At 62.5% G+C, this 55,173-nt stretch carries 55 protein-coding genes and 3 tRNA genes (1 of these 58 only partly in view); 38 read left to right on the top strand and 20 right to left on the bottom strand.

All coding sequences use genetic code 11. From position 1 onward, the window contains the following. Positions 1-563 carry the 3' portion of an acyltransferase gene (locus NP945_RS22800; protein ID WP_128363422.1) on the top strand. The gene continues 460 nt to the left of window position 1, outside the view, so only the last 563 of its 1,023 coding nucleotides appear in the window; the start codon falls outside the window, past its left edge; it ends in the stop codon at positions 561-563. 42 nt (positions 564-605) lie between these two features. Here the strand turns inward: NP945_RS22800 and NP945_RS22795 are convergent, their stop codons facing one another. From NP945_RS22795 to NP945_RS22785, 3 genes are all read right to left on the bottom strand, one after another. Continuing rightward, the gene (locus NP945_RS22795) at positions 606-1,103 is read right to left on the bottom strand and encodes a GNAT family N-acetyltransferase (protein WP_127810251.1); all 498 of its coding nucleotides are present in this window, start codon (positions 1,101-1,103) and stop codon (positions 606-608) included. Further along, the gene (locus tag NP945_RS22790; RefSeq protein WP_256747586.1) at positions 1,100-1,858 is read right to left on the bottom strand and encodes a copper homeostasis protein CutC; all 759 of its coding nucleotides are present in this window, start codon (positions 1,856-1,858) and stop codon (positions 1,100-1,102) included. Before NP945_RS22790 ends, NP945_RS22795 begins: the two co-directional genes overlap by 4 nt. A gap of 97 nt (positions 1,859-1,955) precedes the next feature. Continuing rightward, positions 1,956-2,387: a cupin domain-containing protein gene (locus tag NP945_RS22785; RefSeq protein WP_256747585.1), complete on the bottom strand. Its 432-nt coding sequence runs from the start codon at positions 2,385-2,387 to the stop codon at positions 1,956-1,958. A gap of 223 nt (positions 2,388-2,610) precedes the next feature. Between NP945_RS22785 and NP945_RS22780 the strand changes: the two genes are divergently transcribed. The 4 genes from NP945_RS22780 (at position 2,611) to NP945_RS22765 (ending at position 4,420) form a co-directional block, all read left to right on the top strand. Further along, positions 2,611-3,099, top strand: a complete 489-nt coding sequence (locus NP945_RS22780) for an Hsp20 family protein (RefSeq protein WP_256747693.1) — start codon at positions 2,611-2,613, stop codon at positions 3,097-3,099. A 68-nt stretch (positions 3,100-3,167) separates the two neighbouring features. Beyond that, entirely contained in the window at positions 3,168-3,623 is a 456-nt protein-coding gene (locus NP945_RS22775; protein ID WP_256747584.1) for a hypothetical protein, read from the top strand. Positions 3,624-3,666: 43 nt separating this feature from the next. Next, positions 3,667-3,966 (top strand): DUF982 domain-containing protein, encoded by a 300-nt coding sequence (locus NP945_RS22770; RefSeq protein ID WP_127268340.1) that lies wholly within the window; start codon positions 3,667-3,669, stop codon positions 3,964-3,966. A gap of 208 nt (positions 3,967-4,174) precedes the next feature. Beyond that, complete coding sequence (locus NP945_RS22765) at positions 4,175-4,420, top strand: hypothetical protein (RefSeq protein WP_256747583.1); 246 nt, start codon at positions 4,175-4,177, stop codon at positions 4,418-4,420. 381 nt (positions 4,421-4,801) lie between these two features. Here NP945_RS22765 and NP945_RS22760 read toward each other — a convergent pair whose 3' ends face one another. After that, positions 4,802-5,050, bottom strand: coding sequence for a hypothetical protein (locus tag NP945_RS22760; protein WP_256747582.1), 249 nt, complete (start codon positions 5,048-5,050; stop codon positions 4,802-4,804). Positions 5,051-5,493: 443 nt separating this feature from the next. Continuing rightward, a tRNA-Asn gene (locus NP945_RS22755) sits at positions 5,494-5,568 on the bottom strand. Positions 5,569-5,791: 223 nt separating this feature from the next. Between NP945_RS22755 and NP945_RS22750 the strand changes: the two genes are divergently transcribed. Further along, positions 5,792-6,049 (top strand): hypothetical protein, encoded by a 258-nt coding sequence (locus tag NP945_RS22750; RefSeq protein WP_024503836.1) that lies wholly within the window; start codon positions 5,792-5,794, stop codon positions 6,047-6,049. A gap of 24 nt (positions 6,050-6,073) precedes the next feature. Here NP945_RS22750 and NP945_RS22745 read toward each other — a convergent pair whose 3' ends face one another. Then, positions 6,074-6,277, bottom strand: coding sequence for a hypothetical protein (locus tag NP945_RS22745; RefSeq protein WP_256747581.1), 204 nt, complete (start codon positions 6,275-6,277; stop codon positions 6,074-6,076). Between the two features lie 220 nt (positions 6,278-6,497). On the opposite strand from NP945_RS22745, the gene NP945_RS22740 reads away from it, so the two are divergent. The 8 genes from NP945_RS22740 (at position 6,498) to NP945_RS22705 (ending at position 17,399) form a co-directional block, all read left to right on the top strand. Further along, a tRNA-Cys gene (locus NP945_RS22740) sits at positions 6,498-6,571 on the top strand. 90 nt (positions 6,572-6,661) lie between these two features. Next, complete coding sequence (locus NP945_RS22735; protein ID WP_256747580.1) at positions 6,662-7,330, top strand: protein-L-isoaspartate O-methyltransferase; 669 nt, start codon at positions 6,662-6,664, stop codon at positions 7,328-7,330. Positions 7,331-7,511: 181 nt separating this feature from the next. Continuing rightward, a complete protein-coding gene (locus NP945_RS22730) occupies positions 7,512-8,903 on the top strand; it encodes a TolC family outer membrane protein (RefSeq protein ID WP_127322716.1) in 1,392 nt (463 codons plus the stop codon). A 205-nt stretch (positions 8,904-9,108) separates the two neighbouring features. Beyond that, positions 9,109-9,933 (top strand): PopZ family protein, encoded by an 825-nt coding sequence (locus NP945_RS22725; RefSeq protein WP_127267804.1) that lies wholly within the window; start codon positions 9,109-9,111, stop codon positions 9,931-9,933. A gap of 220 nt (positions 9,934-10,153) precedes the next feature. Further along, the gene (locus tag NP945_RS22720) at positions 10,154-12,937 is read left to right on the top strand and encodes a valine--tRNA ligase (RefSeq protein WP_128308161.1); all 2,784 of its coding nucleotides are present in this window, start codon (positions 10,154-10,156) and stop codon (positions 12,935-12,937) included. 358 nt (positions 12,938-13,295) lie between these two features. Further along, complete coding sequence (locus tag NP945_RS22715) at positions 13,296-14,543, top strand: OmpP1/FadL family transporter (protein ID WP_127267802.1); 1,248 nt, start codon at positions 13,296-13,298, stop codon at positions 14,541-14,543. 305 nt (positions 14,544-14,848) lie between these two features. Beyond that, on the top strand, positions 14,849-16,573 hold the full coding sequence (gene ilvD / locus NP945_RS22710; RefSeq protein ID WP_127329521.1) for a dihydroxy-acid dehydratase: 1,725 nt from the start codon (positions 14,849-14,851) through the stop codon (positions 16,571-16,573). After that, a complete protein-coding gene (locus NP945_RS22705) occupies positions 16,560-17,399 on the top strand; it encodes a tetratricopeptide repeat protein (protein ID WP_127270686.1) in 840 nt (279 codons plus the stop codon). The genes ilvD and NP945_RS22705 overlap by 14 nt, the downstream gene beginning before the upstream one ends. A gap of 49 nt (positions 17,400-17,448) precedes the next feature. On the opposite strand, the gene NP945_RS22700 is transcribed toward NP945_RS22705, so the two are convergent. From NP945_RS22700 to erpA, 4 genes are all read right to left on the bottom strand, one after another. Further along, positions 17,449-17,748: a hypothetical protein gene (locus NP945_RS22700; RefSeq protein ID WP_127329519.1), complete on the bottom strand. Its 300-nt coding sequence runs from the start codon at positions 17,746-17,748 to the stop codon at positions 17,449-17,451. A gap of 89 nt (positions 17,749-17,837) precedes the next feature. Beyond that, positions 17,838-18,632, bottom strand: coding sequence for an exodeoxyribonuclease III (gene xth, locus NP945_RS22695; protein ID WP_127270660.1), 795 nt, complete (start codon positions 18,630-18,632; stop codon positions 17,838-17,840). 17 nt (positions 18,633-18,649) lie between these two features. Then, positions 18,650-19,045: a VOC family protein gene (locus tag NP945_RS22690; protein ID WP_127329517.1), complete on the bottom strand. Its 396-nt coding sequence runs from the start codon at positions 19,043-19,045 to the stop codon at positions 18,650-18,652. Between the two features lies 1 nt (position 19,046). After that, positions 19,047-19,394 (bottom strand): iron-sulfur cluster insertion protein ErpA, encoded by a 348-nt coding sequence (gene erpA / locus NP945_RS22685; RefSeq protein ID WP_127270656.1) that lies wholly within the window; start codon positions 19,392-19,394, stop codon positions 19,047-19,049. A 90-nt stretch (positions 19,395-19,484) separates the two neighbouring features. Between erpA and NP945_RS22680 the strand changes: the two genes are divergently transcribed. The 13 genes from NP945_RS22680 (at position 19,485) to NP945_RS22620 (ending at position 35,489) form a co-directional block, all read left to right on the top strand. Next, positions 19,485-20,699, top strand: a complete 1,215-nt coding sequence (locus NP945_RS22680; protein ID WP_127810259.1) for a deoxyguanosinetriphosphate triphosphohydrolase — start codon at positions 19,485-19,487, stop codon at positions 20,697-20,699. A gap of 75 nt (positions 20,700-20,774) precedes the next feature. After that, the gene (gene argS, locus NP945_RS22675) at positions 20,775-22,532 is read left to right on the top strand and encodes an arginine--tRNA ligase (RefSeq protein ID WP_256747579.1); all 1,758 of its coding nucleotides are present in this window, start codon (positions 20,775-20,777) and stop codon (positions 22,530-22,532) included. Between the two features lie 103 nt (positions 22,533-22,635). Beyond that, entirely contained in the window at positions 22,636-25,983 is a 3,348-nt protein-coding gene (locus NP945_RS22670; RefSeq protein ID WP_256747578.1) for an SPOR domain-containing protein, read from the top strand. A gap of 132 nt (positions 25,984-26,115) precedes the next feature. Beyond that, positions 26,116-27,135 carry a beta-N-acetylhexosaminidase gene (gene nagZ, locus NP945_RS22665; protein ID WP_127267596.1) on the top strand — a complete coding sequence of 340 codons (1,020 nt, stop codon included), beginning with the start codon at positions 26,116-26,118 and terminating at the stop codon, positions 27,133-27,135. 60 nt (positions 27,136-27,195) lie between these two features. Continuing rightward, positions 27,196-27,996, top strand: a complete 801-nt coding sequence (locus tag NP945_RS22660) for a ScpA family protein (protein WP_050596706.1) — start codon at positions 27,196-27,198, stop codon at positions 27,994-27,996. Next, on the top strand, positions 27,993-28,757 hold the full coding sequence (gene scpB, locus NP945_RS22655; protein WP_127267597.1) for an SMC-Scp complex subunit ScpB: 765 nt from the start codon (positions 27,993-27,995) through the stop codon (positions 28,755-28,757). The genes NP945_RS22660 and scpB overlap by 4 nt, the downstream gene beginning before the upstream one ends. 169 nt (positions 28,758-28,926) lie before the next feature. Next, on the top strand, positions 28,927-29,148 hold the full coding sequence (locus NP945_RS22650) for a twin-arginine translocase TatA/TatE family subunit (protein WP_023812188.1): 222 nt from the start codon (positions 28,927-28,929) through the stop codon (positions 29,146-29,148). Between the two features lie 29 nt (positions 29,149-29,177). Further along, on the top strand, positions 29,178-29,999 hold the full coding sequence (tatB, locus tag NP945_RS22645; RefSeq protein ID WP_256747577.1) for a Sec-independent protein translocase protein TatB: 822 nt from the start codon (positions 29,178-29,180) through the stop codon (positions 29,997-29,999). After that, positions 29,996-30,871 (top strand): twin-arginine translocase subunit TatC, encoded by an 876-nt coding sequence (tatC, locus tag NP945_RS22640; RefSeq protein WP_256747576.1) that lies wholly within the window; start codon positions 29,996-29,998, stop codon positions 30,869-30,871. The genes tatB and tatC overlap by 4 nt, the downstream gene beginning before the upstream one ends. A gap of 197 nt (positions 30,872-31,068) precedes the next feature. Continuing rightward, a complete protein-coding gene (gene serS / locus NP945_RS22635) occupies positions 31,069-32,373 on the top strand; it encodes a serine--tRNA ligase (RefSeq protein WP_256747575.1) in 1,305 nt (434 codons plus the stop codon). Then, positions 32,373-33,131, top strand: a complete 759-nt coding sequence (gene surE, locus NP945_RS22630; protein WP_023812184.1) for a 5'/3'-nucleotidase SurE — start codon at positions 32,373-32,375, stop codon at positions 33,129-33,131. Before serS ends, surE begins: the two co-directional genes overlap by 1 nt. Beyond that, entirely contained in the window at positions 33,128-33,781 is a 654-nt protein-coding gene (locus NP945_RS22625; RefSeq protein ID WP_256747574.1) for a protein-L-isoaspartate(D-aspartate) O-methyltransferase, read from the top strand. The genes surE and NP945_RS22625 overlap by 4 nt, the downstream gene beginning before the upstream one ends. 196 nt (positions 33,782-33,977) lie before the next feature. Then, entirely contained in the window at positions 33,978-35,489 is a 1,512-nt protein-coding gene (locus NP945_RS22620; RefSeq protein WP_256747573.1) for a peptidoglycan DD-metalloendopeptidase family protein, read from the top strand. 113 nt (positions 35,490-35,602) lie between these two features. Here the strand turns inward: NP945_RS22620 and NP945_RS22615 are convergent, their stop codons facing one another. After that, complete coding sequence (locus NP945_RS22615; RefSeq protein WP_256747572.1) at positions 35,603-36,493, bottom strand: NAD-dependent epimerase/dehydratase family protein; 891 nt, start codon at positions 36,491-36,493, stop codon at positions 35,603-35,605. A gap of 112 nt (positions 36,494-36,605) precedes the next feature. On the opposite strand from NP945_RS22615, the gene NP945_RS22610 reads away from it, so the two are divergent. After that, the gene (locus NP945_RS22610; protein ID WP_127408836.1) at positions 36,606-37,424 is read left to right on the top strand and encodes an AraC family transcriptional regulator; all 819 of its coding nucleotides are present in this window, start codon (positions 36,606-36,608) and stop codon (positions 37,422-37,424) included. A 39-nt stretch (positions 37,425-37,463) separates the two neighbouring features. On the opposite strand, the gene NP945_RS22605 is transcribed toward NP945_RS22610, so the two are convergent. After that, on the bottom strand, positions 37,464-38,339 hold the full coding sequence (locus NP945_RS22605) for an ATP-binding protein (protein ID WP_256747571.1): 876 nt from the start codon (positions 38,337-38,339) through the stop codon (positions 37,464-37,466). Between the two features lie 276 nt (positions 38,340-38,615). Between NP945_RS22605 and yajC the strand changes: the two genes are divergently transcribed. The 6 genes from yajC to NP945_RS22575 all read left to right on the top strand — a co-directional run bounded on the left by yajC (position 38,616) and on the right by NP945_RS22575 (position 44,119). Further along, positions 38,616-38,954 (top strand): preprotein translocase subunit YajC, encoded by a 339-nt coding sequence (gene yajC, locus NP945_RS22600; protein ID WP_127270542.1) that lies wholly within the window; start codon positions 38,616-38,618, stop codon positions 38,952-38,954. A 51-nt stretch (positions 38,955-39,005) separates the two neighbouring features. After that, positions 39,006-41,555, top strand: coding sequence for a protein translocase subunit SecDF (gene secDF, locus NP945_RS22595; protein ID WP_127273192.1), 2,550 nt, complete (start codon positions 39,006-39,008; stop codon positions 41,553-41,555). Positions 41,556-41,580: 25 nt separating this feature from the next. Then, a complete protein-coding gene (locus NP945_RS22590) occupies positions 41,581-41,973 on the top strand; it encodes an Mth938-like domain-containing protein (protein ID WP_127271505.1) in 393 nt (130 codons plus the stop codon). Between the two features lies 1 nt (position 41,974). Beyond that, positions 41,975-42,817 carry a phytoene/squalene synthase family protein gene (locus NP945_RS22585; protein WP_164748857.1) on the top strand — a complete coding sequence of 281 codons (843 nt, stop codon included), beginning with the start codon at positions 41,975-41,977 and terminating at the stop codon, positions 42,815-42,817. A gap of 76 nt (positions 42,818-42,893) precedes the next feature. After that, positions 42,894-43,328 carry a hypothetical protein gene (locus NP945_RS22580; protein WP_256747570.1) on the top strand — a complete coding sequence of 145 codons (435 nt, stop codon included), beginning with the start codon at positions 42,894-42,896 and terminating at the stop codon, positions 43,326-43,328. Beyond that, entirely contained in the window at positions 43,328-44,119 is a 792-nt protein-coding gene (locus tag NP945_RS22575) for a sterol desaturase family protein (RefSeq protein WP_256747569.1), read from the top strand. Before NP945_RS22580 ends, NP945_RS22575 begins: the two co-directional genes overlap by 1 nt. Positions 44,120-44,130: 11 nt before the next feature. Here the strand turns inward: NP945_RS22575 and NP945_RS22570 are convergent, their stop codons facing one another. The 5 genes from NP945_RS22570 to NP945_RS22550 form a co-directional block, all read right to left on the bottom strand. Continuing rightward, on the bottom strand, positions 44,131-44,424 hold the full coding sequence (locus NP945_RS22570) for a type II toxin-antitoxin system ParD family antitoxin (RefSeq protein WP_256747568.1): 294 nt from the start codon (positions 44,422-44,424) through the stop codon (positions 44,131-44,133). 68 nt (positions 44,425-44,492) lie between these two features. Continuing rightward, positions 44,493-45,059, bottom strand: coding sequence for a hypothetical protein (locus NP945_RS22565; protein ID WP_256747567.1), 567 nt, complete (start codon positions 45,057-45,059; stop codon positions 44,493-44,495). A 3-nt stretch (positions 45,060-45,062) separates the two neighbouring features. After that, positions 45,063-46,472 carry a methylenetetrahydrofolate--tRNA-(uracil(54)-C(5))-methyltransferase (FADH(2)-oxidizing) TrmFO gene (gene trmFO, locus NP945_RS22560; RefSeq protein ID WP_256747566.1) on the bottom strand — a complete coding sequence of 470 codons (1,410 nt, stop codon included), beginning with the start codon at positions 46,470-46,472 and terminating at the stop codon, positions 45,063-45,065. Positions 46,473-47,041: 569 nt separating this feature from the next. Next, on the bottom strand, positions 47,042-47,182 hold the full coding sequence (locus NP945_RS22555; protein WP_013531314.1) for a DUF1127 domain-containing protein: 141 nt from the start codon (positions 47,180-47,182) through the stop codon (positions 47,042-47,044). Between the two features lie 49 nt (positions 47,183-47,231). Next, on the bottom strand, positions 47,232-47,372 hold the full coding sequence (locus tag NP945_RS22550; RefSeq protein WP_013531315.1) for a DUF1127 domain-containing protein: 141 nt from the start codon (positions 47,370-47,372) through the stop codon (positions 47,232-47,234). A 237-nt stretch (positions 47,373-47,609) separates the two neighbouring features. On the opposite strand from NP945_RS22550, the gene NP945_RS22545 reads away from it, so the two are divergent. Genes NP945_RS22545 through NP945_RS22535 form a run of 3 tightly spaced genes read left to right on the top strand, consistent with a single transcriptional unit; the run spans position 47,610 to position 50,784 of the window. Continuing rightward, entirely contained in the window at positions 47,610-48,728 is a 1,119-nt protein-coding gene (locus NP945_RS22545) for a DUF2157 domain-containing protein (protein ID WP_256747565.1), read from the top strand. Continuing rightward, a complete protein-coding gene (locus tag NP945_RS22540) occupies positions 48,725-49,309 on the top strand; it encodes a GDYXXLXY domain-containing protein (protein WP_256747564.1) in 585 nt (194 codons plus the stop codon). Before NP945_RS22545 ends, NP945_RS22540 begins: the two co-directional genes overlap by 4 nt. Positions 49,310-49,335: 26 nt before the next feature. Beyond that, complete coding sequence (locus tag NP945_RS22535; RefSeq protein WP_256747563.1) at positions 49,336-50,784, top strand: aromatic amino acid lyase; 1,449 nt, start codon at positions 49,336-49,338, stop codon at positions 50,782-50,784. A 151-nt stretch (positions 50,785-50,935) separates the two neighbouring features. Here the strand turns inward: NP945_RS22535 and NP945_RS22530 are convergent. From NP945_RS22530 to NP945_RS22520, 3 genes are all read right to left on the bottom strand, one after another. Then, a tRNA-Leu gene (locus tag NP945_RS22530) sits at positions 50,936-51,021 on the bottom strand. A 282-nt stretch (positions 51,022-51,303) separates the two neighbouring features. Continuing rightward, a complete protein-coding gene (locus NP945_RS22525) occupies positions 51,304-51,969 on the bottom strand; it encodes an outer membrane protein (RefSeq protein WP_256747562.1) in 666 nt (221 codons plus the stop codon). Between the two features lie 95 nt (positions 51,970-52,064). Continuing rightward, the gene (locus tag NP945_RS22520; protein ID WP_256747561.1) at positions 52,065-52,916 is read right to left on the bottom strand and encodes an alpha/beta fold hydrolase; all 852 of its coding nucleotides are present in this window, start codon (positions 52,914-52,916) and stop codon (positions 52,065-52,067) included. Between the two features lie 148 nt (positions 52,917-53,064). On the opposite strand from NP945_RS22520, the gene ade reads away from it, so the two are divergent. Next, positions 53,065-54,873, top strand: a complete 1,809-nt coding sequence (gene ade, locus NP945_RS22515; protein WP_256747560.1) for an adenine deaminase — start codon at positions 53,065-53,067, stop codon at positions 54,871-54,873. Positions 54,874-55,173 lie beyond the last annotated feature (300 nt).

The following is a 55,173-nucleotide window of genomic DNA, read 5'->3' as shown; positions in this document are numbered from 1 at the left end:
CGCTGATCAGCGTCATCGTCTCAAGTCGCTCTCGCGTGGTCGTGCTGCTCCTGGCGCTGGCCTTGCTGGCCATGGCCAATGGCGCGGTTTCGTACTGGGTCTTCGGGATGGACTACGAAACCACTTATTGGCGCACCGACGTGCACATCGCGTCGATCCTGCTGTCGGCTTCGATCTGCCTGCTGAAGGCCGACGGCATGCTGCCGGCGTTTTTGAGAGGCAAGCATGTGGCCCTGGTGGCGACGATCTGCGCCGTTGTCCTGTTCCTGGATCAGGTGCCGACGCCGATCCACTATCTCTTCGCGGTGCCGCTGCTGGCTCTGGCCGTCAACGCACTCGATTTCAGCCCACGGTATATTTCCGGATTGCTGTCCTCCTGGCCGATGGCGACGCTGGGTCTGTGGTCGTACTCGCTCTATCTGTGGCAGCAGCCGTTCTACAAATTCGTCTATGAGCAAGGCGTCATGCCGATGCCGATGCTGGCCGCAGTCTTCGCTTGTGCGGCCTGCAGCTACTACCTCATCGAGCGCCCGGCGCGCGAATGGCTCAACCGCAACTGGTGAGCAACAGGGCGTTCAGGCCGTCTTGCGGCGCGCCCGCCCTCTCTATGCCTGCAGCGATCTGACGTAATAGCGCACTGCTTTCTTACCGCCATGGATCACTGCGTCGCCGGCCTCAGTGAAGCCAAGGGCGGCGTGAAAGGCATCCGAGGCAGGGTTCGGCGGGTCGGTGTTGACTTCGCAGGTGACCAGATTGTAGCCGGCGCGCTCAACATGGCCGAACAGATCCTGATAGAGCCGGCGGGCATGGCCGCGGCCGCGCGCGTGCGCCGCCACGACGACGCGGTCGACATAGACGAAGCGCTCGTAGCGTTCGCGAAACCACAGGAAATTCGGGCTGTCGTAGCGGGCGTCCTGGTCGAAGGTCATGATGAAGGCTTCGAGATCGCCGATGCGCCTGGTGTAAAACGCTTCGCCAAGCAGGAAGGACAGCCGCTCAGCCTCCAGCCACGACAGTTCGGCGGCATGCTCGTTGTTGAGCGCCAGGATCGCCGCTTCGTCTGCGGCCGATACACGGGCTATCGGGGCAGGGGTCGAGGTCATGCCTTGGCAGCCGCGATCGTTGCTGCCACCAGTGATGTGTCGGTGAGTGTGTTGCGATACTCGCGATCGAGATCGGAGCCACCCATGCCGACATGGGGATTGCGGTAGTCCATGGCACTCGGCACATCCTTGAGGGCGGCAAAATGCATTTCGGACAGGCCGGTTTTGCTGCGCACTTCGGCAATGTTGTGCAAATCCAGTCCGCCGCAGCCGAGGATGACGATGCGCTCGCCGGCCTGCCGCGCCAGATCCGCCAACAGCGGCAAGCCTTCGATAGCAGTGTCACGCTGGCCGCTGGTCAGCACGCGGCCGACCTTGCTGCGGATCAGCGATTCGAGCGCCTCGGCCGGGTCGCGCGTCATGTCGAAGGCGCGATGACAGGTGACGTTCAAGGGGCCGGCCGCCTGCGTCAGTTCGCTCATGCGCGCCTCGTCCATGGTGCCATCGGCGTTCAGGCAGCCAAACACCACGCCGGGCACGCCGAGTTCGCGCAATGCCGAGACATCGGCCAGCATCGAGGCGTATTCGGTCTCACTGTAGAGAAAATCGCCGCCGCGCGGCCGCACCATGACGTGAAACGGCACACTTGCCTGCTCGAGGGCGGCGCGGACCGTGCCGAGGCTTGGCGTGATACCGCCTTCGATGAGGCTGGCGCATAGTTCGACCCGGTCGGCGCCGGCGGCTTGGGCCGCGAGAAGGCCGTCAATGCCTTCGACACAGATTTCGATCAGCGGCAGGCGGAGAGCTTTGGTCAAGGGCAGATCCAGTCGATCATTTCTCGCCAGCCCTACCACCGGGCCGGTTGCTGGGAAAGCGGGAACAGCCTTCCGCCTTCGCCCACAGACTTGGCGGTTATTGGCGCAATTCCGTATTCTTGGCGCCTTGCTCGACCTGATCGATCACCAGAAGCTTCACCTCGACATCCCCGATATTGGTGGCCTGATGCCACTGGCCGATCATTTCGATGATGAAATCGCCAGCCTTGTAGGTGTTGCTGTTGCCGGTCTCGACATTGGTGACCTTCAGCGTGCCGGCCTGGACATAGGCGTAGCGCGGAAAGGGGTGCCTATGGACCGGCAAGGTCGCGCCCGACGCGATGTCGTAGGTCGAGACCAGCACCTGCACGTTCTTCTGCGGCAGCGTGATCGGTTGGCCGGACGCGGTCGTCGTGCGCGACGCAAGAGGTTTCACGACGACAGGCGTGCCGCTGCTGTCCAGCGCGCGGGCCGGGTTCGCGGAAAAGGCCACCGCGAGCAGCAGTCCGCACATCAAAATTTTTCGCATGATTCGCTCCACCACTGGCGTCAACATCGCGCAGTGGCCAGCAGCACGCAAGGCAGCGCCTTGGGCACCTGCCTGCCGGCCAAAAATATTTTTGACGCCCCTCTTGAAGGAAAAAAACACGATTACCAGATCGTCTTCCGTCGAGGCTTCGGCTCGACATACTGGCGTCGCAGCGGCGCTGCGACAGCCTCGTAACCCATGTTGCTTCACGGAGGATATGGCTATGAGAAGCTTTGATTATACCCCTCTTTACCGCACAACGGTCGGCTTCGACCGTCTCTTCGATATGCTCGAGAAAAGCGGACGCTCCGACTGGCCTCCCTACAATATCGAGAAGATTGGCGAGAACGACTATCGCATTACGATGGCTATCGCCGGCTTCGCTCTCGATGAGGTCGAACTCATGCAGAACGGCCCCGAATTGTCTGTCATCGGCCAAAGGAAACCCGACCAGGAAAATCGGGAGGTCCTTCATCGCGGCTTGGCTACGGGCAACTTCAAGCAGGTGTTCAAACTTGCCGACCATGTAAAGGTCAAGGCGGCCAACCTCGAGAATGGCTTGCTGTCGGTGGACCTGATCCGCGAAGTGCCCGAGGAACTCAAGCCTCGGCGCATTGAGATAGGGTCCGAAGCCAAAGCGGTTTCGCTCGAGCGAACCGACAGGACGCAGGCGATCGATTCGGATGCGGAGCCCCAACGCGAGGTCGCCTGATTCCTGGAACCTGGATCTACGGTCCGCCTCCCGGTTCGGCCGGGAGGCACAGATCGCGGAGAATGGAGATGAGAACCGAAACCTACAGTTTTCACCAACCCGAACCGAAAAATTCTGCCGCGGAACCCGCTGGGTTGCGGACGCCGGATGATGTTCTGAACGAGGAGACGATGACGATCGGTGCAAAGCGGGCTTTGCTCGCATTCTGGGCTTCCGACATTCATGCGGTTCCTGACAATCCCGCGTTGCGGCAATTGGACAACGGCGCCATCGTGGAAGTCAGCGACATACTCCGCGGCCTCCGCGTCCTGGACGAATCCGGGCGGGAAACGCGTTTTTCAATGTTGCCGTCAGCCGTCAGCCTGTCTTTCGACCGGCGCCGCAGGAAGAGCCGTCTCGGTTGGATGCGGCACCCCTGGCGAGATGACGACGATGATCCGCCGCCAATCCCGGCCTTTGCAACGGTGCCGCCCGGGCGTGGAGGTGGCGGCATGTTGGCCGAGCCGGAGCATGCAATCGCATGATTTCCCGAACCACAACAACCCACCGTGCCGAATGGAGGATTACATGAGTGACAGGACGTTCGACCAACCGGTCCTGGTCAAGAATGGCGAGTTCATTCAAGAAATAGGGTGCCTCGACGACGCGTTCGACTTCTTTGACGAGTGGCCAAGGGAACGGCGGGGTCCGATTTTCGAAACGGCCTTTCGAGCCTGCCAGCGTGCTCACGACGGCCAGGTTCCGCTGACGGTGGCGCGCGATGCCGTCGCCGGCTTCGCAAGATCCGTCAAGATCCTGCAAGACCCGCTTGCTCAATTCCCTTGGATGGACGGCACAAGGTCAGGTCGCGGCGGGGTTACCGCTTAGCCTTGATAGGGGCGGCGCCGCCAGGATGGCCCGCTGCATCGTCGTCGTTCACATCGCTACAAGGTGAACTGCCCTACCATCTCACCTTGTAGTGGGGCGGCTCGATCGTTTGTTCGAACTCCTGGTGCGGTTTTTGGCGACTGGCTAGGTCAGCCTCGCAACAGTCAGCGCTAATATAATGTTCGAAGCGTCGCCACAGGAGGTTCAAATGGTTTCCGCTATCGCAAGTCAACATCCGCATGTCCCGGAAAAACAAACGGCAGTGGGGAAGTCGCAAACCGGCGAAGGATTTTCGCCGGGCCGCAGCGCGGACGCCGTGGGACATCTGGCCAAAATCATGGTTGCCGCAGGCGGCGATATGGATGCTGGCGCGCAAGGCCGCGCGGCATCCAAGATTGCCAGGATGGACATCACGGTTCTGACCGCACCACCCGTAGAAACACCAACAGAGTAAGATATGCTCGTTCGGGCGCCTCCGCGCCGTCATCAGCGGCATGGGCCGCTCTCGCAGATTACGCCACGGCTCTCAGCGGAGGCTCCGCCATCGTCCCCAGGCCGTCGCATTCCGCGCAGGCGCCCGTCTTTCCGGGGCAGCCACCCCGATGGGTTCCCTGCGGGCAGCAGTGCCCGTTTGACGCGTGCCACTTGGAGCAGTCGAAAACCCTGCCGCTGCCATGACAGCGCGGGCATTCCATATTCGATGAAATCATACCAATTCTTGCCCAACCCAAACGCACTCGCCCTGCGCCGCAAGTAACAGAAATCATTGCGCTTTCAAGCACATTGCCCTGACTTAAATTGGGGGGATCGACGGATGGCCGGCATCGATGGCAAGCTATTGTTGCGCCGCAATTACGTTCCCCGTGAAGATCTTGCTCGCCACAAGCCGCGTTGGGCATTGGCCGGCAATAATAGGCTGCGCCGGCTTGTCCCGTTCGTTCTCGGCGGTCACGGCAACTGCGTCATCGGGCTGCGCGTTGGCGGCCTGGGTGGCCGTGGACGCGAAGAGGACCGTCTGGGTGATGAGAGCCGAAAACGCGGCAACCTGGACCAGCACGGCGGCGAGGGCGATCTTCTTCAGCATGCGAGAAAACGCTCTTCGATGTTCCCGGTTCCCCACGCATTCAGGTTTTCTGCTCGCTACGGAACAAGAGACCGGCAGGGCGGTTAACTCGATTATGCCAAGCAAGATCAAAGAGCCACCATCGACGCCCGCACCGGAGAAGGTACCTGTGCAACGCCGGGACAAAGAAGCCCCGCCCGAGCTTGAGCATGTCGACCCGCCACCCCGAGATGTGCGAGAGGCACCGGCACCCAACCCGAACGGCGACAAGAGATGAGATCGCCGAGATCGCAGCAAGGCCTTATGCCTGCTCGCGCGAACCTTCCCGATGCCGCGGCGTCATTGAGAGCGCTGGACAGCGGCGCCAGGTCAAGTTGAGAATCAACCTGCTGATCGCGATTTTGCAGACATGCCATAGATCAGCCCCTATGGGCGACGTGACCGTCTCAAGGCCTTGAAAAATTTGGCTCCCCGGGCCGGATTCGAACCAGCGACCAACCGGTTAACAGCCGGTTGCTCTACCACTGAGCTACCGGGGAACGGATGCTCTTATGTGAGTGGCGCAGCCTATAGCTGCCCTTTTCGGCTTTGCAAAGAAGCTTTTCACATTTTTCCGAGGCTTTTTCGCGCAGGCCTTTCTCGCAATCGTCGACGGTTGCCCTCATATTAGCCGTCTTGGCAGGGATATGGAACCGAAAGCGCGGCGGCGGCTTTGGTTCCAGCATGCTTGCGAAAAATCAAACGGGTCAATTTTTCGAGACGATGACAGCACAAGACAACCAGATGCCGGCGCGGAAAATCTCCGTTTTCGGGCGCGAGTTCAAAATGCCGCGCTCGCGCGGGCTCAGAATCACGATCGGCATCCTGCTGACCATCGGCGGTATCCTCGGTTTCCTGCCGATCCTCGGCTTCTGGATGGTTCCGCTCGGATTGCTGGTGCTGTCCTATGAATTCGCCATGGTTCGCCGTCACCGGCGTCGCTTTGTCGTCTGGTGGGAACGGCGTCGCCGGCCCGATTGACCGCCGATAGCGCAGGGTGGGTGTTCAACGGGCGGCGTGTTCTTCCAGTGCCTCATGGATCTGCTTGAGAATCGCCGCGGCCGAGGCAAGCCTTGCCCTGTCGTGCGGCGACAGGCTGTCCGCACCTTCGATGGACAGACGGTCGATTGCGCAATGCAGAAGCTCTCCGCATTGTAGCAGGGACAGGCCGGACGAGGCACTCGTATTTGCTGCCATTGTCCGGCGCATGGCTCTTCCTCCTGCCATGTCCAACGCACGGGCCGCCGGTGAGTTTCTCCTCCGGGCAGGCTATGCTTAATTGTCCGCTAATGGAGCGGTCAGGCCCGGTCCGACGATTGCCGGATGCCGTCTGGACTGACGCGAGGAAACCGTTCGGAATGCACGGTGGCCGCTTGACGGCATTTTCGCCGCAACCTATTGGAACCGGGTGGAACGCCGGGAGCAATGAGGCCTCGTGGCGGAGTGGTTACGCAGAGGACTGCAAATCCTTGCACCCCGGTTCGATTCCGGGCGAGGCCTCCAATGCCCGGGCCCCCGCGCTGCAGCGCAGGGGCCTGAAGTTCCTGACACAATGGACCGCGGTTCTGGCGCGGCAAGCGGATTGGTTGGGACATGAGCGCTGATTTCTCCGAACTACGCGTCAAGATGGTCGACGGCCAGGTCCGCACCACCGATGTGACCAGCGCGCCGCTGCTTGATGCAATGCTTGTCATCCCAAGAGAGATGTTTGTCGGCGCCGCCCAGCGCGATCTCGCCTATATCGACGAGGACATCCGCATTGCCGCCGGCGCGGACGGCGCACGGTACCTGATGGAAGCATCCCCGTTGGCCAAGCTTATCCAACTGGCCGAGATCAACCCGACCGATTCGGCGCTCGATGTCGGTTGCGGAACCGGCTACGCCTCGGCCATCCTGTCGCGGCTGGCCGGGTCCGTGGTGGCGCTTGAGAGTGATTCGGCGCTGGCGGAAACCGCCAGATCGACACTTTCGTCGCTGGGCTGCGGCAATGTGACCGTCGTCCAGGGTGCGCTGCCGCAAGGGCATGCCGCCCAGGCGCCTTATGACGTCATCCTTGTCGGCGGCAGCGTCGCGGAAGTCCCTGTGACGCTGCTGGACCAGCTCGCCGAGGGCGGCCGCCTTGTCGCCGTCGAAGGGCAGGGCAATTCCGGCGTGGCTCGTCTCTTTTTCAAGGCCGGGGGGGTTGTAACCGGAAGACGGGCATTTAATGCGGCAATTAAGCCACTACCGGGGTTTGAACGCATTAGTGCTTTCGAATTCTGAATGATTTGGCCTTGCAGCAGAGGCTTTGTCATGGTCGCTTGCATTTGAACGATCGCTGCTGATGCCAAACTGGGGGCACTTTGGGGTGAGCAGCAGGGAACATCGAACACGCGGCGCCGGCTGATCAATGAGAGAAGCAGGCGCGGCGCGGTTCCCATGGAAAACGAATGAGGGTTTAACCGTGCCGTCTTTACGCAAGTCACTTTTCACCGCCGTCCTCGTTTCGGCGACCATGCTGTCCCCACTGGCCGCTTCAGCCGAAACCATCTCCGGCGCGCTTGCAAAGGCCTACCAGTACAATTCTTCGCTGAATGCATCCCGCGCCGGCGTTCGCGTCACCGACGAGGGCGTCGCCATCGCCAAGTCGGGCTACCGTCCGGTTGTCACCGGCTCGGCGAATATCGATTATTCGAGCAGCCATCTCAACGGCACCAATTCAAGCGTGCGGCTGACCACCGGCAATTTTGGCGTCCAGATCGACCAGACGCTGTTCGACGGCTTTCAGACCAGGAACAATGTCGCTGCCGCCGAAGCGCAGGTCCGGGCTTCGGTCGAAAGCCTGCGCAACACCGAAGAGGGTATCCTGTTCAGCGCGGCCCAGGCCTATATGAACGTGATTCGCGACCGGCAGGTCGCTGTGCTGACCGAGCAGAACCTGCAGTTCCTGACCGAAACGGCGCGCGCGGCGCGTTCGCGTTTCGAAGTTGGTGAAGGCACGCGCACCGATGTCGCCCAGGCCGACGCTTCACGCGCCGCCGCGGTGGCATCGCTGAGTGCTGCCCGGGCGCAGGCGCTGGCAAGTGCGGCGCTCTATCGCCAGATCGTCGGCGACGAGCCGGGCAAGCTCAAGGGCGCTTCGCCGGTGGCAAAGCTGTTGCCGTCGAGCCTCGCCGCCGCCGTCGGGGTGGCCTCGAACGAGCATCCGGCCATCCTTGCCACGCAGCATCTGGTCGACGCCGCCGCGTTTTCGGTGAAGTCGGCCGAAGGCGCGCTGTTGCCGCAGCTGTCGGCTTCCGCCGGCGTTTCGAGCGCCTATCGCAATACCTCGCCTTTGCCAGGCGTCGGTTCGCAGGATGGCACGACCAATTCGGCCAGTGTCGGGGCAACGCTGACCATCCCGATCTATTCGGGTGGCCGCACCTCGGCGATCGTGCGCCAGAACAAGGAATCACTCAGCCAGGCCCGCATCCAGGTCGACGTCAGCCGCGATCAGGTGCGCCAGGCCGTCACCGCCGCCTGGACCGAGTATACCGCCGCGCAGCAGCAGCTGACGGCCAACAGGCAAGTGATCGAGGCCGCGAAGCTGGCACTGAACGGTGTCATCGAAGAACGCAATGTCGGCCAGCGCACCACGCTCGACGTCCTCAACGCACAGGCGACGGTCATCACCGCCCAGATCAACCAGGCCGGTTACGAACATGATGTGGTGGTGGCGAGCTACGCCATTCTGCAGGCGACCGGCCGTCTGTCCGTCGACCGCCTTGGCTTGCAGGTAGCGAAGTACAAGCCTGAAGAGCATTACAACGCGGTCAAGGACAAGTGGTACGGCCTGCGCACGCCGGACGGCCGCTGAGGCGTTCGGCCAGGACTGGCCGTGTTCCCCGTTTGAGCAGGATCTTTCGCACTCGGGTTCAGATCGCGCTAATCTGTTGAAATCCCACAAGTCCCCAGATTGGGGATTCTCGTGCGGCGATCCGTCGGTTACGCTGTCGCCATGATTCGATCCGGCTCTGCCGGAGCGGAAACCCACAGGGGTCACAAAGGCGGCGGATGTGACGATGGCAACGGCAAGCAGCGCACAGCGCGAACCTTCCATGGAAGAGATACTGGCTTCCATCAGGCGGATCATCGAAGACAGCGACGGCGGCCGCAAGCAGCCGGGCGACGCCGATGAGCTGAGCCAGGATCTGGAGCGCGCGTCGAGCGCCTATGCGGCCCCCGACGTGGAAGCATTCCGTGCCGACCTGCATGCCGCCCCCGAAGGCAGGAAGCCAGTCACGCTGGCGGAAGTCCAGGCACAGTTGCCGGCGGCCGAGCCGGTGGTCGCGCGCATGGAAACGCCTGCGCGCCCCGATCCCAGCCCGGCAAAGCCATCGATGACACTTGCCGAAGTTAGCGCCCGCGTCGCCGCCGAGCCAATCACGGTTGAATCGCCGGGATCGCGTCCTGTCGCCGACGCTTCCATCGCCGATTGGCGTCGTGAGATCGCCGCGGTCGGTGAGCAGGCGAGGGCGGTGTCGGACCGGAGCGAGGCACGCAAGACGGCTGCCCAGCCGTCCGTGGAGACTCCAAGGGATGAACCGACCGCGAAAGTAGCCGTCGAACCCGAGCCGTCTCGTCCGGATGCAAGCGTGGTGCGGCCGGTGGCGGCCAGCGACGCGCCGCGTCCGGCGATCGTTTCCGAGCATACCGGCCGTCAGGTCGCGGCTGCCTTTGGCGAGCTTTCCGATGCGTTTGCCAGCCGCAGCAAGAAGACATTCGACGAGATGGCCGAAGAGATGCTGCGGCCGATGCTGCAGGATTGGCTGGACAACAATCTGCCGACACTGGTCGAAAGACTGGTGCGCGAGGAGATCGAGCGCGTGGCGCGCGGGGCGCAGTAGCTCCCCATGCCGATTGCCAGAGGAAACGGCGCCTTCGTGGCGCCGTTTCTTTTGGTGAGGTCAGTTTGTTGGCAGGACGGCGGATCGCTTTCCGTTGAAATGACCAAGGCCGCGCCTATCTGGTTGTGAGGGTCCGAGACAGCCCTTGCGGTTGACTTGGCCAAAACCTTCCGATTTACACCGGACCAGCAAAACTCCCGACAGCGCGGACCATTTTCCCATGCTTGAAAAGACCTACGACGCCAAAACCGTCGAGCCGAAGATCGCCAAAGTCTGGGAAGAGGCCGACGCGTTTCGCGCCGGTGCCGGCGCCGAGGAGGGGGCGGAAGCATTTACGATCGTCATCCCGCCGCCGAACGTTACCGGCTCGCTGCATATGGGCCACGCGCTCAACAACACGCTGCAGGATATATTGGTGCGCTTCGAGCGCATGCGCGGCAAGAACGTCCTGTGGCAGCCGGGCATGGACCATGCCGGTATTGCCACGCAGATGGTTGTCGAGCGGCAGCTGATGGAAAAGCAAATCCATCGCCGCGACCTGACCCGCGAGCAGTTTATCGAGAAAGTGTGGGAGTGGAAGGCCGAATCCGGCGGCGCCATCTTCAACCAGCTGAAGCGGCTGGGCGCCTCGGCCGACTGGTCACGCGAACGCTTCACCATGGACGAAGGCCTGTCCAAAGCCGTGCTCGAAGTGTTCGTCACGCTCTACAAGGAAGGGCTGATCTACAAGGACAAGCGCCTTGTGAACTGGGACCCCAAGCTGCTCACCGCGATCTCCGATCTCGAGGTCGAGCAGCAGGATGTCAACGGCAATCTCTGGCACTTCCGCTATCCCATAGAGGGCCAGGTCTTCGACCCGGAAAACCCAACAACCTTCATCACCGTGGCGACGACGCGCCCGGAGACGATGCTGGGCGACACGGCCGTCGCCGTGCACCCTGACGACGAGCGCTTCCGGCATCTGGTCGGCAAGAACATCGTCCTGCCGATCGTCGGTCGCAGGATTCCCGTGGTGGCGGACGAGTATTCCGATCCGGAAAAGGGTTCGGGCGCGGTCAAGATCACGCCGGCGCATGACTTCAACGACTTCGAGGTCGGCAAGCGCCACAAGCTGCCGGCGATCAATATCCTGACCATGGAGGCGGCGGTGAGCCTCAGGAACAATGAGGATTTCCTTGCCGGTCTCGAGGTGACGCCGGAGCGCCAGCTTGTCTGGGACGAACTTGATGGCCTCGATCGCTTCGTCGCGCGCAAGAAGATCGTCGAACTGATGGAAGAGGGCGGCTTCCTCGAAAAGGTCGAGCCGCATCGCCACGCGGTGCCGCATGGCGATCGCGGCGGCGTGCCGATCGAGCCGTTCCTGACCGAGCAATGGTATGCCAATGCGGCGGAACTGGCCAAGCCGGCAATCGCTTCAGTGCGCCAAGGTCGCACGAACTTCGTGCCGAAGAACTGGGAGAAGACCTATTTCGACTGGATGGAGAACATCCAGCCCTGGTGCATCTCGCGCCAGCTGTGGTGGGGTCACCAGATCCCGGCCTGGTACGGGCCGGACGGGCGCGTCTTCGTCGAGAAGACCGAGGAAGAGGCGCTGAGCGCCGCGATCGAATTCTATCTGGCGCTGGAAGGACCGTGGAAGGCCTGGGTCGAGGACAAGCTGGAGAACTTCAAGCCGGGCGAGATCCTGACCCGCGACGAGGATGTGCTGGACACCTGGTTCTCATCGGCGCTGTGGCCGTTTTCGACGCTGGGTTGGCCGGACGAGACGCCCGAGCTGAAGACCTACTACCAGACCGACGTGCTGGTGACAGGCTTCGACATCATCTTCTTCTGGGTCGCCCGCATGATGATGATGGGCCTGCACTTCATGGAAGAGGAGCCGTTCCACACCGTCTATGTCCATGCGCTGGTGCGCGACAAGAACGGGCAGAAGATGTCGAAGTCGAAAGGCAACGTCATCGATCCGCTCGACCTTATCGACGAATATGGCGCGGATGCACTGCGCTTCACCCTGACGGTGATGGCGGCGCAAGGCCGTGACGTGAAGCTCGATCCGGCGCGCATCGCCGGCTATCGCAATTTCGGCACCAAGCTGTGGAACGCGACGCGCTTCGCCGAAATGAACGAGGTCGCGCGCAATGACGATTTCTGGCTGAACGACGCCAAGCTGGCGGTCAACCGCTGGATCCTCACCGAACTGACGCGCGCGGCGCGCGAAATCACCGACGGCATCACCTCATACCGCTTCAACGAGGCGGCGGGTGCTGCTTACCGCTTTGTCTGGAACCTGTTCTGTGACTGGTATCTGGAATTGCTGAAGCCGGTGTTCATGGGCACCGACGAGGCGGCCAAGGCCGAAAGCCGTGCCTGCGTCGCCTTCGTGCTCGACGAGATCTACAAGCTGCTGCATCCGATGATGCCGTTCATGACCGAGGAACTGTGGGCGCAGACCGCTGGCGAAGGCAAGCAACGCCCCTCGCTGCTGTGCCACGCCGCGTGGCCGTCGCCGGACTTCGAAGACGCCGAGGCTGCAGCCGACATCAATTGGCTGGTCGATCTCGTCTCCGGCATCCGCTCGGTGCGCTCGGAGATGAACGTGCCGCCGGCAGCCATTGCACCGCTCGTCGTGGTCGGCGCCAACGCTGTGACACGCGAACGACTTGTCCGCGAAGAATCGGCGATCAAGCGGCTGGCGCGGGTCGGCGACATCTCGCTTGCCGATGTCGCGCCCAAGGGTTCGGCGCAGATCGTGCTCAACGAGGCGACGATCTGCCTGCCGCTTGGCAGCCTGATCGACCTCGCCGCCGAGGCCGCTCGGCTGCAGAAGGAACTGGCCAAGGTGACCGAGGAGATCGCGCGCCTGCACAAGAAGCTGTCGAACGAAAGGTTCGTCGCCAGCGCGCCGGCCGAGATCGTCGATGCCGAGCGTGAAAAGCTCGCTGAATACCGCGATGCGCAGGACAAGCTGTCGGTCGCGTTGGCCAGGGTTCGCGACGCCGGTTGAGGATAGATTCGCGAGACTTTAGCCCTCTCTAAAGTGCTGGTTTTTCGCGTTGAAAATCTGCATGCCGTTGCGTTAATATTGACGTAAACGGAAGTTTTAGCCCCATTGTTGCCATAATGTAACAATGGGGCTCCTGGAGCCCAAAAAAGGCCTGTTTTCGAGCCTTTTTGGATGGTTCTCTCTGTTTTTTGAGAGCCGCTCAGCCTTCACAGACCATTTTTCGGCTTTGCCGCACTAGGTTGCATTTCCTCGAAAATGCGCCTGGCCAATGCGTACATGTACGCCCGCGAATTCGTTGTTGCACCGTTAACCTGAATTGGTTCTAGCTTGATGCACTCGAATTCGGGGAGGACATTTCATGACTATTCTGCGACTGAAAGCGCTGCTGGGAGCTGGCTGCTTTTCGCTGGCTTTGATCGGGACGGCGATGAATCCGGCACATGCCGGCGGCCTGGAGCGCGGCGGTTACGATATCGATTTGCTGTTCGATCCGGCTCCGTTCGCGACCGAAGCGGAATCGACCTATGTGATGCCGCAACGCAAGCTCAAGAATGCGGTGGACACCAACCCGCTCGACGGCGATTTGACGCCTCTGGGCAGCACGGCGAAGGACAGCGAGAGCTATTGGGTGCCGCGGATCGGCGTCAAGGCGCAGATCGTCCAGGGTGTCGACTGTATGTTCGACTATTCCCAGCCTTGGGGTGCGCACACAAATCCGGGTCTTTGGGCCGGTGCCCAGTCCAACATGGAAACCGATATCAAAAGCAACAACTACGCCACAACCTGCTCCTACAAGATGGACGCCGGCAAAGGCCAGGTTCGCTTCATCGGCGGCGTCTACTACCAGGAAGTCTATGGCTTCAAGCAGGACCTGATATCGCCGCTGGTGCCGGATTTCCAGGGTACCGGGCGTGTCGATCTCAAGGGGACCGGCTGGGGCTGGCGCGCCGGCCTGGCCTATGAAATCCCCGAGATCGCACTGCGCGCCAGCCTCGTCTACAATTCGCGGGTCAAGCTCGACAATATCTCGGGCACGCTGGATTTGACGCATGTTGGCAGCGTGGTGCTGCCGATCTACGGCTCAACGCAATACATGCCGGATACAGTCGAATTGAAATTGCAGTCAGGCATTGCGCCAGGCTGGCTCGCCTTCGGTTCGCTCAAGTGGGTCAATTGGAGCCTGCTGCAGAGCGTTCCGATTTGCGTCGTAGGTACCCCCGCAGGGGCATGCGTCACTGGTGATGCTCTCCATTCGGGCCAGATCACCTCGCTGGACCTGATGTATCGTGACGGCTGGACAGTTACCGGCGGCATTGGCCACAAGTTCAACGATCAGTGGAGTGCTGCCGGCCAGCTTTCCTGGGATCGCGGCACGTCGCATGGCTATGGCTCGCAGACCGATACCTGGACACTGGGCGGCGGCGTCGCCTTTACGCCCAAGCCGAACATCGAAGTGCGTCTGGCCGGCGCGGTTGGGGTGCTGACCAGCGGCCATTCTGGAGCGTTGGCTGGTGAGAACGGATACGTCGCCGGCACGGATGTCAGCTACGACTTCGGCAACGATCTGGTCACGGCGATTTCAGGTGGCCTTAAGATCAAGTTCTAAGTCTCTGACAATTATAACAAAAGGCCGGGGATTGCCCGGCCTTTTTTGTTTGGGATCGCATCGCCCCGATTTGTCTCATCCAAGCTGCGTTGCATATTATCCGTACCGCTTTCGCCTCCTGCTATTGTGATGTTTTGGCAACACTTTCTGAGCAACCCCTGCGCTGGAAGCCGGGCTGAGGAAATTGCCTATTTCCCGCCATAAACCCGGCGCACCTCGATCTGGTCTCGGGACACGCGCCAAAAGGCTCGGCGAGGGGGCAGCCGCTCCGCCCCATTTGCAGGGAAGATGGGGCAAGGAAGAGTATGGACGCCAAAGTCATCTCCAAGGCTAAGCTCCCTAGCCGCTATGTGACCGTCGGTCCGGCGCGTGCGCCGCATCGTTCCTATCTCTATGCCATGGGTTTGTCGGCGGCCGAGATTGCCCAGCCGCTGGTCGGGGTCGCCTCCTGCTGGAACGAGGCGGCGCCCTGCAACATCTCGCTGATGCGCCAGGCGCAGGTGGTCAAGAAGGGCGTCGCGTCCGCCAGCGGCACGCCGCGCGAATTCTGCACCATCACCGTCACCGACGGCATCGCCATGGGTCACCAGGGCATGAAGTCGTCGCTGGTGTCGCGCGAGGTCATCGCCGATTCGGTCGAACTCACCATGCGCGGCCATTGCTACGATGCGCTGGTCGGGCTGGCCGGCTGCGACAAGTCGCTGCCCGGCATGATGATGGCCATGGTGCGGCTCAACGTGCCGTCAATCTTCATCTATGGCGGTTCGATCCTGCCCGGCAGCTATCGCGGCCGCCAGATCACCGTGCAGGATGTGTTCGAGGCGGTCGGCCAGCACTCGGTAGGCACCATCGATGATGCCGAACTTCTCGAAATCGAGCAGGCGGCCTGCCCGTCGGCCGGCTCCTGCGGCGCCCAGTTCACCGCCAACACCATGGCCACCGTTGCCGAGGCGATCGGCCTGGCGCTGCCCTATTCCTGTGGCGCGCCGGCCCCCTATGAAATGCGCGACCGGTTCAATTTCGCCTCCGGCGAAAAGATCATGGAGCTGATCGCGAAAAACATCCGGCCGCGCGACATCGTCACGCTGAAGGCGCTGGAGAATGCGGCCACCGTGGTCTCGGCCACCGGCGGTTCGACCAACGCGGCACTCCATCTGCCGGCGATCGCCCACGAGGCCGGCATCAAGTTCGACCTGTTCGACGTGGCCAAGATTTTCGAGAAGACGCCTTACATCGCCGACCTCAAGCCGGGCGGCAAATATGTCGCCAAGGACATGTTCGAGGCCGGCGGCATTCCGCTGCTGATGAAGACGCTGCTCGACCACGGCTATCTGCATGGCGACTGCATGACCGTGACTGGCCGCACTTTGGCCGAAAACATGCAGCACGTTGTCTGGAATGAGCATCAGGATGTGGTCCGCCCGGCCAACACACCCATTACCCAAACCGGCGGTGTCGTGGGCTTGAAGGGAAACCTTGCCCCCGAAGGCGCGATCGTGAAGGTCGCGGGCATGGCGGAGTTGAAGTTCTCCGGCCCGGCACGCTGCTTCGATTCGGAAGAGGAATGTTTCGAGGCGGTGACGCATCGCAACTACAGGGAAGGCGAGGTTCTCGTCATCCGCTACGAAGGACCGCGCGGCGGCCCCGGCATGCGCGAGATGCTGTCGACGACGGCAGCGCTGTACGGCCAGGGCATGGGCGGCAAGGTGGCGCTGATCACCGACGGGCGCTTCTCGGGCGCGACGCGCGGTTTCTGCATCGGCCATGTCGGCCCCGAGGCAGCCGTGGGCGGCCCGATCGGACTGCTCAGGGATGGTGACGTGATCTCGATCGACGCGGTGAGCGGCACGATCGACGTGGCGTTGTCCGATAGCGAACTGGCGGCGAGGGCAAAGACGTGGAAGGCGCGCGCGACCGACTATCAGTCGGGCGCGATATGGAAATATGCACAGACGGTAGGGCCGGCGCGCGATGGCGCGGTGACCCATCCGGGCGGTGCGAAAGAAACACACTGTTATGCGGACATCTGAGTTGTTGAGGTCGTCTGTTTTTTCGGCACTGGTCGTGGCCGCCACATTTGGCGCGACCTTTGGCGCCGTGGGCCAGGCCATGGCCTTCGACGACAAGGTGTTCGACGACAAGACCGGGGTGAAGCCGCAATCCAGCCCCTGGGCGGTCTTCCAGTTCGGCTTCTCCGCCTACAAGAACGGCCACAAGGAACAGGCTGCCGAGGCCTATAAATACGCTGCCGAAAACGGCCAGATCGGTGCCACCTGGAAGCTTGCCCGCATGTATGCCGAGGGCGACGGCGTGGCGCGCGACGACTATGAGGCGTTCAAGTTCTTCTCCGAGATCGTCGACCAGGACGTCGAGCCCGGCTCGCCTGAGGAAAGCTATGTCTCCGACGCGCTGGTGGCGCTTGGCGACTATTTGCGCACGGGCATTCCCGGCAGCCCGGTCGCCGAGAACGAGGTGGCGGCCCAGGAATATTACATGCGCGCCGCCGCCAACTACCGCAATCCGAACGCGCAGTTCGAGATGGGGCAGATGTTCTTGAAGGGCGAGGGCGGCGTGAAGGCCAGTGTCAAGCAGGCCGGGCGCTGGTTCCAACTCGCCGCCGAGAAAGGCCATGCCGGCGCCCAGGCGACACTGGGCCATTTGTTGTTCCAGAGCGGCAAGATCGTTCGCGGCCTGGCGATGATGACGGCAGCGCTCGAACGCGCTTCGCCGGCTGACCAGCCCTGGATCCGCGGCATGCAGGAAGAGGCATTCGCCACCGCCGGCGAGGCCGACCGCCGCACCGCAATCTCGCTGGCCGATGATATCCTCACCAAGGGCAACAACGCGGACCAGTAGTCTCGCGGCTGCGTCAGCTTCACCAGCAGCACTCGATTTTCGATCGCGATCAGTTCTCGATCGGCTCCGTCGGCACCATGCTGGGCGCCGGCATCGAGATCGGCGTGACATGGGGGTGTGGCGCCACGGTGTTTTCCGGGCAGCTATCCCCGATCTTCGTCCATGATGTGTTGTTGAGCACCATGTCGCAGCGGGCCAGATGGCTCTGCTCGGCCACCGTCAGGCAGGCGACCTGGCCAAGCTGGTAGGATTTTCCATTGGCCAGGCATTCCTGGTCGGCAAATGCCGCACCGGGAGCGGCCATGGCAAATGCCAGGCCGATCGGACAAAGATGAAATCGTGCGCTCATGGAACCCCAGCCGCCATGCTGGACCGCAATGAACGGCGCGAAATGTGGCGATATGAGGTCCAGCGCCTGCGTGCCCGGCGAGGGTTCTCTCAGGCCGGCTGAAGCGCGAGATCGATCGCCACGGGGACGTGATCGGACGGTTTTTCCCAGGCGCGCACGTGCTTTTCGATCGACGCGGAAGAAAACCGGTTGGCGGCTTCCGGCGACAAAAGCAGGTGGTCGATGCGGATGCCGTTGTTCTTCTGCCAGGCGCCGGCCTGATAGTCCCAGAACGTGTAGGTGTCGTGCGCGTCGGTGACCGCGCGCACCGCCTCGGTGAAACCAAGGTTGAGCAGCCGGCGGAAGGCTTGTCGCGTCTGCGGCTGGAACAGCGCGTCGCCCAGCCAGTTCTCCGGAAACCGCGCGTCGATCCGCTCGGGAATCACGTTGTAGTCGCCGGCGAGCACCAGGGCCTCCTCAAGTCTCAGCCGTTCTTCGGCCCAGCGCTCCAGCCGCGCCATCCAGGACAGCTTGTAAGGAAACTTCTTCTCGTCATCGATCGGATTGCCGTTCGGCAGATAGAGCGAGGCGACGCGCAAGGCGCCCTTGTCGGTCGAGAAAACGCCTTCGATGAAACGCGCCTGTTCATCGGCATCGTCGCCGGGCAGGCCCCGGATGACTTCGTCGAAGCGCAGCTTCGACAACAGGGCCACGCCGTTGAAACCCTTCTGGCCATGGGTTTCGACATTGTAGCCAAGCGCCTCGATCTCGGCGCGCGGGAATTGCTCGTCGACGGTCTTGATCTCCTGCAGGCAGACGATGTCGGGTGCGCTCTCGGTCAGCCAATGGGTGAGATTGCCAATGCGGGCGCGGACACCGTTGATGTTCCAGGTGACGATTTTCATGGCGGTCTCGATGCTGTTCAGTTGGATTCTTGCGGCGGATGGCGTTCGACGAGGCCAATCGTATTGCCAGCCGGGTCCTTTAGGAAGGCCATCCATTCGCTTTCCCCCGCTGGACCGAACTGGCCCTCCGTGTCGCGATGGACAAGTGTTGGCGGCGCGGTGAAGGGTACGCCTGCCGCGACCGCAGAGGCATGGAAGTCATCGAGGCCGGATATGTCGAGATAGACGGTTCCGGCCGGTATGCCGTCAGTGAACAGCAGCCTGATATCGCCGGCCATGATGAAGGCGATGCCCGGCGGATCGAAGCGCGCATGAACCGCCATGCCGAGCACGTCGCGCCAGAAAGCCAGCGTGGTGTCGAGATCACGGCCAGCCGACAGCGCGATCTGACGGATCGCACCAATGGCAGGCATTCTATATGGAGAAACTCGTGCCGCAGCCGCAGGAGGCGACGGCGTTCGGGTTGCGGATCTGGAACGACTGGCCCATCAGATCGTCGACGAAATCGATCACAGAGCCGCCCATATAGACCAGCGACAGGTCGTCGATCAGCACGGTGGCACCGTCCTTCTCGATGGCGACATCGTCGTCGTTGCGCGTATCGACCAGGTCGAACTTGTAGGAGAAGCCCGAGCAGCCGCCGCCTTCGACCGACACGCGCAGCGCTGTCTTGCCGGCCTCGTTCGAGACAATCCTGGCGATCCGCCTGGCGGCGGCCTCGGTCATATCGACTTTCATGGCAGTCTTGGCATCAGCGCCCATGGGCGTCACCTTGCTTTCGGTTTCACATGATAGGTATGAAGCGCGAGGGGCCAAGTCAACCTGGCTAAGTCAACTGCGGCAGCATCAGCCATGACCAACGAGTTGGGCGACATCGGATTCGGCTATCGGCCGCGCGCCGCCTATGCCTGCGATCCGGCAAAGTCGCGCGGACGGCTGTTCGACGAGGTGGAAAGCCCGACCCGCACGCCATTCCAGCGTGACCGTGACCGCATCATCCATTCGACGGCCTTCCGGCGGCTCAAGCACAAGACGCAGGTCTTCATCGCGCATGAAGGCGACCATTATCGCACCCGGCTGACCCATTCGATCGAAGTGGCGCAGATAGCGCGCGCCCTGGCACGGGCGCTGCGCGGCGACGAGGATCTCGCTGAGGCGGTGGCGCTGGTGCATGATTTCGGCCACACCCCCTTCGGCCACACCGGCGAGGACGCGCTGAACGAAAAGATGGCCGCCTGGGGCGGCTTCGACCACAACGCGCAATCGCTGCGCATCGTGACGAGGCTGGAGGCGCGCTACGCCGAGTTCGATGGGCTCAACCTGACCTGGGAAACGCTGGAAGGCCTGGTCAAGCACAATGGGCCGCTGACGGACGCCAACGGCAAGGGTCTGAAAGGGCCGGTGCCGCAGGCGATCCGTGATTACTCTGAACTGCACGATCTCGAACTCGACCGGTTTGCCGGCATCGAGGCGCAATGCGCGGCGATCGCTGACGACATAGCCTACAACACGCATGACATCGATGACGGCTTGAGGGCAGGGCTCTTGACGCTGGACATGCTGGAGACGGTTTCGCTGCCGGGAACGATCCTGAAAGGCGTTCGGGCACGCTATCCCTCCCTCGATGATGTGCGCACTGGCCACGAGCTGATGCGGCGGCAGATAACCGCCATGGTCGAGGACGTGATCAAGTCGACGACCGCCAATCTCGATCGCATCAGGCCGCGGAGCGCCGATGCGGTGAGGGCAGCTGGCGAGACGATGGTGGTTTTCTCGGCCGAAATGGCTGCCTTGGAGAAAGAACTGAAGGCCTTCCTGTACAAGCACCTCTACCGGCACGCGGAGGTTATGCGGGTGCGCGCGGACGCCGAGCAGATCGTCAAAAATCTGTTCGACGCCTATTTCGCCGATCCGCGCGCCATGCCGGACGGCTGGCGCGAGGGGCTGGATCGGGCCGACGACCGCATCAAGGCGCGCAGCGTCGCCGACTTCCTGGCGGGTATGACCGACACCTACGCGCTCAAGGAACACCGGCGTTTGTTTGACCATACGCCTGAATTGGGCTAGGGCGGGCTCGATTTTGCCGGCCAACGAGCCGGATTCGCTGCAAAGCCGCCAGAGCCAGACCCCAGAGTCACACAAATGAACATCTTCGCCGATTTCACCGCGCGAATCATAAAAGCCGTCGAAGCGCTTGATCTGAAAGACAAAGACGGCGTTTCGCCTGACCTGTCGCGCATTGCCGTCGAGCCGCCGCGCGACGCCAGCCACGGCGACCTGGCGACCAATGCGGCGATGGTGCTGGCCAAGCCGACCGGCCAGAACCCGCGCGCGCTGGCCGAAAGACTGGCGCAGGCGCTGCGCGACGACAAGGATGTCGCGGCGACGGAAGTGGCTGGGCCCGGTTTCGTCAATCTCAGGCTCAAGGACGGCTTCTGGCAGGCACATCTGACCGCACTGCTCGGCGAGGGCCGCAACTATGGCCGCTCGACGGTTGGCGGCGGCAGGAAGACCAATGTCGAATATGTCTCGGCCAATCCGACCGGGCCGATGCATGTCGGCCATTGCCGGGGTGCTGTCGTCGGCGACGCGCTCGCCAATCTGATGGCCTTCGCCGGCTACGACGTGACCAAGGAATATGTCATCAACGACGCCGGCTCGCAGATCGACGTGCTCGGCCGTTCCGCATTCCTGCGCTACCGCGAAGCGCTGGGCGACGATATCGGCGAAATACCCGCCGGTCTCTATCCCGGCGATTACCTGGTGCCCGTCGGCCAGGCGCTGGTCGCGGAATACGGCCGCTCGCTTCTGCAGATGCCCGATGACGAGGCGCTCGCCATCGTCAAGGATCGCACCATCGATGCGATGATGGCGATGATCCGCGAGGACCTTGCGATGCTCAACGTGCATCACGACGTGTTCTTCTCCGAGCGCACGTTGCACGCCGACAAAGCCAGGAAGATCCGCTCCGCGATCAACGATCTGACGCTGAAGGGCCATATCTACAAGGGCAAGCTTCCGCCGCCCAAGGGCGAGAAACCCGACGATTGGGAGGATCGCGAGCAGACGCTGTTCCGCTCGACCGCGGTCGGCGACGACATGGACCGGGCGCTGGTCAAGTCCGATGGCTCGTTCACCTATTTCGCCGCCGACGTCGCTTATCTCAAGGACAAGGTCGATCGCGGTTTCGTCGACCTGATCTATGTGCTCGGCGCCGACCATGGCGGCTACGTCAAGCGGCTGGAGGCCCTGGCGCGGGCGATTGCCGGCGACGAGGTGAAGCTCACTGTCCTGCTGTGCAATCTGGTCAAGCTGTTTCGCGAGGGCGAACCGGTGCGCATGTCGAAGCGGTCGGGCGATTTCGTGACGCTGCGCGAAGTGGTGGAGGAGGTCGGCCGCGACGCGATCCGCTTCATGATGCTCTACCGCAAGAACGATGCGCCCCTGGATTTCGATTTCGCCAAGGTGACCGAGCAGTCCAAGGACAATCCGGTGTTCTATGTCCAGTACGCCTCGGCGCGCTGTCATTCGGTGTTCCGGCAGGCGAGCGAGCAACTGGGCGAAGCCAATTTCGACCGCAACAGCCTGGCGTCGGCCGCGGCATTGCTGACCGACGAGGGCGAGATCGGCCTGATCCGCAAGCTTGCCGAATACCCGCGGCTGATCGAGTCCGCCGCCCTTGCGCTCGAGCCGCATCGGCTGGCATTTTACCTCTATGATCTGGCCTCCAGCTTCCACGGACACTGGAACCGTGGCACGGATAATCCGGACTTACGTTTTGTTAAGGTTAACGACCGACAATTGACGCATGCCAGACTAGGGCTGGTGCAGGCTGTTTCGGACGTTTTGACGTCCGGCCTGACGTTGATCGGAGCCGCCGCGCCCACCGAAATGCGTTAGGTTTGACTAAATAACCTGTCACCTTTTGCCCACATTGCGCTGGTAAGGGCCAACCCTACGCGACGTCCATGGCGTCCGAATGAGTGCGAGTTCGGGAACAATAATGGCAGACAGAACCCAGCTGAGAGTAGCCGACAACAACGACATCTCTGACGATGATCCGTTCGCGGAACTGACCAGGATCATGGGATTCGACCCGCGCCAGCCGGTCAGGCCGCAATCGCCCGCCCAGCCGCAGGCCCCAGCCGCCGATCACGGGCTCGAAGAGGGCGATTTCGATATCGATCTCGAGAAAGAAATGATGGGCGAGTTCGGCGCTGACGACAGCGACGCCGCTCCGGTTGTTCAGGCTCATGAGCCGACCTTCGTGCATGAGCCGGCATTCGAAGCGGCTGACGCCAGCGCGATGGACGATGAGCTTTCGGTGTCGCTCGACAACGATTTCCAACTGGACATGGCTGAGATAGACGATCACGTCGCCGGCGCCAGCCATGCGGTCGCAGCTGAAGCGGCGCCGTCCGTCGAGCCGGCTTTCGCGTCTGATTTTGACGATGCCGTCGCCGGTTCGCTTGAGGACGTCTCTCCCTTCGAGGACGATCATTCGATGGCGGACGAGCTGGCCATTTCGCTCGACCAGGATCTCCGGATCGATGAGGAAGCCGAAGAGGCCCAGTACGCTGAAGAGGCCCAGTACGCCGGTGCCGACACGCCCGCTTCTGTCGAGCCAGTTGCCTCCGATGACGAATTCGACGATGCGGTGGCAGTCTCGCTTGAAGACGAGCTGGTGCTCGACGACCATTCGGCGGCCGAACAGTCATTCATGGCCGCCGAGCCCGTCGAGTATCCCATGCCGGAGCAGGCGGCGCGTGACGGCCATGCAATCTCCGATGAGAGCTTTGCCGGCCATTTCGACGACGCGATGGCTGATGTCGACATGGATTTCGACGTTCGCGCGGATGAGCCGAATGCCTTCGACGAGCCGCACGCGCATGATGCGCTTGTCGATATCACTGACGCGAACGGCGACATTCCCATCCCTGAAGGCATGTCGGACGATGCCTTCGACCTGAGTTTGGACGACGCGTTTGCCGAAACGGCCGAAGAGCCGGTCGCAAAGGTTGCTGCCGCTACGGTCCAGCAGGCGGCGCCAGAGGCTCATGTTGCGCCGGCGGCGCATGCCCCGGCCGCGGACGAACGGAGCCTGGAAGACGAGTTGAATGCGCTGCTGGGTGCCATGACGGCGCGCACGCCGCCGCTGGCCAGTGAGCCCCTCACGGCTCAGCCGGCTGTCGCCGCCCTGCCGCCTGTTGCCGAGCCCGCCGAGGAACCGGCCGATCTTGTCGGCGACCTCGACTGGGATCTTGACGAACCCGCGCCTGAGCAGGACCGGCATGTTGGCACGGCCCAAGCGGCCGATGCGGATATTGACGACCTTATGCTTGATGAACTCCAGGATACGACTTGGCACACGGCTGGCGATGTCGATTTCGACGATGATGCGTTCGACGCGGCTTTGCCCAAGGATCTTGATCCGCGTGACGAAGCCGCTGACCGGGACAATTCGGCGGATTCTCTCGATTGGCTTGCGGAGCGTTCCCAACCGGCAGAGCCGACGCGTTCGTGGAGCCGCGTGACGCCCGTTCCGCAGCAGCCGTCATTCAGTGCTCAGCCTGCGTTTGCTCAGCCGGCCGCTTCGGTGGCATCCGTGGCCGCCGCGCCGGCAGTCGCCGCCATGACGTCCTACCGTTCGTCCGAGCCGGTCGAGGCCGTGGCTCCCGCTGCCCCGGTGTCGGCGCCCCAATCGCGCCAGCCTGCGCATTACGAAGACATGCCCGACGTCGAAACGGTCGATGTACCCGAGCGTGTCGTCGCGCTGGCCGACGATCTCGATATTCCCGAACTGCACTTCGAGGAAGACCAGCCGGCGTCGTCTGGCTACGACGATCTCGATGCGGAGTTCTCCAGCCTTCTCTCCGAGATGAACGCGGTAGAGGTCGCTCCTGTTCCCACGAGCAATGTGGCCAGCGCGTCTTACGATGATGACTCCTATGCCGCGGGCTTCAAGCCGGGCTATGACAGCCTCAAGCCGGCATATGACGGGGTCAAGCCGGGCTATGAGCCGGAAGCGCGGACCTATGCCGCGCGGCCGATGGACATGTCCGCCCGCGCGGCGGCGCCCACGGGTTATGCCGACGCCTCCGGCTTCGACCTCGACGGCCTGCCAGGGAGCCAGCCGGTTTCGCAAGCCGATGATTTTACTGTCGATGAACTCGACTACGATCCCGAACTCGACGAGGCTATGGCTGTTCCGGGTCTCGGCGAGCGTGAGGCCGGGAGGCCGACGCGCGGACGCGGACTGTTCATCGCCGCGATTGTCGGCGCGGTCGCGGTCGCAGGCGGTCTCGGGGCCTTTGCGCTGTCCTTTGGCGGCAAGGGCGGCAGCGAAGCGCCTGTCATCGTCAAGGCCGACAACGCGCCGATCAAGGTCAAGCCGGAGAATCCGGGCGGCGCCGTGGTGCCCAATCAGGACAACAAGGTCTACGACGCGGTCAGGGGTGCCAAGCCAGCCGAGCCGGTCCAGGAAAAGCTGGTCACCAACGTCGAAGAGCCAGTGGACGTCCAGGCGAAAGATCCGGCCCGCGCCATCGACCTTTCGCCGGACCAGAATACAGCCGCCGCTGGAACCGATGTCGGCAATGCCGCGCCGATGGCCGGCTCCGCTTCGGCCGACAACGCTTCTGCCGACAATACGGCGCCCGCGCCCAAGTCCGAGGACCGCATTGCGCAGGTGCTGCAGGATGCCGACAAGGGCACCAATGCCGATGTCGTCGCCGTTGCGCCGCGCAAGGTGAGGACCATGGTGGTCAAGTCGGACGGCTCGCTGGTGCCGCGTGAAGATCCGGCGGCGCCCGCCGCGCCGCTAGTGGCCGCTACCGAGCCGGTCGATCCGGCGCCGCAGCATGTTGCCCCGGCGGCCCAAGCCAACGCGGACCAGACCGGCACCGTGGCGCCTGCCGCCGCCCAGGCGGACGACGAGCCGGCCCTCAAGCCGGTCGCCAAGCAGAAAGCCGAGGCCCAATCGGCGAACACGCCGGCAAAGGTTCCGCTCGCGCCGCAGCGTCCGTCCGACCAGCCGGTCGATGTTGTCGGCGAGGTCAAGCCCGATCAGGTTGCGTCCATAGATCCGGCATCGACCGCGGCCGGCGGTGGCTCGTGGTCGATGCAGATCGCCTCGCAGCCGACCGTCGAAAGCGCCCAGTCCAGCTATCAGGATCTGCAGCGCCGCTATGGCAGTGTGCTTGCCGGGCGTACCGCCAACATCGTCAAGGCCGAGATCGCCGGCAAAGGCACGTTCTACCGCGTGCGCGTTCCGGCCCAGTCACGCAATGACGCGATCAATTTGTGCACCAGCTACAAGGCCGCCGGCGGCAACTGCTTCGTCTCGCGCTAAAGCCGGGGCCAACCATCAAAAGCCGGCGCGGTCCACCGCGCCGGCTTTTTTCATGGGGAAAGCAGATCCGGCGTTATCCCGGATGAGTCCCTGGCGATTCCCTTTGATCGCACAAAGCCCTAAACTGCCGACATGACCGAATCAAAATCCATGATCCTCGGCTGTGCCGGGAAATCGCTTACCCGCGAAGAAATCAATTTCTATCGCAATGAATGCCCGTGGGCCTTCATCCTGTTTGCGCGCAACATTGGCGAGACCGAACAGATCCGCGATCTGGTCGCCGAGATGCGGGACTGCATAGGGCGTCCGGACGCGCTGGTGTTCATCGATCAGGAAGGCGGCCGTGTGCAGCGCTTGCGACCGCCGCTGGCACCGAACTATCCCGCCGGTGGCGCGCTCGGCGCGCTGTGGCGCGACGATCATGATGCCGGCGCCCGCGCGGCCTGGCTGATGGCGCGGCTGCATGCCTTCGACCTGCTGCGCTACGGCATCACAGCCGATTGCCTGCCGGTGCTCGACGTGCCGATCGAAGGCGCCAGCGATGTCATCGGCGCGCGGGCCTATGGCAAGGATCCGCGACCGGTGATCGAGCTCGGCCGCGCAGCCGCGGAAGGGCTGATGTCGGGCGGCGTGCTGCCGGTCATGAAGCATATTCCGGGCCATGGACGTGCCTTTGCCGACACGCATTTCGAACTGCCGGTGGTCAATGCCTCGCTCAGCGATCTGCAGCGGCATGATTTCGCCCCGTTCAAGGAGCTTAGCCATCTGCCGATGGCGATGACAGCCCATGTCGTCTACAGCGCGATCGACCCCAACAATCCGGCGACCACCTCCGGCAAGGTTATCGACGAGATCATCCGGCGCGAAATCGGCTTCGACGGACTGCTGATGAGCGACGACACCTCGATGAAGGCACTTTCTGGGGATTTCCCGACAAAGGCGGCATCGATCCTTGCGGCGGGCTGCGATCTGGTCCTTCACTGCAACGGCGTTTTCGAGGAGATGGCCGGCATCGCATCGCGCACCACAGGGCTTGAGGGCACGTCGTTGGAGCGCGCCAAGCGGGCGCTGACCTATATAAAGAACCGTGACACGGTCGAAGAAACCGAAATACGTGCCGAATTCGCCACCTACTTCGATGCGGTGGCATAGCAAAGGGAAAGTGACGGAGTGGCGGAGACATTGGAAAGCAAGGCCTCGAAGGCCGCACCGATGGACCGTCTGTGGGCCGAGAATGACGATTCACGCGTTACCGGCGACCCGTCGCTGGTTGTCGACGTGGCCGGCTTCGAAGGTCCGCTCGACCTGCTGCTGCATCTTGCCCGCACCCAGAAGGTCGATCTGGCTCGCATTTCGATCCTGGCGCTGGTCGAGCAATATCTGACCTTTGTCGAGACGGCGAGGGCGCTCAGGCTGGAGCTTGCCGCCGACTATCTGGTGATGGCGGCGTGGCTGGCCTTCCTCAAGTCCAAGCTCCTGATCCCCAAGCAGCCCGGCGACGAGGGCGAAAGCGGTGAGGAACTGGCGGCGGTGCTGCAGTTCCGCCTGAAGCGGCTGGAAGCCATGCGCGACGCCTCGGCGCGTCTGGTCAACCGCAACCGGCTCGGCCGCGATGTGTTCGCGCGCGGCATGCCGGAAATGGTCATCGTCGAAAAGCGTAACGCCTATTCGGCCTCGCTCTACGATCTCTTGACCGCCTATGCCCAGCAACGCCAGAAGCAGGCGATCAACAATGTGACGATCGCCAGGCGCGGTGTCTGGTCGCTCAAGGATGCGCGCGACATCCTGACCCGCCTGGTCGGGGCTGCAAGCGACTGGACGGCGCTGGAAAGTTTTCTGATCGCATACATGACCAGCCCCGAGGAGCGGCGCACGGCAATCGCCAGTTCTTTTGCGGCAACATTGGAACTGGTGCGCGACGGCACGATGGACGTGCGGCAGGATCAGACGTTCGCGCCGATCTACCTGCGCGGGCGCACGCAGGCAATCAAGGCAGTCGAGGTGGCATCATGAGCGAACGCGCCAACGCTTCGGTTATCCCGTTCAAGGTCGGCGATGCACCCGAAGAGGAGTCGCTTTCCCGGGATCCGGCCGAGCAGCTACAGAACCCGGCCGAGCGGCTGCATCTGGCCGAGGCCGTGCGCATGGCCGAGGCGATCGTGTTCGCCAGCGCCGAACCCGTCAGCGAAAAGCAGCTCGCGGCACGCCTCCCTGACGGCATCAACATTGCCCTGGCCATGGCCGAGCTGCAGCAGATCTATGCGCGGCGCGGCGTCAATCTGGTGCGTGTCGGCGACGCCTGGGCGTTCCGCACCGCCGGCGACCTGGCTTTCCTGATGAGCCGCGATACCGTTCAGCAAAGGAAGCTCTCCCGCGCGGCTCTCGAAGTGCTGGCGATCATTGCCTATCACCAGCCGGTGACGCGCGCCGAGATCGAGGACATCCGGGGCGTCGAAACCTCGAAAGGCACGCTCGACACGTTGCTGGAAACGGAATGGGTGCGCATGCGCGGCCGGCGAAAGACGCCCGGACGCCCTGTGACCTACGGCACGACGGAGACCTTCCTCGACCATTTCGCGCTGGAAGAGATCCGCGATCTTCCTGGCATGGAGGAACTGAAGGGGGCTGGACTGCTTTCGGGCCGCATGCCGTCGAATTTCTCCATTCCGCAGCCGCCGGCCGATCCCGACGCATTGACCGACGACGAGGATGCGCTGACCGACATCGATCTCGAGGAACTCGGCCTGCTGACGCCGCGCGTCACGGAAGATTGACTGGCATTGGCGGCCAACTTGATGAGGATGCGCGGATTCGTAGCGGGCGTTCCCGTCGAAAATGCGTGACATCCGTCACCCTTTCATAAACTCTGTCGCAGTTGTGTTTGAATCCCAACGCGAAAACGCATAGATCATCGCCAGGGAAAACATTCGAGAGAGATTTGCTATGGGTTCATTTTCGATTTGGCATTGGCTGATCGTGCTGGTGATCGTGCTTTTGGTGTTCGGCCGCGGCAAGATTCCCGAGCTGATGGGCGACATGGCCAAGGGCATCAAGAGCTTCAAGAAGGGCATGGCCGACGACGAGGTTGCCGAAGACAAGCGCACCGTCGAACATCGTGCCGACGAGACCGTTGCGGCCGCGAAGGAAAAAGCCAGCAAGAGCTGAGCCCAAGGTTCTAGTCGGAACAGAGTGCCATGTTTGAAGTCGGCTGGACCGAAATGCTGGTCATCGCGATCGTCATGATCGTGGTCGTCGGACCCAAGGATTTGCCCAATATGCTGCGCACCTTCGGCCGCACGACGGCGAAGCTGCGCGCCATGGCGTCCGATTTCCAGAAACAGTTCAACGAGGCGCTGAAGGAAGCCGAGCTCGACGACGTCAAGAAGTCCGTCGACGAGCTCAGGGGCATGAGCCCGATGGCTGAGATCAGGAAGCAGCTCAATCCGTTCGAACAGGCCGCGGCCGACGTTCGCTCCGGCGTCGATGCGGCGATGAAGCCGAAGCCGGCAGCCGATCCGGCAAGCTCTGTCGCTTCGACCCCGCAAACGGCCGAGCCGTTGAAGAACGGTGCAACGACCATGCCTGGCGTCAACGGGCCGGAAGCAGCGCCAGCAGCGCCGGTTTTTCCGGCAATGACCGACGAATCGGTGGTGACCTCGTCAGCGCCGGCGGAACCCGTTGCGGCGCCGAAGGCGTCCGCGGCGAAGAAACTAATCAAGCCTGCACCGGCAAAAGCGACGCCGGCTGCAAAAGCTTCCGCAAATGGCGCTAAGGCTCCTGTGCCCGCGAAAACAGTCACCGCGAAGGCAGCGTCTGCGTCCAAGACGCCGGCGAAGGCCGTGACGACGGCACAGCCTGAAACGCCCAGGGCCAAGACGCCCGCTGCGGCCAACGCTGTCGCGGCCAAGACTGTAGCGACCAAGACTGTAGCGACCAAGATGGGGGCGAAAGCCGAACCGAAGCTTGCAGCGGTGAAGAAGCCGGTGGCCAAGAAGACGGCGGGAGCCGCCAAGTGAGCGTTTCGGACACCGAAAAGGACGAGATCGAGAAATCGTCCGCGCCGCTGATGGAGCATCTGATCGAGTTGCGCCGGCGGCTGATCTGGTCGCTGGGCGGCTTCTTCGTTGCCTTCCTGGTCTGTTTCTTCTTCGCCAAGAAACTGTTCAACCTCCTGGTCGTGCCGTTCAAATGGGCGACGCAGTGGGCAGGGCTCGATCCGCACAAGGTCGAGCTGATCTACACGGCGCCACAGGAATTCTTCTTCACCCAGGTCAAGCTCGCCATGTTCGGCGGCATGGTGATCGCCTTTCCGCTGATCGCCACGCAGATCTACAAGTTCATCGCGCCCGGCCTGTACAAGAACGAGCGCAACGCCTTCCTGCCGTTCCTGATCGCATCGCCGATCCTGTTCCTGATGGGCGCATCGCTGGTCTATTTCTTCTTCACGCCGATGGTGATGTGGTTCTTCCTCGCCATGCAGCAGGCCGGCACCGACGATCAGGTGCAGATTTCGCTGCTGCCGAAAGTGTCGGAATATCTCAGCCTGATCATGACGCTGATCTTCTCCTTCGGCCTGGTGTTCCAGCTGCCGGTGGTGACCAGCCTGATGACACGGGTCGGCATGCTCTCGTCCAAGGGACTGGCCGAGAAGCGCAAATGGGCGATCGTCATTGCCTTCGTCGTCGCGGCGATACTGACGCCGCCCGATCCGATGAGCCAGATCGGCCTGGCCATACCGACCATCCTTCTCTACGAGGTGTCCATCTGGGCTGCCCGGCTGATCGAGCGCGATCGGGAAAAGCAGCGCGTGGCACGCGAGAAGCAGGACGCGGCGGAAGAGGCGGCGGACAAAGCACCGGACGAGCCCCCGGCACCTGCCTCCTCATAGGCAACAGAGCGGCTGCAGCGGCGGAAAAACACAGTCGTCGCCCCGTCCCCTTGCATCGATCTCGGATGCGGTTTACGCCCTCTGGCTGAAACGCATCGCGCTTAAAGCGATGCGTTTCAGTTTTGTTTTGAGCATGTCGTTGTCCCAAAATCGCTGTGCACTTTTGGGCGACATGCTACCCAGGAGCGTTTCAAACCATGCTTGACATCAAATGGATTCGCGACAACCCGAAGGCCCTTGTCGAGGCGCTGGTGAAGCGCTCGTGGTCGGCCGGTGAGGCGCAGTCCATGGTCGACGGGCTGATCGCCTCGGACGAGGCGCGGCGCGAACACGTTACCGAACTGCAGACCAAGCAGGAGCGCCGCAATGCCGCCTCGAAGGAGATCGGCAACGCCATGCGTTCGGGCGATGCCGCCTTGGCCGAGAAGCTGAAAGCCGAAGTCGGCGAGATCAAGGTCTTCATCCAGAACGGCGAGGCGCGCGAACGCGAGCTCGACAAGGCGCTGACCGATGCGCTGGCAGTGCTTCCCAACGTGCCGTTCGACGACGTGCCTGTCGGCAAGGACGAGCACGACAATGTCGTCAAGCACCTCGTCGGCAAGGTGCCGACGCGGCCGAACTGGGTGAAGGAGCATTTTGAGATCGGCGAAGCGCTCGGCATGATGGATTTCGAGCGCGCGGCAAAGCTGTCGGGCTCGCGCTTTACGGTGCTGAAAAGCGGACTGGCCCGGATGGAACGTGCGCTCGGCCAGTTCATGCTGGACCTGCATACGACCGAACATGGCTACGAAGAAGTCATCCCGCCGTTGATGGTCAAGGACGATGTTCTGTTCGGCACCAACCAATTGCCGAAGTTCGAGGAAGATCTGTTCTTCACGCCGCACGGGGAGGGCAGGCTTGGGCTGATTCCCACTGCCGAGGTCCCACTCACCAACCTTGTGCGTGAAGAAATCACCGCGCATGAAAAACTGCCGCTGCGCTACACCGCGCTGACGCCGTGCTTCCGCTCGGAAGCGGGTTCGGCCGGGCGCGACACGCGCGGCATGCTGCGCCAGCATCAGTTCTACAAGGTCGAGCTGGTGTCGATCACGGACCAGGAATCGTCACTTGCCGAGCATGAGCGGATGACGCAATGCGCCGAGGAAGTGCTGAAGCGGCTCGGCCTGCCGTTCCGCACCATGACGCTGTGCACCGGCGACATGGGCTTTGGCGCGCGCAAGACCTACGATATCGAGGTCTGGCTGCCCGGCCAGAACGCCTATCGTGAGATCTCGTCCTGCTCGGTGTGCGGCGATTTCCAGGCGCGCCGCATGGACGCCCGCTACAAGGACAAAGACGGCAAGGGCAACCGCTTCGTCCACACCCTCAACGGCTCGGGCACAGCCATTGGCCGCGGGCTCATCGCCGTCATCGAAAACTACCAGAACGAGGATGGCAGCGTAACCATTCCTGAAGTGCTGCGGCCTTACATGGGCGGCCTGGAAAAGATCGAAGCGAAATAATGCGCATTCTCCTGACCAATGACGACGGCATTCATGCCGAGGGCCTGGCGTCGCTCGAACGCGTCGCGCGCACGCTGTCCGACGATGTCTGGGTGGTGGCGCCCGAGCAGGACCAGTCCGGCTACGCGCATTCGCTGTCGATCTCGGAGCCGCTGCGGCTGCGCAAGATCGGCGAGAAGCATTTTGCCGTGCGCGGCACGCCGACGGATTGCGTCATCATGGGCGTCAAGAAAATCCTGCCTGGCGCACCCGACCTGATCCTGTCCGGCATCAATTCGGGCGCCAATATCGCCGATGACGTCACCTATTCGGGCACCGTCGCCGGCGCCATGGAAGGCGCGCTGCTCGGTATCCGCTCGATCGCGCTCAGCCAGGGCTACAGCTATGTCGGCGAAGATCGCGTCGTGCCCTACGAGACGACAGAGGTGCTGGCGCCGGCGCTGCTGAAGAAACTTGTCGCGACGCCGTTGCCGGACGGCGTGCTGCTCAACGTCAATTTTCCCAATTGCACGCCCGAAGAGGTCGCCGGCACGGTGGTCACCACGCAAGGCAAGCTCGTGCACTCCCTGTGGGTCGACGAGCGCCGCGACGGGCGCGGCCTGCCATACTACTGGCTGCGCTTCGGCGGCGAGCCGGTCGAGGGCAAGCAAGGCACCGATCTCTACGCCTTGCGCAACAGGCTGGTGTCGGTGACGCCGCTGCAGCTCGATCTGACCGCGCATGAAATCCGTGACCAATTGAGCAAGGCGCTTGCATGAACCAGGGGATCGATGACCGTGAAGGTTTTGCTGCCTTTCTGCTGCGTCTGCGCGGTCGGGGGACTGTGCCGAAAGCGCTGATCGCGGCCTTCGAGGCGACGCCGCGGCGCGGTTTCCTGGCGGCCCAGTTCCATTCCATCGCCTGGTCGGACCGAATGCTGCCGATCGAATGCGGCGAGGCGATCGAAGGTGCCGACATGCAGGCGGCGGTGATCGCGGCGCTCGCTATCGAGCAGGGCAACCGCGTGCTCGAGATCGGTACCGGTTCGGGCTACACCTCGGCGGTGATGTCGCGGCTGGCGGCGCGGGTCATCACCACCGATCGCTACAAGACGCTCGCTGAGCAGGCCAGGCAGCGCTTCGAGGCGCTCGGCATCGGCAATGTCATCGTGCGCCACGCCGATGGTTCCGGTGGCCTGCCGAATGAAGGGCCGTTCGATCGCATCGTTGCATGGGCGTCCTTCGACAGCCTGCCGCGTTTCCTGCTCGACCAATTGTCGAGTGGCGGCATCGTCATCGCGCCGATCGGCCCCGAAGAGGGCGAACAGGTGCTGGCCAAGCTGACCAAGGTCGGCAGCCGCTTCGAGCGTGAAGACATCGGCCTCGTTCGCCTGCAGCCGATCCTGCGCGGTGTCGCCGCTATCATCTAGCGCGTATGCCGATGATCAGGCCGCGCCGCGTCGGGTGCGTCTTCGACCCCGGCCGGCATGACCTGAAAATCTCCCCTGGGCTCGCTCTCTAATATTTTAAGAAAAATTGCGCCGGATTCCATGGGGTTAACCGTCGAGTAACATTAACGCGCTTTAATCATGCCTAGTTTGTACCGGGTATGTGCGGGTTAGTGCGATGCAACTCAGTGTTTTGAAGACAAGCGGTCGCAATCTGGCGCGAGGCTGCGCCATACTGATGGTCGCGGGTGCTGCTGCGGGGTGCAGTTCCCAGGTTTCGCGGTTCAATGGCGTCGACGACGTCTTTACATCCTCGACCAACAATCAGCGCACCATCATCAACAAGCAGGATGCCGTACAGCAGCCTTATCCGGGCGATGTCGCCGCCGCTCCGATCGATGGCAGCCATACACAGTCGGTCAGCCGCTCCAGCCTCGATCCGGTCTCGACGCGGCCGCTGCCTCCGCCCGTTGCCCAGGCTCCCGAAGTGGCGCCGGTATCGAAGCCGGTACGCACCGCATTGGCCCCGGCACCGCATGTCGACAGGACCACGACCGGCACCGTCGCCCCAGTGGCATCGCCTTTCAAGGTTTCGCAACCTGACGAACCCCGCGTGGCTGCTTCCGGCACTCCGCACGCAACCGAGATCGTCGTCAGGGACGGCGAAACGATCGGCGGCCTGGCGCAGCGCTACAAAGTGCCGTCCGACGTGATCATGAAGGTCAACGGGCTGAGCGCGACCAAGGGGCTGAAGACCGGCCAGAAGCTGGTCATCCCGGCCTACGCCTATTCGAGCAAGAGCGAGCCGAAGCTCGCGGATGCCAAGCCGGCGAAAGACACCAAGCACAACCTGCCGGCCACTGCGCCGGACAAAGTCGCCGTCCTGCCGCAGCAGCCGAAGCCTAGGGAGGGCAAATCCACCGCTCAGGTCGACACGTCGGCCGCCGCGAGCCAGCCCAAGGAGCCCAAGCCGCAGGTAACCGCGGCCAAGGCGACCAATGCAGCTGGCACCTATACGGTTCAGTCGGGCGACACGCTTTCCTCGATTGCTAGGAAAACCGGTGTCGGAGTCGTTGCCATCAAGCAGGCCAACGGCATGCAGGATGGCTTGCTCAAGATCGGCCAGACCCTGAAGGTGCCGGCGGGTGGAACCGCGACCGTCGCCGCCGCCAAACCGGCCAAGGTCGATCCGGTGACGACGGCCACGACGCAGCCCGCGGCAAAGACCACGCCGTCGGAAACGCTGGCGTCCTACACGCCGCCGAAGAAGGATTCGAAGGTCATCCAGCAGGCCGAGGCCGACGATGCCGTCGCGCCTGACGCCACCGGCATCGGCAAAATGCGCTGGCCGGTGCGCGGTCGCGTGATCTCCGGTTTCGGCTCCGGCAAAGACGGCGTTGATATCGCCGTACCCTCTGGCACTCCGGTCAAGGCAGCCGAAAACGGTGTCGTCATCTATGCCGGCGACGGCCTCAAGGAATTCGGCAACACGGTGCTGGTGCGCCACGAGAATGGCCTGGTCACCGTCTACGGCCACGCCAGTTCGATCGAGGTGCAGCGCGGCCAGAAGGTCAAGCGCGGCCAGGAAATCGCGCTGTCGGGCATGAGCGGCACGACGGACTCGCCGAAGCTGCACTTCGAAGTGCGCAAGAACTCGGCCCCGGTCGATCCCTCGGGTTACCTCGAATAGAAGAAAAAAAGCAATTTGCGGGCCGTCTGACCTCCAGTCCGGCCCGCCGGCTCAGCCCGTTCCGAAAGGAGCGGGCTTTTTCAGTTTCAACGCGACGCGCCAGTCTTCAAGCTTCAAAGATGATCACGCAGAGTGTCGGCGATCATGACGTCAAGGCCGCTGGCCTTGATTCCGAGAAGCGTCTCCGCGTCGGAGGAATCGACCAGCAAGGGATTGTCGAAGAGATAGCTCATCTCGATGAGTTCATGCATGCCCGATGCTTCCATTTCGGGGATGGAATAGGAACGTGTTTCTGGAATTTCACGGTGAAGCATTGCCGCCGTCGTCAGGATGAGTTCCCGGGGTGAGGCGTGTTGCGATGGAACATGGAACGCCCGTCGCCATTTGCCCGTGTAGCGGGAAGCGGCGACCAGCGTCCTGGCCACGTCCTTCGTGAAGGACCAGGCATGAGTCGCGTCGAGGTTTCCAATGAAAGCACTCGGCTTCCCCTCGATTATGGAGGGCAGCGCGACCAGTGAGAAAGAGCTGATCGCGCCATGTCCAAGATAATCGCTGGACCGCACTTCGACTGCCGGCACGTCCGCACGGACCGCCCGCTGCCACATGATCGTGCGGGCGGTCCCTTTCTTCGAAGTCGGATCCAGAGACAGGTCGGAGTGAAGCGGGCTATCGGCATGTTTCCCATAGCCATAGAGGTTTCCGAGAACCACAAGCTTCGCGCCGACCGCTTCCGCGGCACGCACGGTGCCGTCGATGATTGGGAAGAAGTCGGTCGGCCACCGGTGATAGGCGGCCATGGCACACATGAAAATGGCGTCGGCGTTTCGGCAGATACGCGCCAGTTCAACGGCATCGGTGGCATCGGCCTGCACCGCCCGGACGTTCCGCAACGCGTTTGAGCCGACACTCCGGCTCGTGAGAACGACGTCATGTCCTTCTTCGCCCAGAAGGCGCGCGGTCTCGTGCCCGACCGGGCCTGCTCCGACAACTACATAAAAACTCATGGCTAACCTCTCGTCCAAGCTCGATGGAGAGGCGTAGGTACATGTCCCCGGCATTGAAAATCGCGCGGGAATTGCCAATTCTTGGACAGGTTTTGCCAGGAAGCGAGAGAGCATGCATTCGCAGTCTGTTCCGGCCCGATTTCCGCCCGACGTCACAATGGCCTTCTGGCATATCGAAGCGGGCGTCCATCGTCTCTCCAGGGCGGCCCATCATCGCATCATGGTGCATGCAAGCGCGGCGACGCGTTCCTACTGCAATGAGGTTGGTCGATATTTCGTGAGGCGCGCTGGCGATATTGACCTGGTGCCCGCTGGCCAAGAGGGCGGCTTCGAGACCGAAACCCCGTTCGACACGATCGAGATCGCGTTACAACCAGCCCTGATGGAAAGGGTGGCGGCTGAGCTAGGTGGCAAGGCGCGCGCGTTGCCGCTCGACACACGTCATCTGCTTCGTGATCAGCGCATCCAACATCTCGCCCGTGCACTCGAGAGCGATCTCGGCGCAAACTCACCGAGTGGATCTTTGTTTGCCGACAGCATTGGCGCCGCTCTGGCGGTGAGGCTGCTCGGTCTTGAGAATTCCGATGTCGAGCGAACAAACCGGTTGTCAGATGCCCAGCTCAAGCGAGTGTTGGAGCATATCGAAGCTGGCTTGCACGAGCCCCTTTCAATCCAGCGATTGAGCCGAGTTGCCGGGGCGAGCAGCTCGCACTTGCGGGCTTGGTTCAAGGCGGCGACGGGCGTCACCCTGCACCGCTACGTGGTGCGACGTCGCGTCGAACGCGCACGCGCCCTGCTGCAGCGAGGCGATCTCAGCACAAGCGAGGTGGCGGAATTGACGGGCTTTGCGCACCAGTCACATCTGGCGCACTGGATGCGCCGCGAGATCGGCCAAACGCCGCGTGATTTGCGCCGGGCGCAGCCCAAATGATCTTGTCATTGGATGGCGTTGGCGACGCCACCCAACGTGTCAGTCCCTCAGTGGCTTGCCGAGCCGTCCAGCCAGGTCCTGGGTGAACTGCCAGGCGACGCGGCCCGAGCGGCTGCCGCGCGTCGTCGCCCATTCCAATGCTTCGGCACGCAGCGTGTCGGGATCGATTGCCAGCCCATGGTGCCGGACATAGCCATCGATCATGTCGAGATACTCGTCCTGCGAACATTTGTGGAAGCCGAGCCACAGCCCGAACCGGTCGGACAGCGACACCTTTTCCTCGACCGCCTCGGATGGGTTGATCGCGGTCGAGCGCTCATTGTCGATCATGTCGCGGGGCAACAGATGGCGGCGGTTCGAGGTGGCGTAGAAGATGACATTGACTGGCCGACCCTCGACGCCGCCTTCGAGCGCTGCCTTGAGCGATTTGTAGGAAGTGTCGTCATGGTCGAAGGAGAGGTCGTCGCAAAACAGGATGAAGCGGAAGGGGGCCGCCTTGAGCAATCCCATCAGCTTCGGCAGCGTGTCGATGTCCTCGCGGTGGATTTCGATCAGCTTCAGCGGCAGGTCGGACTTGGTCCTGGCGTTGATTTCGGCATGCACGGCCTTGACCAGCGACGATTTGCCCATGCCACGCGCGCCCCACAGCAACACGTTGTTGGCTGGGTAGCCGGCGGCGAAGCGTTCGGTGTTGTCGACAAGGATGTCGCGGACGCGGTCGACGCCACGGATCAGGCCGATGTCGACGCGGTTAACCCTGCGCACCGGCTCCAGATAGCCGGGATCGGCCTGCCAGACGAAACAATCGGCCTCGCCGAGGTCGGTTTGGGGCACCGGCGGCGAGGCAAGGCGGCTCACCGCCTCGATCAGCCGGTCGAGTTTCTGGTTCAGGGATTCAATGCTGCTGTCGGTCATGACTGTCTTTTGTTTTCGCGTTTTTGATGTCTGGGGGCGTGAAGCTGCCCGATTCCGCCTGATACAAAACCGGTCGCAACCTTTTGTTAGAGCATAATCTTTTGCGGAAACCGGCTCGCGCTTTTCGCGATCATGCTCTAACACGGCTCAACAGGCCGTAAAAGCAGCCGATTTGGCCGGCCGCGCAGTTGCATTGACAACTTTACCGACTATATTCCGGCCAAATTTCAAGGGCCGCCAAATTGGCGGCTGTTTTCAAAAATCAGGAGTACCTCGATGTTCGTGACACCGGCATACGCCCAAGGCGTCGGCGCTTCTCCCGACATGTTCATCAGCATTTTGCCCTTTGTCCTGATTTTCGTGATCATGTATTTTCTGATCATCAGGCCGCAGCGCACGCAGCTGAAGAAGCGCGGCGAGATGCTGGCGGCTGTCCGTCGCGGCGACACGGTCGTCACCGGCGGCGGCTTCGTCGGCAAGGTGACCAAGGTGATCGACGACAACGAGCTCGAGATCGACCTCGGTAACGGCTTGAAGGTGACGGCGCTGCGCTCGACGATCGCCGATGTGCGCGTCAAGGGCGAGCCGGTGGCCAACCAGAACGCCAAGAAATAATCCAATTTTAGGCGGAGCGATCCGCGGACACGCTCTGACGGACGACGCCATATGCTGTATTTTTCGCGCTTCAAGATGATCCTGATCTGGGTGGCCGTGGCCATCACAGTGATCCTCGCCGCGCCCAACCTGTTCTCCGCCAGCACGCTGGCGCAATTGCCCAGCTGGGTACCGAAGCGGCAGATGACGCTCGGCCTCGACCTGCAGGGTGGTTCGCACATCCTGCTGGAAATGAACCAGAACGATCTGATCAAGGATCGGCTGGAGACGACGCGCGATGAAATCCGCACGCTGCTACGCGACGCCAAGATCGGCTATACCGGCCTTGCCGGCACGGGGCGGACCCTGCAGGTCCGCATCACCGATCCCGCCCAGATCGATGCCGCCAAGACGGCGCTGAAGACGCTGACCGATCCGGTCGCTGCCGGCCTGTTCACCGGCGGCTCCGTCCAGGAAATGACGCTCGACGATTCCGAGCCCGGCCTGCTCAAGTTCAACGTCACCGACGCCGGCATCAAATACCGCACGTCGACCGCGCTGACGCAGTCGATCGAGGTGGTCGAACGCCGCGTCAACGAACTCGGCACCACCGAACCGATCGTGCAGCGGCAGGGCGACGACCGTATCCTTGTCCAGGTGCCGGGTCTTCAGGACCCGCAGAGACTGAAAGAAATCCTCGGCCAGACCGCCAAGCTGACCTTCCAGATGGTCGACCAGTCGATGCCGGTGCAGGACGCGCTCAATGGCCGTCCGCCCGCCGGGTCATCGGTGCTGTATTCGCAGGACGATCCGCCGGTTCCGTATCTGATCGAAAATCGCGTCATCGTCTCGGGCGAAAACCTCGTTGACGCACAGGCGACATACAATTCGCAGAACAACGAGCCGGTGGTGTCGTTCCGCTTCGATTCGAAAGGAGCGGCGCGCTTCGGTCAGGCCACGGCGCAGAATGTCGGCAAGCTGTTCGCCATTATCCTCGACAATCAGGTGATTTCGGCGCCGCAGATCCGCGAGCCGATCCTCGGCGGCACCGGCCAGATTTCCGGCAATTTCACTGCCCAGAGCGCCAACGACCTTGCGGTGCTGCTGCGCGCCGGTGCGTTGCCCGCGACGCTGACGGTGATCGAAGAACGCACCGTTGGTCCGGGCCTTGGCCAGGATTCGATCCATGCCGGCAAGGTCGCCGGCATCATCGGTTCTATCCTCGTCGTCGCCTTCATGTTCGTCGCCTACGGCTTCCTCGGCTTCCTCGCCAACATCGCGCTGGCGGTGCACGTGGCGATGATCGTCGGCGTGCTCTCGCTGCTTGGCGCTACGCTGACCTTGCCTGGTATCGCCGGTATCGTACTGACCATCGGCATGGCGGTTGATTCCAACGTGCTGATCTATGAACGTATTCGCGAGGAGCGACGCGCCGGCCGCTCTGTGATCCAGGCGATCGATACCGGTTTCACCAAGGCGCTAGCGACCATCGTCGATTCCAACATCACTTCGCTGATCGCCACCGTGGTGCTGTTCTATCTCGGTACCGGGCCGGTGAAGGGCTTTGCCATCACCTACGCCATCGGCATCCTGACCACGGTCTTCACCGCCTTCACCTTCACCCGCCTGCTGGTCTCGATCTGGCTGCGCCGGGCTCGCCCGAAGGAATTGCCGAAGGCGCCGGTGACTTTCGTTCCACCCGGCACCAAGATCCCCTTCATGGGCATCCGTCGCTGGACCTTTACGCTCTCCAGCGCACTGTCGATCCTGTCGGTGGTGCTGTTCATGACCGTTGGCATCAATTACGGCATCGACTTCAAGGGCGGTTCGCTGATCGAGGTGCAGGCCAAGAGCGGCAATGCCGACCTCGCCGACCTCCGTGCGCGGCTGACCGAGCTCAACATCGGCGAAGTTCAGGTGCAGCAGTTCGGTACGCCGAACGACGTGCTGATCCGCGTCGGGACGCAGGATGGTGGCGAGAATGCCGAGCAGACCGTCATCGACAAGGTTCGCGGCGAGCTGCAGGACAATTACGATTTCCGCCGCGTCGAAGTGGTCGGACCGACCGTTTCTGGCGAGCTTGCCAAGCAAGGCACGATCGCCATGCTGATCGCGCTGCTTGGCATCCTGGTCTATGTCTGGTTCCGCTTCGAATGGCAGTTCGCGGTCGGCGCCATCGTGGCGACGGTGCACGATGTGGTCATGACGCTCGGCTTCTTCGTCATCACCGGACTGGAGTTCAACCAGTCATCGCTGGCGGCGATCCTGACGATCATCGGCTATTCGCTGAACGATACGATCGTGGTCTATGACCGTGTTCGAGAGGATTTGCGAAAATACAAGCGCATGCCGCTGCCGCAGCTGTTGAACAACGCCATCAACGAGACGCTGTCGAGAACGACGCTGACTTCGGTGACGACGATCCTGGCGCTGCTGGCGCTGGTGCTGTTCGGCGGCGAGGTGATCCGCTCGTTTACGATGGCCATGCTGTTCGGCGTCGTCTTCGGCACCTATTCGTCCATCTTCATCGCCGCACCGCTGCTGATCCTGTTCAAGCTGAGGCCGCAGGCTTCGGCCGACGAGGAGAAGCCGGTCAATGGCGGCAAGGCGGTCGCGACCTGACGCGCCGCCCCGAAGGGGTATAGCGGTGACCGGCAAAGGCATCGTCATCCGCGAGGCGCATTTTCCGGGACGCGCGCCGATCGAAGCCTATGGCAATGGCGGGTTCCGCTTTGCCGACATGTCGCATCGCGGTTCGCTCATGTGCCTGCCATCCGGCATCCATGGCTGGGAACCGGCTGATCCTCTGGTGCTGACGGTGGCGGATTTCGACAAGCTGCTGGCTGAGGCCGGCAAGGTCGAGATCCTGCTGGTCGGCATGGGCAGGGATCTCCGGCCATTGCCCGCCGCATTGCGGGCCGCGCTGAAGGCTGCCGGCATTGCGTCCGACCCGATGTCGACCGGTGCCGCGGTACGGACCTACAATGTCCTTCTGGCGGAAGAGCGCGCCGTGGCCGCCGCGCTCATCGCCGTCGATTGACATGTCCCAGAATGCCAAAATCGTCATGGACGCGGTGCGCGCCGCCGACCATGACCGCTATCTGACCGCGCTCTACGCGCCCGACGACAAGCGCGACGCGCTGTTTTCGCTCTACGCCTTCAATGCCGAGATCGCAGGAATCCGCGATCGCATCCATGAAGCGCTGCCGGGCGAGGTGAGGCTGCAATGGTGGCGCGATGTCATTGCCGCTGGCGGAGAAGCGGGCGCCGGCCATCCCACAGCCGAAGCCTTGAACGCCACGATAGCGACGTTCGGCCTGCCGAAGCCGGCCTTCGAGAACATGCTCGATGCACGCATCTTCGACCTCTATGACGACCCGATGCCGTCGCGCACTGACCTGGAAGGCTATTGCGGCGAGACTGCTGCCGCGCTCATCCAGCTTGCGGCGATGGTGCTCGATCCCGTCGGGGCGCCGCGCTTTGCCGATCTGGCGGGCAGGGCAGGCTGCGCGCAGGCGATGACCGGCCTGTTGCTGCTGTTGCCGCTGCATCGCCGGCGCGGACAGTGTTTTGTCCCGGCCGATATTTTGGCGGCGGCGGGATCGTCGCCGGAAGAATTCATCGCTGGTGATGGCGGACCCGGCGCCAAACGCGCGGTGGCGGCGATGATGGCGCTGGCACGGGAACATCTTTCCGCCTTCGAGCAAGGCGCACCGACCTTGCCTGTCTCGCTGCGTCCGGCATTCCTGCCGCTCGCCCTGTCACGTGCCTACCTCGGCAAGATGGAGAATGGTTCGCCGCTCGAAGGCGTGGCGCGGCTGTCGGCCTTGCGCCGGCATTGGCTGCTGCTGCGTCGCGCGAGCAAGGGCTGGCCTGCGCTTTGACGTAAACGTCAATCGTGTTAAGACGTCCCCGCGCCAAACTGTTGCCGAAGACAACAGGCCGGCCCGGAGGAGATGAATGAGCTTACCCATATTGGTGGCGATCGTTACCTTCGGCATCGCGCTGTCGGTTGCGGCGGTGCATTTCACCGGCGGCAGCAAGATAGCGACGCTCAGCAGTGCCAATCGCGCGGTGAGCCGATTCGCTGAGGATTTTCCCGACGAGATCGCAACGGTGGTTCGCCTGACAGCGGATGCCAGGACGGCGTTTCTGGATATCGGACGAGGGCGCGTCGGCATCGTTCACAGTATCGGCGACTGTTTTTTGACCCGCATCGTCATGTTTCGGGACGTCGCTGCTTTGGCTGCCGATGATGCGAACACGGTCTCGTTCCGCCTCGCCGATTTCACCTGGAAGGGCGGCCGCTTCCGCTTTGCCAGCGCAGCGGATGCGCAAGGCTTGCTGGAAGCGCTTGAGCCGCAACATTCGAATTTCGCTGGGGAGGCCGCGTGATGGACAACTACAATTTCCCGCAAGTCACCCAGCTGGCCATCCCGTTCTTCGTTGTCGCGATCCTGATCGAGCTTTGGCTGGTGCGCACCGGTCGCGCCAAGGGTTCGTTCGAAACGCGCGACACGTTGACCAGCCTGATGATGGGCACCGGCAATGTCGTTGCCGGGCTGCTGCTTGGCGTGGTGTCCTACTGGGCACTGCTGTGGCTCTGGCAATTCCGCGTCAGGCAAAGCTGGACCGGCCTGTTCACCTTCATGTTCGTGCTGCAGGCGCCGCTTGTGTTCCTCGGATTCCACCCTGCGGTGATTGCCTTCACATTCGGCTTCAACCTCGTCTGGCAGTTCTGGATCCACACCGAGACCATCGGCAAGATGTGGGGCTGGTTCGAATTCGTCTTCAACACGCCGTCGCATCACCGCGTCCATCACGCCACCAATCCGCGCTATCTCGACGCCAACTATGCCGGAACGCTGATCGTCTGGGACCGCATGTTCGGCACCTTCGTCGGGGAACTGGACGAGGACCGGCCGCGCTACGGCATCGTCAGGAACCTCGGCACCTTCAATCCGCTGAAAGTGGCATTCCATGAATGGATCGGCATGTTCAGGGATGCGTTTGTGCCAAGGCTGACGGTGCGCGACCGCATCAACTACTTGATCAAGCCGCCAGGGTGGAGCCATGACGGCTCGCGCGAGACTTCGGAGAGCTTGAAGGCTGCCTATGTCAGGCGAAATCCTGCTGAGGCGGGGAAGCCGGGATTGCCAAGCGTGGGTGTCGAGCCCGCCGAGTAGAACTTCTTATGTCAGGAGGGTCTGTCGTCATCGCTGTCGTACGCCAATTGCGCGATTCGTTCCCTCACTTGCGCGATGGCGTGATCCAGCGGAACAGCGGGACGCGTATCTTCGATCGACGCCTTTATCTTGGCCCGGATCGCGGCTAGGCGCTCGGCATGCTCCTCTTCCTCGCGCTGGAAGGCCCGGAGCGCCGCGCGGATGACTTCGCTCGCCGAGCCGAAAGAGCCGTCTTCGACTTTTTGGCGGATAAGGCGGGCCATTGCTGGCGTGACTGTGACAGAAAGTTTCTCGGCGAATTCCATGGAACGGCTCCCATTGGACAGCAAGTAGGATTGTATCCTGCTTCATCCGTGCGGCCAACGATGAGGTCCTAGCGCCTGGGTTTCGCCCGGCCGGCTTCCGAACCATCCGGCATGGTGGCGCTAATGCGCCGAGTTGTGCCGAAATGCCGGCCGAATTCACGGCCCCCCAAATCTGTAAAATTGGCTTCGAACTCAACCAGCGCGTCGACGATAGCCGGCGCCTCCGAGCTGGGAGCCTCCTGAGTGAATCGTGCACTGAGGTAGACGCCATGAGGATGTGAGGGATCCAGACGGGCTTGGATCGCCCAGAAGGATGACAGCGAATAGATCGCTTTCATGAAATCCAGAATTAGCCGGTCATTGTAGGGACCTTCGACAGGCTGAACGGCAATGATTCTCTTCAAGCTTCGATCACGGTTCTCATTGTAATTTTCATTTTCGTACAGCCAACCTTGGCCCCCGTGAGGCTGACCTATTAACGCCTCGATAGCGGGTATATGAACTTCGCGCAGCTTCCGCAGGTTGGTGCATCTGACATAGATGCTCCAGAAAATTTCGTAGTCGCCGGCGAAAGGTTCGCTACTCGGCGGAAGGTCCGACGGCAGAAGCTGGTGCAGCTCGGAGTGCTTGGCCATGGACTACTCGGCGGCTTGCGCTTGTACCGGCAGCCCCAGCCATTGCCGGCAATCAGCGCGCGCGCGCGAGGTGATGGCGTGCCGCTTGGCAACGGTCTTGTCCTTGCCGCGCATGCGTTTGCCTTCGGTCTTCGGCGCCTCCACCGGCGGGAACAGGCCGAAATTGACGTTCATCGGCTGGAAGGAGCGCTTGCCCGGCTCATCGTCGGACACGATGTGCCCGCCGGTGATGTGGTTGAGCAGGGCGCCGAAGGCCGTGGTCAGCGGCGGCAGGGACGGTAAGTGGCCGAGACGCTCGGCTGCGGCGAAGCGGCCGGCAAGCAGACCGATCGCGGCACTTTCGACATAGCCTTCGCAGCCGGTGATCTGGCCGGCGAAACGCAGGCCGGGCCGCGACTTCAGTTGCAGCGAAGCGTCCAGCAAGGTCGGCGAGTTGATGTAGGTGTTCCGGTGCAGGCCGCCGAGGCGGGCGAAATCGGCGTTTTCGAGACCCGGTATGGTGCGGAACACGCGCACCTGCTCGGCATGCTTCAACTTGGTCTGGAAACCGACCATGTTGTAGAGCGTGCCCAGCGCATTGTCCTGCCGCAGCTGCACCACGGCATAGGCCTTTACGGTCGGATTGTGCGCGTTGGTCAGCCCCATCGGTTTCATCGGCCCGTAGCGCAGCGTCTCGACGCCGCGCTCGGCCATGATCTCGATCGGCAGGCAGCCGTCGAAATAGGGCGTGCCTTCCCATTGCTTGAATTCGGTTTTCTGGCCGTCGACCAGCGCTTGCACGAAGGCAAGGTACTGGTCCTTGTCCATAGGACAATTGATGTAGTCCTTGCCGGTGCCGCCTGGCCCGACCTTGTCGTAGCGCGACTGGAACCAGCAGGTATCCATGTCGATCGTGTCGAAATGGACGATTGGCGCGATGGCGTCGAAGAAGGCGAGCGCATCGGCGCCGGTCGCTTCCGCGATCGACTGGGCAAGCCCGGGGGCGGTCAATGGGCCCGTGGCGACTATCGCCTGGTCCCAATCCGCCGGCGGCAGACCAGGCACTTCCTCGCGCTGGATGGTGATCAGCGGGTGTGCTTCGAGCTTTTTCGTCACTGCGTCGGCGAACCCGTCGCGATCGACGGCCAGCGCGCCGCCGGCCGGAACCTGATTGGCGTCGCCGGCGCTCATGATCAACGAGCCGGCCAGCCGCATTTCGGCGTGCAACAGGCCGACGGCGTTGTTGTCGGCGTCGTCGGAGCGGAAGGAATTGGAACAGACGAGCTCGGCCAAACTGTCGGTCTTGTGCGCATCGGTGCCGCGAACGGGCCGCATTTCATGCAGGATGACGGGCACGCCGGCCTGCGCTGCTTGCCATGCGGCTTCGGAACCGGCAAGGCCGCCGCCGATGATGTGGATTGGATTTTTGCTCATGGACGCCGGAATAATCGCTTGGTGCGGCGATTGCAATTGCCGTGCGCGGTGCGGGGCAAACGGCTGCTGATGGGAGCGCCCCCTGAAAACAACAACACCCGCCGGGGGAGGAGGTCCGGCGGGTGTCGTTTTTGGGGTCGACCCTCGGGAGGAGGTGAAGGCCGACCATATTCGTCATCGCCGGGGAGGAGGTCGGCTTCGACGAAATTCCTTTCGCCATTTTAAAAGGGGCGAAACCTCTGGAGCAAAATTCGTTTTGCTCCGGGGAAACAGCGCCCGCCGCGGGAGGAGGTGCGGCGGGCGCCGTTTTTGTGGCCAACCCTCGGGAGGAGGTGAAGGTCGGGCCTATTCGTCATCGCCGGGGAGGAGGTCGGCTTTGACGAAAACTCTTTCGCTGTTTGAAAAGGAGCGAAACCTTTGTGGGCAAATTCGCTTTGCCCCGGGGAAACAGCGCCCGCCGCGGGAGGAGGTGCAGCGGGCGCCGTTTTTGTGGTCAACCCTTGGGAGGAGGTAAGGGGTGACCGTATTCGTCAAGGTCGGGGAGGAGGTCGACCCTGGCGAAATTCTGTCTAGATCGCCTGGCGGGCGATGATCTTGATTTCGTCGCGGACGATACCGAGATCATGCAGCTGGCGGTTGGAAAGGCGACCCAGCTCGGTAACCGTCTCGCGATAAACGCGCCAGTTACGATAATTGCGGATCAGGTTCATTGTCGTTCTCTTTTTCAAAACTGGTTCGGACCATTCGCGGTCCGAAGAATTAGACCGCCTTGCGAGCGACGTAAGGAATGTCGCTGCGGCTGATGCCGAGGTCGGTCAGTTCACGGTTGCTCAGGCGGCTCAGCTCGGACACGGTGTCCCTGTAGCGGCGCCAGTTGCGGTAGTTGCGGATCAGGTTCATGGTAGTTCTCGTTTCGTCTTTCTTGCGGATCATTCCGTTTGTGTACGAACTATAAATAGGCGGACCCATATCGATTTAAAAGCGCTATGGCTGCATGGCAGCAATGCAAATTGTGCAATGCAGCATTAACGGGCGTTCACGGACCTGACACAAAGAAACCCGAATCGGAAAATGTCGCCACGTCAACGATTTGACCGGATCGGCTGAAAAAAAGACCAAACTTGGGGGAGACGCAGCATGGCGGGGTATTCGTCGCGGGTCAGGGCGGATATCGCGCGTTGGCTGCAGGCCGGGCTGATTGACGCCGCCACAGCCGATTCGCTTTCGCGCGATGTCGAGGCCAACGAGCGCAAGTCGCTCAGCTTCGGCTCTATCCTGGCGATGATGGCTGCCGTACTGTTCGGAGCCGCCATCCTGATTTTCGTCGCCGCCAATTGGGACGCGATCCCGCGGCTGGCGCGCGTGGCGGCACTGTTTGCCGTCATCCTTGGTGGCTATGTCGGCGGCGCGGTGCTGAAGGCCCGCGACCAGGCGGCGATCGGCGAAGCGCTCTGGATCGTGGCGGCTACGGCTTTCGGCGGCTCGATCGCGCTGATCGGCCAGATGTATCATCTCTCGGGCGACGAGGCCTCGGCTCTGGTCACCTGGGGCGCCGGCACGGCGCTGGCGGCGGTTGCGCTGCGTTCTAATCCGCTGACGGTCGCTTCGGTCGGCATCGCCGATGCCTGGCTGTTCCTGAAAGGCTTCGACTACTACAGCCGCAGCGAATTTCCGCATGCCTTCTTGATCATGGCGATCGTGCTGTTTGCCGTCTCGTTCTGGACCCGCAGCCAGGCGGCTCGCCACCTGATCATCCTGTCGGTTCTGTTCTATCTTGTGCTGCTGGTCACCAACCACGACACGCTGCAGGTGGCGATCCCGCTGGTCGTCGTCTCGGCGCTGCTGTTCGCGGCCTCGGTCTTCGCGCCGGATCCAGTCGACCGGGTCGTGCAGCTCGGCGGCCGCTTGCCCTTGCACGCACTGCTCGGCTTCCTCACCGGCCTCGCAATGATTCAGTTCGAACTGGCCGACGAGAGCACCTACAACAGCGGTTTTGCCCTCGCTTCGGTGATCGCGCTTGCCGGCATTGTCGCCGCAATCGTGCTGGCAGGGCGGGAAAGCCGTGGGCTGCGCTGGTTTGCCTATCTCGGCTTCGCCTTCGAACTCGCCATCATCTATGTGGTGACCTTGCAATCGATGCTCGATACGGCCGGCTTCTTCCTGGCCGCCGCGGTGCTGCTCGGCATCCTTGCGATCGTCATCATCCGCGTGGAAAAGCGTATGAAGGGCCCGGATGCCAGAGGAGCCACGGCATGATCACCGGGAAAAGGCTTGTCATCTCGGCACTGGTGCTGGCGCTCGTCCAGATCGGCTTCCTGAGCTGGATCATCGCCGGCCGGGCGGCGATCCTGCGCAACGGCAAGGAGGTGCTTCTGAAGATCGAGCCCGTCGATCCGCGCGACCTCCTGCGCGGCGACTATATTATCCTCGGCTACGAGATTTCGCGCATACCGGTGAAAATGATCGCCAACATTCCGCCCGACAAGTTTTCCAGCGACGACACCTCGATTGTCGTGCGCCTGAAGAAGGGCTCCGACAGCTATTGGCAGCCGACGACCGCCTGGTTCGGCAAGGCGCCGACGCCGGCCACTGCCGACGAGGCCGATATATCAGGCCACGTTGCCGAGGGCTGGGACCTTCGCGGCGAAGAGGCGACCATCGCACCGGACTATGGCATCGAGCGCTTCTATTTGCCGGAAGGCGAGGGGATGGCGATCCAGAACGACATGCGGGTGCGGCCATTCGGCATCCGTCTTGCGCTCGCCGGCGACGGCACCGCGCAGATCAAGGCGCTGGTCGACGGCGACAAGACGCTGTTCGAGGAACCGCTCTACTAAGTCCCTTATTTCCAGTGGTGTGAAGCATGCCCGTTAGCCTGTCGAAGCGTGAGGACATCAACCTCGACACTGTTTTCCGCGTCGCCTGGAAGAAGGACACGGTGGCGATCGGCGAGAAGGCCTTGCAGCGCATCGCCGAATGCCGCGCCTCGTTTCTCAGGCTGATTGAATCCGACCCGCCACCGGTCATCTATGGCGTCACAACCGCCATGGGGGAATTGGCAAGCCGAAAGCTCGAACCTGACGAGCGTGATCGCCATGCGCGCATCAAGGCGTTTGCCGCCGCCACCTCGTTCGGCGATCCCTTGCCGGATCGCGTGGTCAGGGCGATCGTGCTTGCCCGTCTGACGAATTTCATCGAGGGCAACGCCGCCACAACGCCGCGCATCGCGCTAGCCGTGGCCGCAATGCTCGACGGGGAGCCGATGCCTGTCGTGCCGGCCTCCGGCCAGGGCGGCGCCGGTGAGATCCTGGCGCTCTACCCCTTGTTTGCAGAACTTTCGACGCGCTTCGACCTCGAGGTCAAGGAACGGGGTTCGCTCATCAACGGCTCGCCTTGCGCTGCTGCTCTGGTGGCCGACGCAGCGCTCGCGGCGCGCCGCCGCATCCGCATGGCGCAACAGGTGTTCGCGCTGTCGATCGAGGCGTTTCGTGCCCCGCTCGAACACTATGACGCCGCGCTCGACACGCTCTGGGGCGATGAGCATGAGGCAGCGGCCCTGCAGGGATTGCGGGAATTTCTGGTCGGCGCCGGCGACGGGCGGCGCAACTATCAGGCGCCGGTCAGCTACCGCATCGTGCCGCGCGTCCTCGGCCAGGCGCATCGTGCGTTGTCGTCGGCCGAGCGGGCGGCCAATGTGTCGCTGGCCTCTATATCGGATAATCCGGTCTACATCCCGCCCGACGATGCACATCCGCTCGGCCGCTGCATCTCGACCGGCGGCTATCACAACGCCATGGCGACGCCGGCGCTGGACGATCTGGCGGCGATATGGGCCGATATCTGCCTGCTCTGCGACCGCCACGCCTCGAAGCTTCTGAACGGCAAGGTGTCGCTGCTGCCGGATCTGCTGATGACCGGACGTCACTCGGCCGACAGCGACGGCCACGGCAATGTCGGCTACGTACCGATGGCAATCACCGGCTATCTCGAACAGGCCAAGCTGGCAGCGCAACGTACCTTCATTCCGGGCACGGAATCGGCGGGCGCGGGGCAGGACGACGTCGCGACGACGGCATTCTTCGCATGGACCAAGGAGGCAACCGCCGGCCGCTGCGTCGATGCCGCCATGGCGATGCTGGCGATGATCGCCTCGCAGGCGCTGCACGTCACCGAACGCACGCCGCCGCCGGCACTGCGCTCCTTCGTCGATCAAGTCAGATCAATCGTACCGCCTGTCGGCGCCGATCGCGTGCTGGGGCCGGAGCTTGCCAGGTTGGCCGAATGGTTCACTGAGAAAGTGTTCGAAACATAGAGATGCCGACAAAGCGGTAGCCGGTGAACTGGTGCGCCTGAACGGATGAAGTTCGAACCTGCGCCGGCCTTCTTCGCCAAGGCTTCGGAGGATACTCCTTCGTCTGTCGAGCTTCAGGTGGCCCGCCACCCGAAGCTCGAAGAGCGAAGGGTGGTGCGGACGACGGGAATCGAACCCGTACGATCAGAGATCGAGGGATTTTAAGTCCCTTGCGTCTACCAATTCCGCCACGTCCGCAGGCCAGCCCTTTTCAGACGCCAGACACAGCCCGTCAAGTCGTGTTGTTGAGCGTTCGCCGAACGTGCAAACAGACGGGGTGGCTTGATGATACTGGCGCGATCACGGAATTATCGGCGGGGCGGGTAATGGTAGGATGCGTGTGGTGGATTTGATCCGCCAAGGCCGGCGCCTCTCAGGCCCAACCCATTCCCCCCGCCCACTGGGAGCGTCGGCCGCTCTTCCATGAAAGAGCCCTTTGAGTGGTTGCCTGGTCCGGCAGCGTCGCGATTGTGGCCCTGCTCAGAACTTGTAGCTCAAATTGATGCCTACCGTGTTGAGCTTCACGTTCTGATCGCGATCGTTGAAGGGTTCCGCTACGTCGTAGTGCTCGGAGCCGAAATCATAGTAGCGATACTGTGCGCCGACGACGAACTTGTCGGTCAACGCGTAGTCGACGCCGGCACCCACGGTCCAGCCGACGTTCGTGCGCGTGCTGTCGAACGTCGGACCCGCGACTTGCGATGTTTCGATGCCGGCAAAGGCGACGCCGCCAATGCCATAGACCAGCAAGCGGTCCATGGCGTAGCCCGCCTTGGCGTTGACCGACCCGAACCACTTGATGTCGGTGCCGAATGTGCTTCCGAAGGCCGATACCGTCGTGCCGCGGACCGAGGAATAGTTGAGTTCCGCCTCGGCGCCCAGCACCGCCTGGTCGAATTGCCACAGTCCGGCGACATGGCCGCCGACAAAACCGCCGTCAACATCGGGTGTGGCCGAAAACGGCTCGCCCTCTGTTCCTGATATGTCGGACCGACCCCAGCCATAGCCGGCTTGCATGCCGGCATAGTAGCCGGTCCAGTCGAAGCCGGGCGCGGTCATCGGAACATCGGCCGCTGGGTCGGCGGCGAAAGCCGGCACGGCCAGAGCGGCAAGAAAACCGGCACTTGCGACCATCAGGCGATACATCGAACTCCCCGAAATGACGGTTCAGAAAGATCCTCGCCAGAAGGATAACCGCATTCGCCGCAATCGCAATCCCCCCTGTCGCCGCACAGAATCCTCTATTTGGCGTCGATGAAGTCCAGCACAGCCTGGTTATATTCATCCGGCGCTTGCAGCATGGCGAAATGACTGGCGTTGGGCAGGATAATCAGCTTCGCGCCCGGGATGGCGGAGGCGATATATTCGGTGTGTTCGCGCTTGATCGCTTCATCATGGTCGCCGGCAACGATCGCCGTCGGCGTGGTTATCTCAGCGAGCTGCTCCTTGGTCCACGCCGGCTCGGTCTCCCACATATGGCTTATCTGCGCCACGAAGGCGTCATACTGGTCCGGTGTCTTCGACATCTTCTTGTAGTCGCGGCCGGAGCGGTCGATGTAGGCGGCAAAGGTCTTGTTGGTCATCACGCCCGGATCGACGCCGTCGGTGGTTACGTTGGCGGCTTGCGCAAAGAGCCTTGTCAGCCGCTCCGGATGATGCAGTGCGATGTCGATACCGATAATTCCGCCATCGCTCCAGCCGACGAGCGCGGTCTTGTCGATCTTCAGGTAATCGAGCAGCGCCAGATAGTCCGACGCCATCAAGTCATAGCCATAGGGCTGCTCGGTGCGGGTGGAGCGGCCGTGACCACGGCTGTCGGCGACGATCACCTTGTGCGTCTTGGAAAACGTGGCCACCTGGCTGGCCCAGATGTCGGCGTGGCCGAGGCCGCCATGGATGAGCAGCACGGGGTCGCCCGCTCCGAAAACGGCGTAGTACATCTGGATGCCGTTAACCGGCGCATATCCGCTCTGATCGGGTTTGGGCATGGCCGCAGGCTCCGGCAAGGTCTGCCAACGTTCCTCGGCGGCGGCAAAAGCGCTCGAGGCGGCGAACAGGATGATGATGGCGAACACTTTGCAAAACCGGGTCATGTCTTCCCTCATATGGTTCGGTCCGCGGTCAGCATCGCCTTCCAGCCGGATTAGTCAACAAGCTCTCCCTGACGCGGCGTGTCGGACCGACGGCTCTGGCGGCGCCCGCCGACATTTGCGAGACTGGCGACAACCGAAGGAATCGCCGATGACGAAAGCAACGCCCGCAAAACCCAGACCGTGGACCGAGATGGCGACACATCTGGTCGATGTCGCCATGGGGCGCAAACCCGCTGACCTGGTCGTCCGCAACGGCCGTTGGGTGAACGTCCATTCGGGCGAGATCATCGCCGGCACCGACATCGCCATCGCCGGCGGTCGTTTCGCTTATTGCGGGCCGAACGCCAGCCATGCCATCGGCCACGGCACCAAGGTGGTCGACGCCGGCGGGCGCTATCTGGTGCCCGGCCTCTGCGACGCGCATATGCATGTCGAAAGCGGCATGGTGACGGTGACCGAGTTCTGCCGGGCCGTTATTCCGCACGGCACCACCTCTATGTTCATCGACCCGCACGAGATCGCCAATGTGCTTGGCCTGCCCGGCGTGCGGCTGATGCATGACGAGGCCGTTGCCATGCCCATCAACGTGCATGTGCAGATGCCGTCCTGCGTGCCCTCGGCGCCCGGGCTTGAACATGCAGGCGCCGAGTTGACGGTCGCCGATGTCGCGGAGGCAATGAGCTGGGAAAACATCATCGGTCTTGGCGAAGTGATGAATTTCCCCGGCGTCGCCGCCAACGATCCTGTCATGTCGGGCGAGATCGCCGCGACGGTGAAAGCGGGGAAAACGGTCGGCGGCCATTACGCCTCGCGCGATCTCGGCCTGCCGTTCCATGGCTATGCCGCCGGCGGCCCCGAGGACGATCATGAGGGCACACGCGCCGAGGATGCCATCGCCCGTGTGCGCCAGGGCATGAAGGCGATGCTGCGGCTCGGCTCGGCCTGGTACGACGTCGCCTCGCAGATCAAGGCGGTGACGGAGAGCGGCATCGACCCGCGCAATTTCATCCTGTGCACCGACGACAGCCACTCCGGCACGCTGGTCCAGGAAGGCCATATGGACCGCGTGGTGCGCCACGCCATCCAACAGGGGTTGAAGCCGGTGACGGCGATCCAGATGGCGACGCTCAACACCGCCCAGCATTTCAGACTCGAGCGCGAGATCGGCTCGATCGCGCCGGGCCGGCTGGCCGACCTGCTGATCGTTTCGGATCTCGCCGCAATGACCATCGACGAGGTCTATGCACGCGGCGTCAGGGTGGCCAAGGGCGGCAAGCTCGAAATCGATATTCCGGCCTATGATTACCCGAAGACGGCGAAGAACACCGTCAAGCTCGGCAAGAAGCTGAAGGGCGACGACTTCGACATCACGGCGCCCAAGGGCGCCAATGAGGTGCGGGTGCGTGTCATCGGCGTTATCGAGAATCAGGCGCCGACGCGCGCGCTGGAGGCCGATCTGCCGGTAAAGGACGGGCTGGTCGCCATGGACCGCCGCAACGACATCTGCCAGATCGCGCTGGTCGAGCGCCACCGGGGCACGGGCGGCGTCACCAACGCCTTCGTTTCCGGCTTCGGCTATATCGGCGACTGCGCCATGGCGTCCAGCGTGGCGCATGACGCCCACCACATCATCTGCGTCGGCACCAACAAGCAGGACATGGCGCTGGCCGTCAATCGCCTGGGCGAAGTCGGCGGCGGCGTCGTGCTGTTCTCCAAGGGCAAGGAACTGGCGCTGGTCGAAATGCCGATCGCCGGGCTGATGTCGGACGAGCGGGCCGAGATCGTCGCGGCCAAGGCAGAGAAGCTCACCGAGGCGATGCGCAAGATGGGCTGTTCGCTGAACAACGCCTACATGCAGCACTCGCTGCTGGCGCTGGTCGTCATTCCCGAACTCAGGATTTCCGATGTCGGCCTGATCGACGTGACGACGTTCCAGAAGGTCGATCTGTTCGTCTAGGATTGTTGATATTCAGGCCATGCCCGGCGGGCAATCGCTTCAGGTTCGAATTCACCTTTGCCGAGCGTCGGCGCCGCCCCTCATCGCCCTGCCGGGCACTTCTCCCCGTATAGTGACGGGGAGAAGGGGCTGGCCGCAACGACTGTGCTCTTCTTGCAATGCTGGTCATTGGCGAAACCGGTGATAATAGTGTCCAGCCGATAGATGGGTAACAGTTTGAACCGGATAGATAGGTAACAGTTTTCCCCCTTATGATGGGTTCGCGGCAGCGCCAAACGGTTGGGTTGGCGCGGCGCTGCG

The sequence above is a fragment of the Mesorhizobium sp. LMG17149 genome (assembly GCF_024518695.1).
In the GTDB taxonomy this organism is placed as follows: Bacteria; Pseudomonadota; Alphaproteobacteria; order Rhizobiales; family Rhizobiaceae; genus Mesorhizobium.
The sequence above is the reverse complement of the archived record's forward strand: the minus strand, read 5'-3'. Positions and strand labels throughout refer to the sequence as shown.

What these genes read in the sequence shown, in the direction of transcription:
- NP945_RS22795 (WP_127810251.1), bottom strand. Translation starts at nt 1,103, where the DNA reads ATGACCTCGACCCCTGCCCCGATAGCCCGTGTATCGGCCGCAGACGAA.
- NP945_RS22785 (WP_256747585.1), bottom strand. Translation starts at nt 2,387, where the DNA reads ATGCGAAAAATTTTGATGTGCGGACTGCTGCTCGCGGTGGCCTTTTCC.
- NP945_RS22780 (WP_256747693.1), top strand. Translation starts at nt 2,611, where the DNA reads ATGAGAAGCTTTGATTATACCCCTCTTTACCGCACAACGGTCGGCTTC.
- NP945_RS22775 (WP_256747584.1), top strand. Translation starts at nt 3,168, where the DNA reads ATGAGAACCGAAACCTACAGTTTTCACCAACCCGAACCGAAAAATTCT.
- NP945_RS22770 (WP_127268340.1), top strand. Translation starts at nt 3,667, where the DNA reads ATGAGTGACAGGACGTTCGACCAACCGGTCCTGGTCAAGAATGGCGAG.
- NP945_RS22765 (WP_256747583.1), top strand. Translation starts at nt 4,175, where the DNA reads ATGGTTTCCGCTATCGCAAGTCAACATCCGCATGTCCCGGAAAAACAA.
- NP945_RS22760 (WP_256747582.1), bottom strand. Translation starts at nt 5,050, where the DNA reads ATGCTGAAGAAGATCGCCCTCGCCGCCGTGCTGGTCCAGGTTGCCGCG.
- NP945_RS22750 (WP_024503836.1), top strand. Translation starts at nt 5,792, where the DNA reads ATGACAGCACAAGACAACCAGATGCCGGCGCGGAAAATCTCCGTTTTC.
- NP945_RS22745 (WP_256747581.1), bottom strand. Translation starts at nt 6,277, where the DNA reads ATGCGCCGGACAATGGCAGCAAATACGAGTGCCTCGTCCGGCCTGTCC.
- NP945_RS22735 (WP_256747580.1), top strand. Translation starts at nt 6,662, where the DNA reads ATGAGCGCTGATTTCTCCGAACTACGCGTCAAGATGGTCGACGGCCAG.
- NP945_RS22725 (WP_127267804.1), top strand. Translation starts at nt 9,109, where the DNA reads ATGGCAACGGCAAGCAGCGCACAGCGCGAACCTTCCATGGAAGAGATA.
- NP945_RS22720 (WP_128308161.1), top strand. Translation starts at nt 10,154, where the DNA reads ATGCTTGAAAAGACCTACGACGCCAAAACCGTCGAGCCGAAGATCGCC.
- NP945_RS22715 (WP_127267802.1), top strand. Translation starts at nt 13,296, where the DNA reads ATGACTATTCTGCGACTGAAAGCGCTGCTGGGAGCTGGCTGCTTTTCG.
- ilvD (WP_127329521.1), top strand. Translation starts at nt 14,849, where the DNA reads ATGGACGCCAAAGTCATCTCCAAGGCTAAGCTCCCTAGCCGCTATGTG.
- NP945_RS22705 (WP_127270686.1), top strand. Translation starts at nt 16,560, where the DNA reads ATGCGGACATCTGAGTTGTTGAGGTCGTCTGTTTTTTCGGCACTGGTC.
- NP945_RS22700 (WP_127329519.1), bottom strand. Translation starts at nt 17,748, where the DNA reads ATGAGCGCACGATTTCATCTTTGTCCGATCGGCCTGGCATTTGCCATG.
- xth (WP_127270660.1), bottom strand. Translation starts at nt 18,632, where the DNA reads ATGAAAATCGTCACCTGGAACATCAACGGTGTCCGCGCCCGCATTGGC.
- NP945_RS22690 (WP_127329517.1), bottom strand. Translation starts at nt 19,045, where the DNA reads ATGCCTGCCATTGGTGCGATCCGTCAGATCGCGCTGTCGGCTGGCCGT.
- erpA (WP_127270656.1), bottom strand. Translation starts at nt 19,394, where the DNA reads ATGGGCGCTGATGCCAAGACTGCCATGAAAGTCGATATGACCGAGGCC.
- NP945_RS22680 (WP_127810259.1), top strand. Translation starts at nt 19,485, where the DNA reads ATGACCAACGAGTTGGGCGACATCGGATTCGGCTATCGGCCGCGCGCC.
- argS (WP_256747579.1), top strand. Translation starts at nt 20,775, where the DNA reads ATGAACATCTTCGCCGATTTCACCGCGCGAATCATAAAAGCCGTCGAA.
- NP945_RS22670 (WP_256747578.1), top strand. Translation starts at nt 22,636, where the DNA reads ATGGCAGACAGAACCCAGCTGAGAGTAGCCGACAACAACGACATCTCT.
- nagZ (WP_127267596.1), top strand. Translation starts at nt 26,116, where the DNA reads ATGACCGAATCAAAATCCATGATCCTCGGCTGTGCCGGGAAATCGCTT.
- NP945_RS22660 (WP_050596706.1), top strand. Translation starts at nt 27,196, where the DNA reads ATGGACCGTCTGTGGGCCGAGAATGACGATTCACGCGTTACCGGCGAC.
- scpB (WP_127267597.1), top strand. Translation starts at nt 27,993, where the DNA reads ATGAGCGAACGCGCCAACGCTTCGGTTATCCCGTTCAAGGTCGGCGAT.
- NP945_RS22650 (WP_023812188.1), top strand. Translation starts at nt 28,927, where the DNA reads ATGGGTTCATTTTCGATTTGGCATTGGCTGATCGTGCTGGTGATCGTG.
- tatB (WP_256747577.1), top strand. Translation starts at nt 29,178, where the DNA reads ATGTTTGAAGTCGGCTGGACCGAAATGCTGGTCATCGCGATCGTCATG.
- serS (WP_256747575.1), top strand. Translation starts at nt 31,069, where the DNA reads ATGCTTGACATCAAATGGATTCGCGACAACCCGAAGGCCCTTGTCGAG.
- surE (WP_023812184.1), top strand. Translation starts at nt 32,373, where the DNA reads ATGCGCATTCTCCTGACCAATGACGACGGCATTCATGCCGAGGGCCTG.
- NP945_RS22625 (WP_256747574.1), top strand. Translation starts at nt 33,128, where the DNA reads ATGAACCAGGGGATCGATGACCGTGAAGGTTTTGCTGCCTTTCTGCTG.
- NP945_RS22620 (WP_256747573.1), top strand. Translation starts at nt 33,978, where the DNA reads ATGCAACTCAGTGTTTTGAAGACAAGCGGTCGCAATCTGGCGCGAGGC.
- NP945_RS22615 (WP_256747572.1), bottom strand. Translation starts at nt 36,493, where the DNA reads ATGAGTTTTTATGTAGTTGTCGGAGCAGGCCCGGTCGGGCACGAGACC.
- NP945_RS22610 (WP_127408836.1), top strand. Translation starts at nt 36,606, where the DNA reads ATGCATTCGCAGTCTGTTCCGGCCCGATTTCCGCCCGACGTCACAATG.
- NP945_RS22605 (WP_256747571.1), bottom strand. Translation starts at nt 38,339, where the DNA reads ATGACCGACAGCAGCATTGAATCCCTGAACCAGAAACTCGACCGGCTG.
- yajC (WP_127270542.1), top strand. Translation starts at nt 38,616, where the DNA reads ATGTTCGTGACACCGGCATACGCCCAAGGCGTCGGCGCTTCTCCCGAC.
- secDF (WP_127273192.1), top strand. Translation starts at nt 39,006, where the DNA reads ATGCTGTATTTTTCGCGCTTCAAGATGATCCTGATCTGGGTGGCCGTG.
- NP945_RS22585 (WP_164748857.1), top strand. Translation starts at nt 41,975, where the DNA reads ATGTCCCAGAATGCCAAAATCGTCATGGACGCGGTGCGCGCCGCCGAC.
- NP945_RS22580 (WP_256747570.1), top strand. Translation starts at nt 42,894, where the DNA reads ATGAGCTTACCCATATTGGTGGCGATCGTTACCTTCGGCATCGCGCTG.
- NP945_RS22575 (WP_256747569.1), top strand. Translation starts at nt 43,328, where the DNA reads ATGGACAACTACAATTTCCCGCAAGTCACCCAGCTGGCCATCCCGTTC.
- NP945_RS22570 (WP_256747568.1), bottom strand. Translation starts at nt 44,424, where the DNA reads ATGGAATTCGCCGAGAAACTTTCTGTCACAGTCACGCCAGCAATGGCC.
- NP945_RS22565 (WP_256747567.1), bottom strand. Translation starts at nt 45,059, where the DNA reads ATGGCCAAGCACTCCGAGCTGCACCAGCTTCTGCCGTCGGACCTTCCG.
- trmFO (WP_256747566.1), bottom strand. Translation starts at nt 46,472, where the DNA reads ATGAGCAAAAATCCAATCCACATCATCGGCGGCGGCCTTGCCGGTTCC.
- NP945_RS22555 (WP_013531314.1), bottom strand. Translation starts at nt 47,182, where the DNA reads ATGAACCTGATCCGCAATTATCGTAACTGGCGCGTTTATCGCGAGACG.
- NP945_RS22550 (WP_013531315.1), bottom strand. Translation starts at nt 47,372, where the DNA reads ATGAACCTGATCCGCAACTACCGCAACTGGCGCCGCTACAGGGACACC.
- NP945_RS22545 (WP_256747565.1), top strand. Translation starts at nt 47,610, where the DNA reads ATGGCGGGGTATTCGTCGCGGGTCAGGGCGGATATCGCGCGTTGGCTG.
- NP945_RS22540 (WP_256747564.1), top strand. Translation starts at nt 48,725, where the DNA reads ATGATCACCGGGAAAAGGCTTGTCATCTCGGCACTGGTGCTGGCGCTC.
- NP945_RS22535 (WP_256747563.1), top strand. Translation starts at nt 49,336, where the DNA reads ATGCCCGTTAGCCTGTCGAAGCGTGAGGACATCAACCTCGACACTGTT.
- NP945_RS22525 (WP_256747562.1), bottom strand. Translation starts at nt 51,969, where the DNA reads ATGTATCGCCTGATGGTCGCAAGTGCCGGTTTTCTTGCCGCTCTGGCC.
- NP945_RS22520 (WP_256747561.1), bottom strand. Translation starts at nt 52,916, where the DNA reads ATGACCCGGTTTTGCAAAGTGTTCGCCATCATCATCCTGTTCGCCGCC.
- ade (WP_256747560.1), top strand. Translation starts at nt 53,065, where the DNA reads ATGACGAAAGCAACGCCCGCAAAACCCAGACCGTGGACCGAGATGGCG.